53 protein-coding genes, 2 pseudogenes and 1 riboswitch (1 of these 56 running past the window's edge) are annotated in these 55,550 nt (G+C 73.0%); of the genes and pseudogenes, 36 read left to right on the top strand and 19 right to left on the bottom strand.

Going from position 1 to position 55,550, the window contains the following annotated elements; translation table 11 throughout:
• Nucleotides 1–246, top strand: partial view of a TetR/AcrR family transcriptional regulator gene (locus AB0C21_RS08985; protein ID WP_500203484.1) — the end only. It extends 333 nt beyond the left edge of the window; the window shows 246 of its 579 coding nt (coding positions 334–579); its start codon lies off the left edge, out of view; it ends in the stop codon at nucleotides 244–246.
• 63 nt (nucleotides 247–309) lie between these two features.
• Nucleotides 310–681 (top strand): hypothetical protein, encoded by a 372-nt coding sequence (locus AB0C21_RS08980; RefSeq protein ID WP_500203483.1) that lies wholly within the window; start codon nucleotides 310–312, stop codon nucleotides 679–681.
• A 23-nt stretch (nucleotides 682–704) separates the two neighbouring features.
• On the opposite strand, the gene AB0C21_RS08975 is transcribed toward AB0C21_RS08980, so the two are convergent.
• A complete protein-coding gene (locus AB0C21_RS08975) occupies nucleotides 705–1,133 on the bottom strand; it encodes a hypothetical protein (RefSeq protein ID WP_500203482.1) in 429 nt (142 codons plus the stop codon).
• Nucleotides 1,134–1,219: 86 nt separating this feature from the next.
• Here AB0C21_RS08975 and AB0C21_RS08970 point away from each other — a divergent pair, with 86 nt between their 5' ends.
• A complete protein-coding gene (locus AB0C21_RS08970; RefSeq protein ID WP_500203481.1) occupies nucleotides 1,220–2,002 on the top strand; it encodes a helix-turn-helix domain-containing protein in 783 nt (260 codons plus the stop codon).
• 30 nt (nucleotides 2,003–2,032) lie between these two features.
• On the opposite strand, the gene AB0C21_RS08965 is transcribed toward AB0C21_RS08970, so the two are convergent.
• Nucleotides 2,033–2,683 (bottom strand): response regulator, encoded by a 651-nt coding sequence (locus AB0C21_RS08965; RefSeq protein ID WP_149260682.1) that lies wholly within the window; start codon nucleotides 2,681–2,683, stop codon nucleotides 2,033–2,035.
• A 26-nt stretch (nucleotides 2,684–2,709) separates the two neighbouring features.
• On the bottom strand, nucleotides 2,710–3,906 hold the full coding sequence (locus tag AB0C21_RS08960; RefSeq protein WP_500203480.1) for a sensor histidine kinase: 1,197 nt from the start codon (nucleotides 3,904–3,906) through the stop codon (nucleotides 2,710–2,712).
• Nucleotides 3,907–4,034: 128 nt separating this feature from the next.
• Here AB0C21_RS08960 and AB0C21_RS08955 point away from each other — a divergent pair, with 128 nt between their 5' ends.
• Both AB0C21_RS08955 and AB0C21_RS08950 read left to right on the top strand, forming a co-directional pair.
• On the top strand, nucleotides 4,035–5,171 hold the full coding sequence (locus AB0C21_RS08955; protein WP_500203479.1) for a hypothetical protein: 1,137 nt from the start codon (nucleotides 4,035–4,037) through the stop codon (nucleotides 5,169–5,171).
• Nucleotides 5,172–5,255: 84 nt separating this feature from the next.
• Nucleotides 5,256–5,666: a phosphoribosyl-AMP cyclohydrolase gene (locus AB0C21_RS08950; RefSeq protein ID WP_200841996.1), complete on the top strand. Its 411-nt coding sequence runs from the start codon at nucleotides 5,256–5,258 to the stop codon at nucleotides 5,664–5,666.
• Nucleotides 5,667–5,753: 87 nt separating this feature from the next.
• Here the strand turns inward: AB0C21_RS08950 and AB0C21_RS08945 are convergent, their stop codons facing one another.
• Nucleotides 5,754–6,314: a dihydrofolate reductase family protein gene (locus AB0C21_RS08945; RefSeq protein ID WP_500203478.1), complete on the bottom strand. Its 561-nt coding sequence runs from the start codon at nucleotides 6,312–6,314 to the stop codon at nucleotides 5,754–5,756.
• A gap of 269 nt (nucleotides 6,315–6,583) precedes the next feature.
• On the opposite strand from AB0C21_RS08945, the gene AB0C21_RS08940 reads away from it, so the two are divergent.
• Entirely contained in the window at nucleotides 6,584–7,387 is an 804-nt protein-coding gene (locus AB0C21_RS08940; RefSeq protein WP_500203477.1) for a transporter substrate-binding domain-containing protein, read from the top strand.
• 61 nt (nucleotides 7,388–7,448) lie between these two features.
• Here AB0C21_RS08940 and AB0C21_RS08935 read toward each other — a convergent pair whose 3' ends face one another.
• Together AB0C21_RS08935 and AB0C21_RS08930 are read right to left on the bottom strand one after the other, a co-directional pair.
• Nucleotides 7,449–8,132 carry a hypothetical protein gene (locus AB0C21_RS08935; RefSeq protein WP_500203476.1) on the bottom strand — a complete coding sequence of 228 codons (684 nt, stop codon included), beginning with the start codon at nucleotides 8,130–8,132 and terminating at the stop codon, nucleotides 7,449–7,451.
• Nucleotides 8,129–8,746, bottom strand: coding sequence for an RNA polymerase sigma factor (locus AB0C21_RS08930; protein WP_500203475.1), 618 nt, complete (start codon nucleotides 8,744–8,746; stop codon nucleotides 8,129–8,131). Before AB0C21_RS08930 ends, AB0C21_RS08935 begins: the two co-directional genes overlap by 4 nt.
• A gap of 116 nt (nucleotides 8,747–8,862) precedes the next feature.
• On the opposite strand from AB0C21_RS08930, the gene AB0C21_RS08925 reads away from it, so the two are divergent.
• From AB0C21_RS08925 to AB0C21_RS08915, 3 genes are all read left to right on the top strand, one after another.
• Nucleotides 8,863–9,429 (top strand): hypothetical protein, encoded by a 567-nt coding sequence (locus AB0C21_RS08925; protein WP_500203474.1) that lies wholly within the window; start codon nucleotides 8,863–8,865, stop codon nucleotides 9,427–9,429.
• A gap of 2 nt (nucleotides 9,430–9,431) precedes the next feature.
• Nucleotides 9,432–11,609, top strand: coding sequence for a bifunctional polysaccharide deacetylase/glycosyltransferase family 2 protein (locus AB0C21_RS08920; RefSeq protein WP_500203473.1), 2,178 nt, complete (start codon nucleotides 9,432–9,434; stop codon nucleotides 11,607–11,609).
• Between the two features lie 175 nt (nucleotides 11,610–11,784).
• Entirely contained in the window at nucleotides 11,785–12,393 is a 609-nt protein-coding gene (locus tag AB0C21_RS08915) for a TenA family protein (protein ID WP_500203472.1), read from the top strand.
• A gap of 4 nt (nucleotides 12,394–12,397) precedes the next feature.
• On the opposite strand, the gene AB0C21_RS08910 is transcribed toward AB0C21_RS08915, so the two are convergent.
• A complete protein-coding gene (locus AB0C21_RS08910; RefSeq protein WP_500203471.1) occupies nucleotides 12,398–13,477 on the bottom strand; it encodes an alkene reductase in 1,080 nt (359 codons plus the stop codon).
• Between the two features lie 107 nt (nucleotides 13,478–13,584).
• On the opposite strand from AB0C21_RS08910, the gene AB0C21_RS08905 reads away from it, so the two are divergent.
• A complete protein-coding gene (locus AB0C21_RS08905) occupies nucleotides 13,585–14,019 on the top strand; it encodes a MarR family winged helix-turn-helix transcriptional regulator (protein WP_500203470.1) in 435 nt (144 codons plus the stop codon).
• 177 nt (nucleotides 14,020–14,196) lie between these two features.
• Here AB0C21_RS08905 and AB0C21_RS08900 read toward each other — a convergent pair whose 3' ends face one another.
• From AB0C21_RS08900 to AB0C21_RS08890, 3 genes are all read right to left on the bottom strand, one after another.
• The gene (locus AB0C21_RS08900) at nucleotides 14,197–16,431 is read right to left on the bottom strand and encodes a heavy metal translocating P-type ATPase (RefSeq protein ID WP_500203469.1); all 2,235 of its coding nucleotides are present in this window, start codon (nucleotides 16,429–16,431) and stop codon (nucleotides 14,197–14,199) included.
• Nucleotides 16,432–16,463: 32 nt separating this feature from the next.
• On the bottom strand, nucleotides 16,464–17,435 hold the full coding sequence (locus AB0C21_RS08895; protein ID WP_500203468.1) for a DUF8832 domain-containing protein: 972 nt from the start codon (nucleotides 17,433–17,435) through the stop codon (nucleotides 16,464–16,466).
• A 62-nt stretch (nucleotides 17,436–17,497) separates the two neighbouring features.
• Nucleotides 17,498–17,704: a heavy-metal-associated domain-containing protein gene (locus AB0C21_RS08890; RefSeq protein ID WP_149260670.1), complete on the bottom strand. Its 207-nt coding sequence runs from the start codon at nucleotides 17,702–17,704 to the stop codon at nucleotides 17,498–17,500.
• A 199-nt stretch (nucleotides 17,705–17,903) separates the two neighbouring features.
• Here AB0C21_RS08890 and AB0C21_RS08885 point away from each other — a divergent pair, with 199 nt between their 5' ends.
• Both AB0C21_RS08885 and AB0C21_RS08880 read left to right on the top strand, forming a co-directional pair.
• The gene (locus AB0C21_RS08885) at nucleotides 17,904–18,767 is read left to right on the top strand and encodes an Fpg/Nei family DNA glycosylase (protein ID WP_500203467.1); all 864 of its coding nucleotides are present in this window, start codon (nucleotides 17,904–17,906) and stop codon (nucleotides 18,765–18,767) included.
• 86 nt (nucleotides 18,768–18,853) lie between these two features.
• Nucleotides 18,854–19,714 (top strand): hypothetical protein, encoded by an 861-nt coding sequence (locus tag AB0C21_RS08880; protein ID WP_500203466.1) that lies wholly within the window; start codon nucleotides 18,854–18,856, stop codon nucleotides 19,712–19,714.
• Between the two features lie 108 nt (nucleotides 19,715–19,822).
• Here the strand turns inward: AB0C21_RS08880 and AB0C21_RS08875 are convergent, their stop codons facing one another.
• Nucleotides 19,823–20,128 (bottom strand): SSI family serine proteinase inhibitor, encoded by a 306-nt coding sequence (locus AB0C21_RS08875; protein WP_500203465.1) that lies wholly within the window; start codon nucleotides 20,126–20,128, stop codon nucleotides 19,823–19,825.
• 202 nt (nucleotides 20,129–20,330) lie between these two features.
• Between AB0C21_RS08875 and AB0C21_RS08870 the strand changes: the two genes are divergently transcribed.
• The 4 genes from AB0C21_RS08870 (at nucleotide 20,331) to AB0C21_RS08855 (ending at nucleotide 25,203) form a co-directional block, all read left to right on the top strand.
• Nucleotides 20,331–20,666: a rhodanese-like domain-containing protein gene (locus AB0C21_RS08870; protein WP_500203464.1), complete on the top strand. Its 336-nt coding sequence runs from the start codon at nucleotides 20,331–20,333 to the stop codon at nucleotides 20,664–20,666.
• Nucleotides 20,667–20,751: 85 nt separating this feature from the next.
• Nucleotides 20,752–20,868, top strand: a riboswitch (TPP riboswitch).
• Nucleotides 20,861–22,210 (top strand): purine-cytosine permease family protein, encoded by a 1,350-nt coding sequence (locus tag AB0C21_RS08865; protein ID WP_500203463.1) that lies wholly within the window; start codon nucleotides 20,861–20,863, stop codon nucleotides 22,208–22,210. Its footprint overlaps the riboswitch before it by 8 nt.
• Nucleotides 22,211–22,274: 64 nt before the next feature.
• Nucleotides 22,275–24,287, top strand: a complete 2,013-nt coding sequence (locus AB0C21_RS08860) for a sensor histidine kinase (RefSeq protein WP_500203462.1) — start codon at nucleotides 22,275–22,277, stop codon at nucleotides 24,285–24,287.
• Between the two features lie 370 nt (nucleotides 24,288–24,657).
• On the top strand, nucleotides 24,658–25,203 hold the full coding sequence (locus AB0C21_RS08855; RefSeq protein ID WP_149260665.1) for an ATP-binding protein: 546 nt from the start codon (nucleotides 24,658–24,660) through the stop codon (nucleotides 25,201–25,203).
• Between the two features lie 242 nt (nucleotides 25,204–25,445).
• Here the strand turns inward: AB0C21_RS08855 and AB0C21_RS08850 are convergent, their stop codons facing one another.
• A complete protein-coding gene (locus tag AB0C21_RS08850) occupies nucleotides 25,446–26,654 on the bottom strand; it encodes an arginine deiminase (protein WP_500203461.1) in 1,209 nt (402 codons plus the stop codon).
• Between the two features lie 42 nt (nucleotides 26,655–26,696).
• Between AB0C21_RS08850 and AB0C21_RS08845 the strand changes: the two genes are divergently transcribed.
• The 5 genes from AB0C21_RS08845 to AB0C21_RS08825 all read left to right on the top strand — a co-directional run bounded on the left by AB0C21_RS08845 (nucleotide 26,697) and on the right by AB0C21_RS08825 (nucleotide 32,222).
• Nucleotides 26,697–27,995 carry an MFS transporter gene (locus tag AB0C21_RS08845; protein WP_500203460.1) on the top strand — a complete coding sequence of 433 codons (1,299 nt, stop codon included), beginning with the start codon at nucleotides 26,697–26,699 and terminating at the stop codon, nucleotides 27,993–27,995.
• A gap of 68 nt (nucleotides 27,996–28,063) precedes the next feature.
• Nucleotides 28,064–28,687, top strand: coding sequence for an RNA polymerase sigma factor (locus AB0C21_RS08840; RefSeq protein WP_500203459.1), 624 nt, complete (start codon nucleotides 28,064–28,066; stop codon nucleotides 28,685–28,687).
• Nucleotides 28,680–29,624, top strand: a complete 945-nt coding sequence (locus tag AB0C21_RS08835) for a CU044_5270 family protein (RefSeq protein WP_500203458.1) — start codon at nucleotides 28,680–28,682, stop codon at nucleotides 29,622–29,624. The genes AB0C21_RS08840 and AB0C21_RS08835 overlap by 8 nt, the downstream gene beginning before the upstream one ends.
• Nucleotides 29,625–30,001: 377 nt before the next feature.
• A complete protein-coding gene (tuf, locus tag AB0C21_RS08830; RefSeq protein WP_500203456.1) occupies nucleotides 30,002–31,183 on the top strand; it encodes an elongation factor Tu in 1,182 nt (393 codons plus the stop codon).
• Nucleotides 31,184–31,343: 160 nt separating this feature from the next.
• Entirely contained in the window at nucleotides 31,344–32,222 is an 879-nt protein-coding gene (locus tag AB0C21_RS08825) for an endonuclease/exonuclease/phosphatase family protein (RefSeq protein ID WP_500203455.1), read from the top strand.
• A 168-nt stretch (nucleotides 32,223–32,390) separates the two neighbouring features.
• On the opposite strand, the gene AB0C21_RS08820 is transcribed toward AB0C21_RS08825, so the two are convergent.
• The 3 genes from AB0C21_RS08820 to AB0C21_RS08810 all read right to left on the bottom strand — a co-directional run bounded on the left by AB0C21_RS08820 (nucleotide 32,391) and on the right by AB0C21_RS08810 (nucleotide 34,945).
• Complete coding sequence (locus AB0C21_RS08820; protein ID WP_500203454.1) at nucleotides 32,391–33,947, bottom strand: long-chain-fatty-acid--CoA ligase; 1,557 nt, start codon at nucleotides 33,945–33,947, stop codon at nucleotides 32,391–32,393.
• 86 nt (nucleotides 33,948–34,033) lie between these two features.
• A complete protein-coding gene (locus AB0C21_RS08815) occupies nucleotides 34,034–34,204 on the bottom strand; it encodes a hypothetical protein (protein WP_353820052.1) in 171 nt (56 codons plus the stop codon).
• Nucleotides 34,205–34,255: 51 nt separating this feature from the next.
• On the bottom strand, nucleotides 34,256–34,945 hold the full coding sequence (locus AB0C21_RS08810) for a hypothetical protein (protein WP_500203453.1): 690 nt from the start codon (nucleotides 34,943–34,945) through the stop codon (nucleotides 34,256–34,258).
• A gap of 119 nt (nucleotides 34,946–35,064) precedes the next feature.
• Between AB0C21_RS08810 and AB0C21_RS08805 the strand changes: the two genes are divergently transcribed.
• Both AB0C21_RS08805 and AB0C21_RS08800 read left to right on the top strand, forming a co-directional pair.
• On the top strand, nucleotides 35,065–35,781 hold the full coding sequence (locus AB0C21_RS08805) for a response regulator (protein ID WP_500203452.1): 717 nt from the start codon (nucleotides 35,065–35,067) through the stop codon (nucleotides 35,779–35,781).
• Nucleotides 35,778–36,887 (top strand): sensor histidine kinase, encoded by a 1,110-nt coding sequence (locus tag AB0C21_RS08800; protein WP_500203450.1) that lies wholly within the window; start codon nucleotides 35,778–35,780, stop codon nucleotides 36,885–36,887. The genes AB0C21_RS08805 and AB0C21_RS08800 overlap by 4 nt, the downstream gene beginning before the upstream one ends.
• 464 nt (nucleotides 36,888–37,351) lie before the next feature.
• Here the strand turns inward: AB0C21_RS08800 and AB0C21_RS08795 are convergent, their stop codons facing one another.
• A complete protein-coding gene (locus AB0C21_RS08795; RefSeq protein ID WP_500203448.1) occupies nucleotides 37,352–37,705 on the bottom strand; it encodes a hypothetical protein in 354 nt (117 codons plus the stop codon).
• Between the two features lie 220 nt (nucleotides 37,706–37,925).
• Between AB0C21_RS08795 and AB0C21_RS08790 the strand changes: the two genes are divergently transcribed.
• The 3 genes and pseudogenes from AB0C21_RS08790 to mptB all read left to right on the top strand — a co-directional run.
• Complete coding sequence (locus tag AB0C21_RS08790) at nucleotides 37,926–38,261, top strand: STAS domain-containing protein (protein WP_149260654.1); 336 nt, start codon at nucleotides 37,926–37,928, stop codon at nucleotides 38,259–38,261.
• A 126-nt stretch (nucleotides 38,262–38,387) separates the two neighbouring features.
• Nucleotides 38,388–39,119: a glycosyltransferase family 2 protein gene (locus tag AB0C21_RS08785; RefSeq protein WP_149260653.1), complete on the top strand. Its 732-nt coding sequence runs from the start codon at nucleotides 38,388–38,390 to the stop codon at nucleotides 39,117–39,119.
• A pseudogene (gene mptB, locus AB0C21_RS08780) lies at nucleotides 39,116–39,943 on the top strand (polyprenol phosphomannose-dependent alpha 1,6 mannosyltransferase MptB); the annotation flags it as partial. The gene AB0C21_RS08785 and the pseudogene mptB, both read left to right, overlap by 4 nt.
• A gap of 538 nt (nucleotides 39,944–40,481) precedes the next feature.
• Here mptB and AB0C21_RS08775 read toward each other — a convergent pair.
• Complete coding sequence (locus tag AB0C21_RS08775) at nucleotides 40,482–42,728, bottom strand: hypothetical protein (RefSeq protein ID WP_500203447.1); 2,247 nt, start codon at nucleotides 42,726–42,728, stop codon at nucleotides 40,482–40,484.
• Nucleotides 42,729–42,782: 54 nt separating this feature from the next.
• Between AB0C21_RS08775 and AB0C21_RS08770 the strand changes: the two genes are divergently transcribed.
• The 9 genes from AB0C21_RS08770 to AB0C21_RS08730 all read left to right on the top strand — a co-directional run bounded on the left by AB0C21_RS08770 (nucleotide 42,783) and on the right by AB0C21_RS08730 (nucleotide 52,929).
• Nucleotides 42,783–44,114, top strand: coding sequence for a glycosyltransferase 87 family protein (locus AB0C21_RS08770; RefSeq protein WP_500203446.1), 1,332 nt, complete (start codon nucleotides 42,783–42,785; stop codon nucleotides 44,112–44,114).
• Nucleotides 44,114–44,572 carry a DUF4446 family protein gene (locus tag AB0C21_RS08765; protein WP_149260764.1) on the top strand — a complete coding sequence of 153 codons (459 nt, stop codon included), beginning with the start codon at nucleotides 44,114–44,116 and terminating at the stop codon, nucleotides 44,570–44,572. The genes AB0C21_RS08770 and AB0C21_RS08765 overlap by 1 nt, the downstream gene beginning before the upstream one ends.
• 144 nt (nucleotides 44,573–44,716) lie before the next feature.
• Entirely contained in the window at nucleotides 44,717–45,655 is a 939-nt protein-coding gene (gene pheA / locus AB0C21_RS08760) for a prephenate dehydratase (RefSeq protein WP_500203445.1), read from the top strand.
• A gap of 64 nt (nucleotides 45,656–45,719) precedes the next feature.
• Nucleotides 45,720–46,361 (top strand): DsbA family oxidoreductase, encoded by a 642-nt coding sequence (locus AB0C21_RS08755; protein ID WP_500203444.1) that lies wholly within the window; start codon nucleotides 45,720–45,722, stop codon nucleotides 46,359–46,361.
• Nucleotides 46,362–46,478: 117 nt separating this feature from the next.
• Nucleotides 46,479–48,119 (top strand): hypothetical protein, encoded by a 1,641-nt coding sequence (locus AB0C21_RS08750; RefSeq protein WP_500203443.1) that lies wholly within the window; start codon nucleotides 46,479–46,481, stop codon nucleotides 48,117–48,119.
• Nucleotides 48,120–48,190: 71 nt separating this feature from the next.
• Nucleotides 48,191–49,804, top strand: coding sequence for a hypothetical protein (locus AB0C21_RS08745; RefSeq protein WP_500203442.1), 1,614 nt, complete (start codon nucleotides 48,191–48,193; stop codon nucleotides 49,802–49,804).
• A 21-nt stretch (nucleotides 49,805–49,825) separates the two neighbouring features.
• Nucleotides 49,826–50,626: a class I SAM-dependent methyltransferase gene (locus AB0C21_RS08740; protein ID WP_500203743.1), complete on the top strand. Its 801-nt coding sequence runs from the start codon at nucleotides 49,826–49,828 to the stop codon at nucleotides 50,624–50,626.
• 113 nt (nucleotides 50,627–50,739) lie between these two features.
• Complete coding sequence (gene serS, locus AB0C21_RS08735; RefSeq protein ID WP_500203441.1) at nucleotides 50,740–51,999, top strand: serine--tRNA ligase; 1,260 nt, start codon at nucleotides 50,740–50,742, stop codon at nucleotides 51,997–51,999.
• Nucleotides 52,000–52,125: 126 nt separating this feature from the next.
• Nucleotides 52,126–52,929, top strand: coding sequence for a Cof-type HAD-IIB family hydrolase (locus tag AB0C21_RS08730; RefSeq protein ID WP_500203440.1), 804 nt, complete (start codon nucleotides 52,126–52,128; stop codon nucleotides 52,927–52,929).
• Between the two features lie 63 nt (nucleotides 52,930–52,992).
• On the opposite strand, the gene AB0C21_RS08725 is transcribed toward AB0C21_RS08730, so the two are convergent.
• Nucleotides 52,993–53,535 carry a bacterial proteasome activator family protein gene (locus AB0C21_RS08725; protein WP_149260644.1) on the bottom strand — a complete coding sequence of 181 codons (543 nt, stop codon included), beginning with the start codon at nucleotides 53,533–53,535 and terminating at the stop codon, nucleotides 52,993–52,995.
• A gap of 13 nt (nucleotides 53,536–53,548) precedes the next feature.
• On the bottom strand, nucleotides 53,549–54,505 hold the full coding sequence (locus AB0C21_RS08720) for an NAD(P)H-quinone oxidoreductase (RefSeq protein ID WP_500203439.1): 957 nt from the start codon (nucleotides 54,503–54,505) through the stop codon (nucleotides 53,549–53,551).
• Between the two features lie 167 nt (nucleotides 54,506–54,672).
• Here AB0C21_RS08720 and AB0C21_RS08715 point away from each other — a divergent pair.
• Nucleotides 54,673–55,550 (top strand): annotated as a pseudogene (locus AB0C21_RS08715) (hypothetical protein); the annotation flags it as partial.

Genomic DNA, 55,550 nt, shown 5'->3' with positions numbered 1-55,550 from the left:
CAGGAAGCCCTTCCGGCGGGGCGCGTCCGCGAGTTGCACGCCGATCCGGCGAAACGCGTGGAGGACATCGTCCGCCGCGGCCAGGACGAGGGCGTGTTCCGCACCGACCTGCCGATCACATGGCTGGTCAACGTGGTGCAGTACGTCCTGCACGGCGCCGCCGAGGAGACCCGCGCCGAGCGGCTGGACGAGGAGGAGACCGGCCGCGTCGTGTCCGCGACGGTGCGGTCCATCCTGACCGCGTGACCCACCGCGGCCTTACCTCCGAGGTAATCGGTTCGTGGCGGGGCGTGATGGGAGGGTCGCGGCATGGAGCGAACACTGGAGATGCTCGCGGGCGGCCGGGTGGCGTGGGGTGCGCTGGCGCTGGCCGCGCCCGGCCTCAACGTGCGGCTGGCGGGCATGGGCGACCGCGACGGCCCCGAGCTCAGGTACCTGATCCGGGTCTTCGGCAGCCGGGCCGTCGCGCTCGGCCTCGGCTACCTGCTGAGCGAGCCGCGGGCGCGGCGGCGCTGGCGGAGGCTCTGCCTGATGGTGGACGCCTGCGACACCGCCGCCGGGCTCGCGCACGTGGTCCGCGGGGACGTGCCGCGCGGAGCGGCGGCCGGCCTGACGGCGATCACCGGCGGCTACGCCGTCCTCGGCGCCCTCGCCCTGCGCGCGGAAGGGCGACCGGCCTGACCGGTCGCCCACCCGCGCGGGCGTCACCGCGTCCCGACGAACTGGTGGTCGGTGCGGATGCGGCCGTCGTCGTCCAGGTAGAGGACGTCCACTCCTCCGCCGGCGGCCTCGCCGCCGCCCACCGGCACCATCGCCCAGCGGATTCCGACCACGTGCGGCATCAGGACGAAGGGCTCCTCGGCGATCTCGAAGACGTGCTCGCCCGGCGCGACGAACATCTCGTAGGCCCTGGCCACGCGGGCGTCCAGGGCGGAGTGCCCGTGCACTTCCAGGGGCGCGGGAGGCACGGCGAGCGCCGCGGCGGCGTTGCGGGCCTCCTCCGGCGGGTTGACCAGTACGTGGACCGCGTCGGGCGCCCACGCTTCACGGATCAGCGCGCTCCGCGCCGCGGGGTCGGGCTCGTTCCACAGGGAGAGGTAGCGGTCGGCCACCTGCTTCACTTCGATGCTCATGTCGGCAGTCTGCGAGCCGCGACGGCGGCTCCGCGATTCCCTGCAGGGAATGGAACGGGCGCGGGCGCCCGGTGTGGAATGGAGGCATGACAGTGGTGGCGGAGCCGGGGACGTTCGCGCGCGACCTGCGGCGATGGCGGACGCGCCGCCGTTTCAGCCAGCTCGAACTGGCGATCCGGGCGGACACGACCCAGCGCCATCTGAGCTTCCTCGAACAGGGGCGTTCCCAACCGGGCCGCGCCATGGTGGTGCGGCTCGCCGAGTCCCTGGAACTGCCGCTGCGGGAGCGCAACGGGCTCCTGCTCGCCGCCGGCTACGCGCCGGTCTACACCGAGTCGGGCCTGGACGCCCCCGAGCTCGGTCCGGTGCGCGAGGCCCTCGAACGCATCCTCGACGGGCACATGCCGTACCCGGCGGTCGTCGTCCGGCCTTACGGCGAACTCGTCGCCGCCAACCCGGCGTTCGGCGTCCTCACCGAGGGCGCCGCGCCCGCGCTGCTGGAACCGCCGGTCAACGTCCTGCGCCTCGCCCTGCACCCGGACGGGATGGCCGGCCGCGTCGAGAACCTCGCCGAATGGGGCCGGCACATCACCGGCAGCCTCCGCGACCAGGCGCGGCGCGTCCCCGACCCGGTTCTGACGGAGTTCATCGACGAGCTGGACGGCTACCTGCCCCGCGTGGAGCCGGCGGGCGATCACCTCGGCTTCGCCGTCCCGCTCCGGCTGCGGGTCCCGGACGGCGAGCTGCGCCTGATCACGACGCTGACCTCGTTCGCGACCGCCGTGGACGTCACGCTCTCCGAGCTGCGTCTCGAAGCGTTCCTGCCCGCCGACGACACCACGGCGACGCTCCTGCGGCGACGGTCGTGACGTGCCGCGGCACGCCGCCGCGGGCGGCCGCTAGATGCCGGTGATGTGGCCGCTGTCCCACGCCCAGGCCGCGATCCCGACCCGGTTGCGGGCGCCGACCTTGCGCTGGATCGCGGCGACGTGGTTCTTGACGGTCCCCGGCGAGATGAACAGCGCCTCGGCGATCTCGCCGTTGGTGTGCCCGCGCGCGACGAGCCGCGCGACCTCGGCCTCCCGCTCGGACAGCCGCCCGCCCGCGGGGGGCCGGTCCGCCCGCTCGGCCAGCCGGCGCAGCAGCCGGACGGTGATCTGCGGGCTGATCAGCGTGTCGCCGGACACCGCCGCGCGCACCGCCTCCACCAGCAGCGCGGGGCTCGACCGCTTGAGCAGGAACCCGCACGCGCCGTTGCGCAGCGCGGTGTGCACGTACTCGTCGAGGTCGAACGTGGTGACGACCACGACGCGGATCGGGTCGGCGGCGTCCGGTCCCGCGAGGATCCGGGTGACCTCCAGCCCGTCCATGCCGGGCATGCGGACGTCGGCGAGCACGACGTCGGGGCGCAGCAGGCGGGCCTGCTCGACGGCCGAGGCGCCGTCCGCGGCCTCCGCGATCACGGTCAGGTCGGGCTGCGCGTCCAGGATGATCCGGAACGCCCCCCGGACGTGCTCCTGATCGTCGGCGATCAGGATGCGCGTCGTCATGTCCGCCATCGTCTCACCCGGGCCGGTCAGCGCCGCCGCGCGCGCCGGGGCCGGTCGCCCAGCGGCAGGACGGCCGCGACCTGCCATCCGGACGGGTCGCGCGGGCCGGCGGTCAGCGTGCCGCCCAGCATCTCGACCCGTTCGCGCAGGCCCGGCAGGCCCAGCCCGCCCCGCCTCGCGGGCGGACCCGCCGCACCGTCCCGGGCGTCGTCGGCGACGAGGACCCGCAGCGAGCGGACGTCCCCCGCCGAGCCGCGCACGCTCACGTCCACCCGGCCCGCGCCAGGGGCGTGGCGGCGCACGTTCGTCAGCGCCTCCACCACGATGCGGTAGGCGGTCGTGCCCACCTCGCGAGGCACGTCCAGATCGGGGTCGAGGTCCAGGTGGACGGGTGCGTTGCCGGACGCGGTGAACCTCGCGGCCAGGTCGGGGAGGTCGGACAGGGACGGCGCCGGCGCCAGGGCCGGCCCGCCCTCTTCGGAACCGGCGTCGGCGCGGAGCATCCCCACGGTGCGGTCCATGGCCGCCATCGCGCGGAGCGCCGCCTCCTCGATGATCGTGAAGGTTCGCGCGGCCGCGGACGGGTCGCGCTCGGCCAGGATCTGGCCGGCCCGGGCCTGGGCGAGCATCTCGCTGACGTCGTGGGCGACGAAGTCGTGCAGGTCGCTCGCCAGCTCAAGGCGCTGCCGCCGCCGCGCGGACGCGACCGACCGGCGGCGGCGGTCGTCCAGCGAGCGCAGGTAGAGCCCGGTCGTGACGGCGAGCACCGGGGGCAGCGCCCACGCGGCGAGGGCGGCGAGCCCGGCCGTTCCAGGGACGCCGAAGCGCAGGATCCAGCACGGCACCGCCAGACCTGCGAGACCGGCTCCGGCCAGCGCCCCGCGGAACGCCGCCACCCGGACGACCACCGCCACCAGCACCGTCAGGGCGGCGACCTCGACCAGCCCCAGCAGGTTCTCCGGCCCTTCGCCCTCCTGGAACCGCGCGCCGGGCGACGACCAGGCCGTCGCCGTCGCGGCGAGCGAGACACCGCCCGCCGCCGCGGCGACGATCCAGGTCGCGTCCCGCCTGGCGGGCCGTATGGCGAGCGCGGCGAGGGCGCCCGCCATCGCGACCGCGCCCGGCACGGCGGCCCAGCCGAACACCGGCGCGCCGGCGGCGCCGAGCGGCACCAGCGCTCCGGCCGCGTACAGGCCGGTCCTTCGCACGAGTCCGTTTCGCACGGTTCGAGCTTAGGCAGCGATGACGGGGCCGACCCCCTGCCGAACGGCACATCGCCCCGCCCTGACCGCCTCGTAACGTGCGGAAAGGCATATGTTCGCGGGGTCCGCGGCGCGCCCACGCTGAAGGCATGCGCACTTCGAGATGGATCTTCCGCTGGTGGGGAGCGTGGCCCGCCTGGACCGGCTACGCGGCCGCGGCGTGGTCGCTGCTCTACGGCATGCTCGGGCTCTACTGGACCCTGGGCGGCACCGGCTACCCCTTCGGCCCGGTGGACGAGGACCACCTCTCCGGGTCGGTCCTCGAAGGGGCCGACGCGGGCGTCACCGCGCCCGCGATGGCCGCCGTCGGGGCCGCCGGCGCCGTCCTCGGCGTGGTGATGGCACGCGGCCGCGGCCGCCCGGCCCTCCGGAACGCGCTGCTCGGCCTCGCCTGGGCGCAGGCCGTCACCTTCGCCCTCGTCATCCCCGACTACTTCCTGATCGCCTTCGTCGCGCTCGCGCCGCTGCTCGTGGTGTTCGCGTTCACCGGGGTGCCCGGACCCCAGGGCGGGATCGGCGACATCCTCTACTGGCACCGGGTGAACCTCCTCGTGCTCTTCGCCGGCGGCGTGCTCTGGGCCGCGACCGCCCTCGCCTACCAGCGCCGGACGGGCGGGGCCTGCGTCCACTGCGGGCGCGGCGACCGTCCGGCCGCCCACTGGACCTCCCCCGAATCGGCCCTGCGCTGGGGAAGGTGGGCCGTCTGGGCCGCATGCGCCGCGAGCCTCCCGTACGAGGTGACCCGCGTCGCCTGGTACTTCGGCTACCCGCTCGGCATCACCGAGGACTTCGAGCGGATGATGCAGGACACGCCGGGGATGCTGGAGGCCGGTCTCGGGTTCGCGATCGCCTCGCTCCTCGGCGGCGTCCTCACCCACGGCCTCGTCCACCGCTGGGGCGTCGTGTATCCGCGGTGGATCTGGTTCAAGGCCGGAAAGCGGGTGCCGCCCGCGCTGGCGATCGTCCCGGCGTCCGTCGTCGCGGTCGCGCTCGTCCCCGCGGGCCTGATGAACCTCCGCGTCGACCTGGAACCCGGCCTGTGGGCGGTGAGCCTGCCAGGTGTGATCTTCGTTGCGTGGGGCGCGGCGCTCGGCGCCGCCACGCTCTCCTACCATCTGCGGCGCCGCGGCGCCTGCCGGCGCTGCGGGCGGGGCACAGCCGAACGCGCCGGACGCGACGACCGCGCCGGGGACGAGGCGGAAGCGGGAGTCGCCGTCGGCCCGTGATCCGCCGGGGCGTCTCCCGGCGGCGGAGGGACCCGGCCCGTGTCAGGGGAGACGGTCGGCGCCGCGGGCGGGCAGGATGGCGGGGTGAACGAACTCGAAGAAGGCACCCGGCTCACCTTGGACTTCGACAAGCTCGCGGGCGTCGCGGCGACCGGGGCGCGGGTCGTCCCGGTGGTCCTGCAGGACGCGGGCAGCGGGGAGGTCCTGTTCATCGGATACGCGAACGACCAGGCGCTCAAGGCGACCCTGGACGAGCGGATCGCCGTCCTGTGGTCGACGTCCCGCAACGAGCTGTGGCGCAAGGGCGCGACCTCCGGGGACGTCCTCGAACTGGTCGACGTCCGCGTCAACTGCGAGCAGAACTCCCTGCTCTACCTCGTGAACCGCACCACCGGCGGCGCCTGCCACACGAACCTGCCGTCCGGGGAGCCCCGCCCCACCTGCTACTACCGCTCCGTCGCCGGCGACGGGACGCTGCGCCACCTCCTGCAGTGAGCGGCCGGCCCCGGGCCGGTCACGCTGGGCCGGACCGCCTCCGGCGGAGCGGGCGGGGCTGCGCCCGCTCCATCGGCGTGCCGGGCGTCACGCGTTCTGCGGCCTGTAGTGCATGACGGCGATGCCGCAGTCGAACACGCGCGACTCCACGAGGTCGAGGCGCTGGTAGGAGCCCTCCGGGAACACCGGCATCCCGGCGCCGATCGCGGTCGGGTTGACGAACAGGTACAGGTCGTCGAGCAGGCCCCGGCCGATCAGGTCGCGGACGAGCGTGCCGCCCCCGTAGACGATCATGTCGCCGCCGGGGCGGGACTTCAGCCGGTTCACGGTCTCGGTGAGGTCGCCGCCCGCGACCTCCGCGTTCTTCCACGGCGACTCGCTGAGGCTGTCGGAGATCACGACCTTGGGCGTGTTGTTCATCTGGTCGATGGCCTCCTGGGTCTCGCCCTGGGGCCCGGACTCCCAGGCCGGGATGAACCCCTCGGCGAGCTTGCGGCCCAGCACGATGGTGTCCACCGGCTCCATCAGCCCATTGATGTACTCGCCGATGTCCTCGGTCCAGGGGAACTTCATCCAGTCCATCTCGCCGTTCGGGCCGGCCATGTAGCCGTCAGCGCTGACCTGCACCTGAAGCTTGAACTTCCGCATCGTCTTCTCCTTCGGTCCCGCGGTTCTCCGCGGTTGTTTCCAGTGCCCACAGCTTCGCGGACACCGTTTACGGAATGTTTACGGCTTCCCGGAAGGCCCGTGGCCGCCGTCGGTGCGGTGCCGTCGCGGACGGCCGGACCGCGGTGGCCCGGCCCCCGGCCGGGCGGCGGACGGGGGCCGGATCCGGCCACCGGGTGGAGGGGCGCCGGATCGCCCTGCGATCTTGATGGCGGATGTGCCCTGACCAGGGCCGTGCGAGGGGACGGACGATGCGGCGACCGATCGCGGCGGCACTGGCGGGGAGCCTCCTGCTCGGCGGGTGCGCGAGCCGCGACGAGGCGTCCATCCTCGACGGGGACACGCTGACGGCGGGCGTCCGGCCGGACCTGCCGGGCATCGGGTTCAAGGGCCCGGACGGCACGTACGAGGGCTTGGACGTGGACGTGTCCCGGTACCTCGCCGCGCGGATGGGAAAGAAGGTCCGCTTCGTCCCGGCGCTGGCGCGGGACCGGGAACGGCTGCTCCAGGACGGGGACGTCGACATGGTGCTGACGTTCTGGCTGGAGCCCAAGTGGAAGGAGCGGTTCTCCTTCGCGGGCCCTTACCTCACGTCGTACCAGGACATCCTCGTCCGCACCGACGAGCACGACGTGCGCGGCGTCCGCGACCTGAAGGGCCGCAGGATCTGCGCCGTCGTGGGGGCGGGCGCGGCCGAGGCGGTGACGGTCGAGCGGGAAGTGCCGGCCGTGCCGGTGGCGGCGCGGTCCTACGAGGAGTGCATGGGCATGCTCGCGGACGGCCGGATCGACGCGATCACCACGAACGACACCATCCTGGCCGGGATGAAGACGCGGCGGGGCGCCGGCTTCCGGTTGCTGAACGCCCGGTTCGGCGAGCGGCGGACGGCGATCGCGATCCGCCGCGGGGATCTGGACGGCTGCGAGGCGCTCAACACGGCGATCACCCGGATGTACCAGGACGGGACGATGGCGAAGTTCATGCGCAAGTGGTTCGGCACGTCCGGCCTGGACCTGTCGGACGTGCAGGTGCCGCAGTTCGAGGGCTGCCTGTGACCTTCGCCCCCGACCGGAGCGCCCGGCGGCGCGTCGCCGGTTCGAAGGGCGCGGGCGGGGATCAGCGCCGGGAGTTGCCGCCGCCGAGGAGGGGAGTGCCGGTCGTGGCGCCGTCGCTCGGCGCGGTGCCGTCCGACGTCCCGCTGTTGGCGGCCCCGTTGCCCTGGGAGCCGCTCTTGCTCTTCTTCGCCGGGGTGGTCGGGCGGGTCGTGGCGTTGTTGTTCCCCGGGCCGCGCGGAGTCGTCGGCTTCGCCTTCGGGGTCTCGGTCTTCCTCTGCTGGCCCGGCGCGGTCGTCTTGCCGTGCTCGCCGGACTTGCCCGGCCCGTGGGACGGCTTGGACGAGGGCGCCGTCCCGGGGCGCTGCGAGGTGCGGGAACCGGGGCCGCCGCTCTGCTCGCGGGTCTTGTGCTCCCGGGGCGTCGGCGACGGCGCGGGCGAAGGGTCCTGGCCGGGGAAGTTCCCGGTCGCGTAGGCCACGCCGCCGGACAGCAGGATCGAGCCGCCCACCACCGCGATGACCTTGGCGGTGAGGAACCGGCGCAGGCGCGCCGTCCGGGAGGCGGGGGCCGTCCGGGGCGCCGCCAGGAAGGCGGCGACGGCGGCGTCCTCTCCGGCGAGCTCCTCCGGGCGGCCGGGGGCGGCGGCCGCCGCGAGGAGTTCGCGCAGCTCGGGGTGCCCGCCGGCGCCGTCGAGCAGCCGCTCGGCGGTGCGCGGATCCAGCCGTCCGGGCTCGTGGTCTCTCATGTCACCCCTTCAGCGCCACTGCCGCCGTTTCTGTCACCCCGGACGAGGGGACGGGTGTCCGCGGCGTCGGCGCGGGGCGCCGGCAGCCGCTCGGCGAGGCGCCGCAGGCCGCGGTAGGCGGCGGTCCGCACGGCGCCCGCGCGCTTGCCGAGGACCTTGCCCGCGGACTTGGCGTCCAGGCCCACGACGACGCGCAGCAGCACCGCCTCGGCCTGGTCGCGGGGCAGGTCGGCGATGAGCCGCAGCGCCTCCTCGGTGGCGATCCCGTCGATGGCGTCGAGCTCGGTGTCGGCGGCCGCGGCCATCGTCACCAGCTCCTCGACCGGCAGGTCGGAGGCGGGGCGGCGGGATCTGCGGCGCAGGTGGTCCAGCGCCCGGTGCCGGGTGATCGTCGCGGTCCAGCCGCGGAAGCCGTCGAGGTCGCCGCGGAACGTCGGGAGGTCACGGGCGATCTGCAGCCACGCCTCCGACGTCACGTCCTCCGCGTCGGCTCCGACGATGGCCCCGGCGAAGCGGATCAGGCGCGGCTGTACGTCGCGGTAGAGCATGCGGAAGGACTCCTCGTCGCCGTTCTGCGCCGCGCGCAGTGCCCGGCCGAGCTCGTCCTCGTCCACCGCGCCATTGTGCAGGCATTTGCACTGTGGTGTGACACGTACGCGCGGGTTCGCGCTGACGCAGTGAACCCCTCCCGCGGCCGCCCGGCCGATCCCCGCGCACGAGACGGACGAAGATGATCCGCAATGCCTCACATGACCGGGATGAGCTCCTTGTCACCGGCATAGCGCCGGCCGCTCCGCCGCTGACCCGGCCGCTTCCGGGACCCGTTCCGGAGGCGCCGCCGGACGAGGTGCTGCCGGACGAGGTGCTGCCGGACGAGGCGCAGCCGGTCTTCGTCGACGCGACCGGGTGGCGTGCCCGGCTCGGACGGCGGCTCGGCCTGCTCGTGGGGGCGCTGCTCCTGGTGTTCCTGGGCGCGCTCGGCCTGGGCATGACCACCGGCGCCGACGTCCCGCTGACGCCGTGGAGCGGGCCGTCCGCCAAGCCGCAGGTGAAGCTGAGCCGTCCGAGCGTCCCGGCCGGAAAGGCGAAGGAGCGGCCCGCCACCACGCGTCCCCGGCACAGCGCGCCGTCCGGAGCGCCCCGGGCATCGGCGGCGCCCGGAGCGTCCGCCGCCCCCGCGGCGCCCGCCGCCTCGCCGGGCACGCCCGCGCCGGCGGCGACGGGCACCGCGACGACGCGGCCCGGCAAGTCGCAGGCGACGCCTCCCGCGTACGGCAAGAAGCGGAAGAGCGGCTGAGCATGAGACGCGGTGAACCGCGGGGTCACTGGATCCTGCTGTCGCTCGGCGGCCTGGTGCTCGCCATCCTGCTCCTCTTGGACGGCTTCGCGAACGGCGCCGTCGGTGAGGCTCCGCGGGCCGAGGGGGACGCCGCGCCGGCGCCGTCCCAGGTGACCGGGGGCGGGCCGGTGGTCAACCTCTCGGGCGGCGCCCCGCAGAGCCGCCGCATGCCCAGGAAGACGATCGCGCTGACGTTCGACGACGGCCCCGACCCGGAGTGGACGCCGCGGCTGCTGGACGTCCTGCGCCGCCGCGACGCCCACGCCACGTTCTTCACCGTCGGCGCACGCGTGGCCCGCGAGCCGGAGCTGACCCGGCGCATCCTCCGCGAGGGCAACGAGATCGGCTCGCACACCTACACCCACGCCGACCTCGCAGCCGCACCGCAGTGGCGGGGGCGCCTGGAGATGGACCTCACGCAACGCGCGCTGGCGGGCGCGGCCGGCGTCCACACCAGGCTGATGCGGATGCCGTACTCGTCCCGCCCGGACGGCCTGACCGCTCCCGAGTGGCGCGCGGCCGAGCGGGCGGGCGAGGACGGCTACGTCGTCGTGCTCACCGACCGCGACACCGAGGACTGGGCGCGTCCCGGCACGGCGACGATCGTCCAGCGGGCGCTGGCGGCGGAGGCGCGCGGCGAGGGCGCCGTCGTGATGCTGCACGACTCGGGCGGCGACCGCTCCGAGACGGTCGCGGCCGTGGCGCAGATCATCGACAGGCTCCAGCCGCAGGGCTACCGCTTCACCACGCTCACGCAGGCGCTGGGCATGCCGTCCGCGGAGGTCGCGGTGCCCGCGCGCGAGCGGGCCGTCGGCTGGACGCTGGTCGCCGCCCAGCGGGCGGCGTCCGCGCTTACCGGCACCATGGGCGCGGTGTTCGGGGTCGCGGGCGTCCTCTGCGTGCTCAGGCTCGTCGCGCTGCTGGTCTTCGCGCACGTCCACATGCGCCGGGTCCGCAGGCCCCAGCGGCGCCCGCGCCGCGCCCGAGGCCGCCCGGGGCCGCCCCCGGGCGGGCTGCCGCCCGACCCGTTCCCGCCCGTCTCGGTGGTCGTCCCCGCCTACAACGAGGAGGCCGGCATCGCGGCGACGGTCACCTCGCTGCTGGACACCGACTACCCGGGCACCGTCGAGGTGATCGTGGTGGACGACGGGTCCGCCGACGCCACGTCCGCGATCGTCGAGTCCATGCGGCGGCCCGGGCTGCACCTCATCCGCAAGCCGAACGGCGGGAAGCCGAGCGCGCTCAACGCGGGCATCGCCGCGGCCCGGGCCGACATCCTCGTGCTCGTGGACGGCGACACCGTCTTCCAGCGCGACACCCTCCGGCACCTGGTCTCCCCCTTCGCGGACCCGGAGGTGGGGGCGGTGAGCGGCAACACCAAGGTCGCGAACCGCGGCGGCCTGCTCGGCCGCTGGCAGCACATCGAGTACGTCATCGGCTTCAACCTCGACCGGCGGATGTTCGACCTCCTGCAGTGCATGCCGACCATCCCGGGCGCGATCGGGGGGTTCCGGCGGTCCGTCCTCGCCGAGGTGGGCGGCGTCCCGGGCGACACCCTCGCCGAGGACACCGACCTCACCATGGCGATCTGCCGCACCGGGCGGCGCGTCGTCTACGAGGAGAAGGCCCTCGCCTGGACGGAGGCGCCGTCGTCGCTGCGGCAGCTGTGGAGGCAGCGGTACCGCTGGTGCTACGGGACGATGCAGGCGATGTGGAAGCACCGCGGCTCCGTCGTCGACCGCGGCGGCTCGGGGCGGTTCGGCCGCCGCTGCCTGCCCTACCTGACGGTGTTCCAGGTCCTGCTCCCCTTGTTCGCCCCGGTCATCGACCTGTTCGCGGTGTTCGGGCTGATCTTCCTGGACCCCGTGGTGCCGGTCGTCTCCTGGACGCTCTTCGTCGCCGCGCAGGCCGCCGCCGGCGCCTACGCCCTGTGGCTGGACGGCGAGTCCGTCCGGCCCCTGTGGGCGCTGCCGCTCCAGCAGTTCGTCTACCGGCAGCTCATGTACCTGGTCGTCGTCCAGTCCGTGGTGACCGCGCTGCTGGGGGCCCGCCTGGGGTGGCACACCATCCGGCGGACGGGCACCTTCGCGGATTTCGGGACCCGGGAACAATCCCCCGGGCCCATCGGTTACAGATGACAGCCGGTGTGCCTGGTGTCCCCGGGCCTCACCTATCGCCTTCACGGAATACCGTTCGGCTGGAGCCGTGTTGTGCCTTTCGCCGAGAGGCGACCCGCACACCGGTGCTAGACCAAGGCCCCGCCGGGTCGCACGACCCGGCGGGGCTTGGTCGTGTCTGGGGCAGACTGGCGCCATGAGTCTCGCCGCGCACCTGGAGGAACTCGGCCGCCCGCTGGTGGACGAGCAGCTCCAGCACCCCACCGTGAAGGGCATCGCCCAAGGCAACCTCGACGAGGCCGTGTTCCGCTCCTGGCTGGAACAGGACTACCTATTCCTGCACGACTACGTGCGCGTCTTCTCCCGCCTCGCCTGGCAGGCTCCCAGCGCCCACCTGGGCGACCTGGTCGATCTGGCCCACGCCACCTTCCACGACGAGCTCGACCTGCACCGCTCCCTCTCCGCGAGCTTCTCCGCCGACCTCGACGGCGCGGTGAAGGGGCCCGCGTGCGCCGCCTACACGTCCTTCCTGCTGGACAGCGCCGCCGTGTACGGCGAAGGCCTCGCGGCCCTGTACCCGTGCATGTGGGGCTACTCCACGCTCGGGCGGATCCTCGCCGAGGACCCGCCCGCCGAGCCCCGCTACCGCCGCTGGGTCGACACCTACGCCGACCCGGGCTTCGCCGCCCTCGCCGACCGCATCGCCCAGATGATCGACGAGGCGGCCCCCGACCCCGCCGCCGCGGAGCGCCTCTTCATGGAGGGCATGCGGCACGAGGTGGCGTTCTGGTCCGTGGAGACCTGAGCCGTCATACGCGGGCGAGCGAGGGGTAGTCGACGTAGCCCTCGGCGTGGCCGCCGTAGACGAGGTGCTCCACGTGGGCGGCCAGCGGGGCCGACGTAGCGAAGCGGGCGGGCAGGTCGGGGTTGGCGATGAACAGCCGCCCGTAGGAGAAGACGTCGGCCAGGCCGGCCGCGAGGACCTCCTCGCCGGCGCGCCGGGACGTCGGCTCGGGCCCGTTGAAGTTGCCGATCAGCGTGCCCGACCAGCGGGGGCGCAGATCGGCCAGCGCCCCGTAGGCGCCGCGCTCGATGACGTGCAGGTAGGCGAGGCCGAGCGGGTCGAGCGCGTCCACCAGGGCGCGGTAGGTGCCCTGCGGGTCCTCCTCGGCGATCTCGTTCTCCGGGTTGTCGGGGGAGATGCGCAGCCCGACGCGCTCCGGGCCGACCGCGTCCGCCACGGCGTGCACGACGTCGAGGGCGAAGCGGAGCCGGCCCTCGCGGGAGCCGCCGAACCGGTCGGTGCGCCGGTTGGTGTTCTCGGCGAGGAACTGCTGGATCAGGTACCCGTTCGCGCCGTGCACCTCGACGCCGTCGAATCCGGCCCGGACGGCGTTGCGGGCCTCGGCGGCGAAGGCGGCCACCGTCGCCTCGGCCTCGGCGGTCGTCATCGCGCGCGGCGTGACGTGGGGGACGCTCCCCTCGTTCGTGTGGATCCGCTCCGACCGGATCCCGACCGCCGAGGGCGCGACGGGCGTGGCGCCGCCGGGCAGGATCAGCGGATGCGTCACCCGGCCCACGTGCCAGAGCTGGGCGAAGATCGTCCCGCCTGCCTCGTGCACGGCGTCCGTCACCTCCCGCCACCCGGCGACCTGCTCGTCCGTCACCAGGCCGGGGATGCCGGGGCCGCCCTTGCCGAGCACGTCCGGCCAGATCCCCTCGGTGACGATGAGGCCCGCACTCGCGCGCTGCGCGTAGTACTCCTTGGTCAGCGGGTGCGGGACGCCGGTCACGTCGTCGGCCCGGCCCCGCGTCATCGGCGCCATCGCGATCCGGTTGCGCAGTCTGAGGTGCGGGCCTTCGTACGGGGCGAGCAGGGGGCTGGTCATCGGCCTCTCCTCCCGGCGGAGCACTTGCATGTACACGCATGTGTTGTATGTACATGCAGATATTGGCATTGCATGTAAGCTGGCGTCAAGAGGAAGCGGGGTGCGCGATGAGCGCTGACGGGAAGGCCGCGGCGGACGCGGCGCTCTGGGACGGCATCGTCACGCTGCACGGGCGGGTCGAGCACCGGCTGTCCAAGGCCCTGCAGCGCCGCCACGGGATCGGGCTGTCGGAGTACCGCGCCCTGTGCCGCCTCGCCCGCGCCGACGACGGCGAGCTGCGCATGCAGGAGCTCGCCGACCTCATCGGCCTCAACCAGAGCTCGGTCAGCCGGCTCGTCGCGCGCCTGGAGTCCGCCGGCCTCACCCGCCGCGACATGTGCCCCAAGGACCGCCGCGGCGTCTACACCGTCATCACCGACGAGGGCCGCGCCGTCCAGACCAAGGCCGCCCCCACCTACGACGAGACCCTCACCCAGGCCCTGGACGAGGCCACGACAGACCCCACCCTCGCCCCCCTGCTCGCGACACTTCGCTCTGTCTGATGGCGATGCCGTGCGGCTCCGGGCCTTGGAGGCCCGGACCCGCACGGCATCGCGTGCGATTGCTGCATCGCTCCGACTCGCCCTGGGGGCTCGCTACGCGATCGGTTTCTCGCAGGCTCGAAACCGGCTTCGCACGCAATCGCGACGGCCGGCATCACCGGGTGGCCGCGGGTTCGATCACGCCCTAAAACGCCTGAGGCGGAGGCTGTTCGTCACGACGAAGACCGAGGAGAACGCCATGGCGCCTCCGGCGATCATCGGGGTGAGCAGGCCGGACGCCGCGAGGGGCAGGGCGGCCACGTTGTAGGCGAAGGCCCAGAACAGGTTGCCCTTGATCACGGCAAGCGTGCGGCGGGACAGCCGGATGGCGTCGGCCGCGGCGCGCAGGTCGCCGCGCACCAGCGTCAGGTCGGACGCCTCGATCGCCACGTCCGTGCCGGTGCCCATCGCCAGGCCGAGGTCGGCCTGGGCCAGCGCGGCGGCGTCGTTGACCCCGTCGCCGACCATGGCGACCGTCCGCCCCTCCGACTGGAGGCGCTTGACGACGTCCACCTTGTCCTGCGGCAGGACGTCGGCGATGACCTCCTCGATCCCGACCGCGTCCGCGACCGTGCGGGCCACCGTCTCGTTGTCGCCGGTCAGCAGGACCGGGCGCAGCCCGAGCCCGCGCAGCCGCTCGATCGCCTCCCGCGAGGTCGGCTTGACCTGGTCCGCGACGGTGACGACCGCGCGGGCCTCGCCGTCCCAGCCGACCGCGACGGCGGTGTGGCCGAGCGCCTGCGCCTTCTCCATGGCGCGTTCGAGGTCGGGCGTGAGGTGCTGCGACCACTCGGCGAGCAGCCGCGGGCGGCCCGCGAGGACGCCGTGGCCGTCCACCATCCCCTGGACGCCGAGCCCCTCGACGTTGGCGAAGTCCTCGACCTTGCCCAGCTCGCCGACCCGCTCGACGGCGCCCTTGGCGATGGCCTGGGCGATGGGGTGCTCGGACGCGTTCTCCAGCGCGCCCGCCAGCCGCAGCACGTCCTCCTCGGAGACGCCCTCGGCGGTGACGACGTCGACCAGGGCCATCTTGCCGGTGGTGACGGTGCCGGTCTTGTCCAGGACGACGGTGTCGATCGTCCGGGTGGACTCCAGCACCTCCGGGCCCTTGATCAGGATGCCGAGCTGCGCGCCGCGCCCCGTCCCGACCATCAGCGCGGTCGGGGTGGCCAGGCCGAGGGCGCACGGGCAGGCGATGATCAGCACGGCGACGGCGGCGGTGAAGGCGCCCGCGAGCGGCTCGCCGGTGCCGATCCAGAAGCCGAGCGTGCCGAGCGCCAGCGCGATCACGACCGGGACGAAGACGCCCGAGATCCGGTCGGCGAGCCGCTGCACCTGCGCCTTGCCGGTCTGCGCGTCCTCCACCAGCCGCGCCATCTGCGCGAGCTGGGTGTCGGAGCCGACCCGGGTGGCGCGCACCAGCAGCCGCCCGCCCGCGTTCACGGTCGCGCCGACCACGGCGTCGCCGGGCCCGACCTCGACCGGGACCGACTCGCCGGTCAGCATGGACGCGTCCACGGCGGACGAGCCCTCCTCGACCGTCCCGTCCGTGGCGATCTTCTCGCCGGGGCGGACGACGAACAGGTCCCCCGCCGCGAGCGCGTCGACCGGGATCCGCTCCTCGCGCCCGTCCCGGACGACCGAGACCTCCTTGGCGCCGAGCTCCAGCAGGGCCCGCAGCGCGGCGCCGGCGCGGCGCTTGGAGCGCGTCTCGAAGTACCGTCCGGCGAGGATGAACATGATGACGCCGGACGCGGCCTCGAGATAGATGTTCATCGACCCGTCTGAGCGGGTCATGGAGAACTCGAACCCGTGCTTGATGCCCAGCTCGCCCGCGGTGCCGAAGAACAGCGCCCACAGCGACCACGCGAACGCGGCCAGCGTGCCGAGCGAGATCAGCGTGTCCATGGTCGCGGCGCCGTGCCGCAGGTTGACGGCCGCGGCCTTGTGGAACGGCCAGCCCGCGTACACCACGACCGGGGCGGCGAGCGTCAGCGACAGCCACTGCCACGCCTCGAACTGGATCGCCGGGATCATCGCCATCGCGATCACCGGGATCGACAGCACCACCGCGGTGACCAGCCGCTGCCGCAGCGGGCGCAGCTCGTCGGGCGGCTCCGGGGCCGCGTCGTCCGCGGCCCTGGGCGGGGCGGGGAGGGCGGCGGAGTAGCCCGCCTTCTCCACCGTGGCGATCAGCTCGTCGGGGGAGACCCCCTCCCCGAACTCGACCCTGGCCTTCTCGGTGGCGTAGTTGACCGTGGCGGTCACGCCGTCCATCTTGTTGAGCTTCCGCTCGATCCGGTTGGCGCACGACGCGCACGTCATACCGCCGATCGCCAGCTCGATACGCCCGGACACCGCGTCCGTGCTCATCGCGTCCTCCTCTGCTTGGATCGTGCGGAACGTCAGTGGGTGTGGGGCTGGTCGTCGTGGCCCGGCTCGGGCTCCTGCCCCTGCTCCTGGACGGGGACGTGCCCCGCGTGCACCGTGAACTCGGCCGTGCGGACCTTGCCCTCGTGCTTGAAGTCCAGGTAGAGGCGGTAGGCGCCGGAGCTGGGAGCCTCAGCGAAGAACGTTATGCCGGGTCCCGGCTTGGTCTCGCCGTCGCCGGGCTCCCCGTCCGGGTGGACGTGGAGGTAGGCGAGGTCGCCCTGCCGCAGCGCGACGAGGTGCCCGTACGCCTCCAGGTACGGCTCCAGGTCGGTGACCGGCTTGCCGTCCTTGCTCACGGTGAGGGTCAGCTCGCTGGACTTGCCGGGAGTGAGGCCGCCGGTGAGGCGCACCTCGTGGCCGTCCACCTTCGCGACCTGCTCGGGCTCCGGCAGCGGCGCCGGCTTCAGGTCGCCGGGGGCGAAGACGTCGGTGCCGAGCGTGAGCTGCCGCTTCGCGCCCTCCGGCTGGATGTCGGTGAAGAACCGGTACGCGCCGGGCTTGGCCAGCGTGATCGGGACGGTCCAGACGCCGCCCCCGGCCTCGGTCGGGTGCAGGTGCTGGAAGCCGGACAGGTCGCGCCGCACCACGATGAGGTGCAGAAGCTTGCCGTGCAGCGGCTTGAACCCGGTGACGGGCTTGCCGTCGGGCCCGTTGATGGTGAACCGGAAGTCGGTCTTCTCGCCGGGGCTCAGGACCGTCCGCTGCGGGACGAGCGTGAAGCCGTCCTCCGATACCTGGAGGCCGCCCGGCACCTGGGACGCCGCGCTCTCGCGGCCGCCGCCCCCGTGCTCGCCTCCGCCCGCACCGTGGCCCCCGCCGGTCTCATGGGAGGCCATCTCCGCCTTCCCGCCGACGGGCCCGACGATCTTGCCGACGCCCGCGGCGCCGCCGAAGACGACCGCCAGTCCCACGGCGTAGGCCCCCAGCCTGGTCGCGCTGTTCATGCCGTTTCACTCCGCTCGATGTCCGAGGGGCGCACCCCGCCCGGTGGCGAGGTGCGGTCCGCTCATGAGGTCAGCTGGTATCCGGCCTCCTCGACGGCGTCCTTCACCTGGGCGTCGTCGAGGGGCGTCTCGCTGGTCACGGTGACCTTGCCGGTCTGGAGGTCGACGTCCACGCCGGTCACGCCGGCGATCTGCTCGACCTCCTCGGTCACCGAGCTCACGCAGTGGCCGCAGGTCATCCCACTGACGGTGTAGGTGGCGGTGCTCATCGTCGTCTCCTTCGGGTCAATTACCCCTAGGGGGTATCTCTTCGGCCTCATGCTGCCATAACCGGATACCTGTGACAACCCCAGGGGGGTATCAGCGATTCCGAGATCCGGGTCACATCGCCCCCAGGGTTTTCCACAGGTGTCCACAGGGCTGTGGACGGACGTTCCGGCGGCGCGGCTCGTCGCGGATACTGAAGCCATGCCTGAGCTACCTGAGGTGGAGGCGCTGGCGGGCTTCCTGCGGGAGCGCGCGGTCGGCCACGCCGTCGCCCGCGTCGATGTTCTCGCCGTCTCCGCGCTGAAGACCTACGACCCGCCGGTGACCGCGCTCGGCGGGCTGACCGTCACCGGCGCGGCCCGGCACGGCAAGTTCCTCGACCTGGACGTCGACGGGCTGCACCTCGTCGTCCACCTCGCCCGCGCGGGCTGGCTCCGGTGGCGCGACGAGATCCCGGTCAAGCCCGTCCGGCCCGGGGGCAAGAACCCGCTCGCCCTGCGCGTGCACCTGGACGACGGCTCGGGCTTCGACCTCACCGAGGCGGGCACCAAGAAGGGGCTCGCCGTCTACGTCGTCCGCGACCCGAAGGACGTGCCCGGCGTGGCCTCCCTCGGCCCCGACCCGCTGGACGACGCCTTCACCCCCGCGGCGCTGGGCGAGATCGTCCACGGCAAGCGCACGCAGATCAAGGGGCTGCTGCGCGACCAGAAGGTGATCGCGGGCATCGGCAACGCCTACTCCGACGAGGTGCTGCACGCCGCCCGGATGTCCCCGTTCAAGATCGCCTCCTCGCTGACCGAGGAGGACGTCGCCGTCCTGCACGAGGCGATCGTCACCACGCTGCGGGACGCGGTGGAGCGCTCGCGCGGCCTGGAGGCGCAGGACCTCAAGGGCGAGAAGAAGACCGGCCTGCGGGTGCACGGGCGCGCCGGCCAGAAGTGCCCGGTGTGCGGGGACACGGTCCGCGAGGTGTCGTTCGCCGACTCGGCGCTCCAGTACTGCCCCACCTGCCAGACGGGCGGCAAACCGCTCGCCGACCGCCGCATGTCCCGCCTCCTGAAGTAGGACCGGGCGAATCCGGCTGTGGGCCCGGCGGTCCGGGCGTATCGTGTCGCGCGTCGACCGCGGTGATCGCCTTCTCAGGAGCCGCCATGGGATACCCCCCGCCCCCACCCGCCCCGCCCGGCGGCCCTGGTCGCGGCGCTCCGCCGCCGCCCTACGGCGCACCTCCGCCCGGCGGCGCGCCCGCTCCTCCGTACGCGCCTGCCGCCCCGCCTCCCGGCTACGGATATCCGCCGCAGGCCCCCGGGTACCCGCCGCAGCAGCAGGGCGGCTACCCGGTGCCGCAGCAGGCCGGCCACCCCGTGCCCCAGCACCCCCAGGTCCATCACCAGCGGCCGCCGCAGCAGCCCGCCGACCTGTACGGATCGCCGATCCTCGTCTACGACCAGCCGGCGCAGTTCTTCTCGACCGAGGCGAACTACACGATCTGGAGCCCGCAGGGGCAGCCCGCGGCGTACGTCCGGGAAGAGGGCGTGAGCGGCGCGAAGAAGGCCCTGCGCGTGATGAGCCAGGGCAGCCAGACCAAGGCCGAGCGGAAGCTGTCGATCCTCCGGCCCGACGGCATGCCGTACTTCCTCTTCTACAAGCCGTACGGGTTCATGGGCACGCCCATGATGCAGGTGCTGACCCCGCAGGGCGGGCTGATCGGGCACCTGCGCAAGCGGGCGATGCGCGGCTGGGAGATCCTCGACCCGCACGAGCGGCAGCTCGGCTACTACGAACTGCTGGGCGGCCGGATCACCGACTGGCGGCAGCAGGAGATCGCCCGGATCCAGCGCGGCTTCGCCGGGATGGGCGAGTTCCTGTCCCAGATGTTCACCGGGGCCGACCGGTACGTCCTGCGCATGCACGTCCAGTTGCAGGAGCCGATGCGCACGCTCGTGCTGGCATGCCCGCTCGCGTTCGACACCGCCGTCTCCCAGAACCGCAGCATCGGCGGCCTGCTCTGACCCCGCCGCTCCGGCGGGGAGCCGGGACGCGTCAGGCCCCGGCGGGCGCCGGGGCCTGACTCATGGATCGCGGACGGAGCCGGAACGGGGATGGCTCGTCCGCCGGGTTCAGCGGACCTTCGGGACGTTCCCGAAGACCGGGCCGATCTGGCTCCAGCGGTGCAGCTGGCAGCCGTCATCGCGGGTGAACGTGGTGTCGACCTGCTTCCCCTGCCAGGTGCCCTTGACCGTGGCGATCTCCGGACCGCCGTAGATCTTGGTGCACATCTGGTCCTTGGGGACGGGTTTGAAGGGATCCTTGACCTTGGTGAGGGCCGCGCAGGCGCCGGCCGCCTGGGGATGGTCGCCGCCGGGCGGGCCGCAGGTCAGCCGCCAGGTCTTGGCGGGCGCCTCCTTGGAGGCCTTGACCTGCACGGTGAGTGTGTCCGCCGGTGAGCCGGACGGCTGCACGGACGTCGTGCCCGAAGGCGCTCCGGCGGGGTTTCCGTTTGCCTGTTCGTCGCCGCAGGCGGCCATGGACAGGAGCAAGGCCAGCCCGGGCGCTGCGAAAAGGAGCGTCCGATACCGCATGCGTGATTCGACGCAGAGGGGCTTCGCGCGGTTCCATGGGGGTGTGATGAATTTCGGGGAAGACGTGCCGGCCGTGGTCGCCGCGGAGGTCCCGCAGGACGGCTACCTGCTGGACGTCCGCGAACAGGACGAGTGGGAGGCGGGCCACGCGCCCGAGGCGGTCCACATCCCCATGCGCCAGCTCGGCGACCGCGCCGGGGAGATCCCGCGTGACCGGGAGGTCTATGTGATCTGCCGGTCCGGGGCGCGGTCCGCGCAGGTCACGGTCGCGCTGAACCAGGCGGGCTGGCTGGCGCGCAACGTCGGCGACGGCATGCACGGGTGGGCCCGGGCCGGCCGCCCGATGGAGGGGACCGGGGACGGCCCGCCCTTCGTCGCGTGATCCGACCGGCCGCCGAGTGATCTGACCCCGATGCCCCCTTTTGGGGCGTGACGGGCGGTTGTATGCGGTTGTACGATCGGGCCTGACCGATACCCGCGGGAGCTCGGGCCACAGCCGGGCTGAGAGGGCGGCCTCCAAGGCGTCGCCGACCGCATGAACCTGTCCGGGTAATGCCGGCGTAGGGAGTGTGTCCCGTGACGTCCGACGTCGAAAAGCGCCCTCAGGACGAGCGCGTCCGCGACGAGGTCCCGTTCACCCTCGACGAGCCCGCCCCCAAGGTCCTCGGATTCTGGGACCAGAGCGCCTTCTGGGGGAACCTCGGCGTCAGCCTCCTGGCCTTCTCCGGCGCCTACACCGTCCTCGCGCCGGACGAGGCCGGCCGGCCCACCATCTCGATCATGGCGGGCATCGTCGCGATGGCCGTGGGAACGGCCCTCGGCGGGCTGATGCTCGGCCTCGCCGCCGTCCCCGGCGCGCGCACCGGCCAGCCCGCGATGGTGCTGCTGCGCGGCCTGTTCGGCGCGCGGCTGTCGTACGCGCCGACCGTCCTCAACATCGCCCAGCTCGTCGGCTGGGGCACGTTCGAGCTGATCGTCATCGCCGACGCGGCCCGCGAGCTGTGGGACGGCGTCCCCCGCTGGGGCTACGTCGTCGCGGCGGGCGCGATCACGACCGTGCTGACGGTGTGGCCGCTCGGCTCGGTGCGGCTGCTGCGCCGCTACGTGACCGTCGCGGTGGCGATCGCGCTCGTCTACTTCTACGTCCGGCTCGTCCAGGAGCCGCTGCCCGACCTGAACCGGGGCTCGTGGGGCGGGTTCTGGGTCGGCGCGGACGCCGCGCTGGCCGTGTCGATCTCCTGGGTGCCGGTCGCCGCCGACTACACCCGGCACGCGCGCACCGAGCGCGGGGCGTTCGGCGCCGCGGCCGTCGGCTACTCCGTCACGCAGATCGTCGCCTACGTCCTCGGCCTGCTCGCGCTCGCACTGGTCGCGGGCGACTCGGGCAAGATCTTCGACCCGTTCCTGGGCGCCTCGCTGGGCGTGGTGTTCTTCGCGGTGTTCGTGCTGCGGGAGGCCGACCAGTCGTTCGCCGACACCTACTCCACCGCGGTGTCGATCCAGAACCTGTTCCCCCGGGCCGACCGCCGGGTGCTGAGCGTCGGGCTCGGCATCCTCATCACCGTGCTCGCGCTGGTCCTGGACATCGGCGACTACGCGGGCTTCCTCTCGCTGATCGGCTCGGTGTTCGTGCCGATGCTCGGCGTCCTGGCGGCCGACTTCTTCCTCGGCCGCGGCCGGGGCCGCGCCGGCTGGGACGTCTCGCGGACGGCGCCGTCCCGCTGGGGCATGATCGCCGCATGGGCGGCGGGGTTCGTGGTGTACCAGCTCGTGAACCCCGGCACCGTCGCCCGCTGGGCCGAAATGTGGTCCGACGTGCGTGCCGCGCTGCACTTCACGCCGCAGACCTGGATGAGCGCTTCGCTGCTGTCGTTCCTGGTGGCGGGGGTCGCGGCCCTGCTCATCGGCAGGCTTACCAAACGGTAAGGTTTGGGTCGGCAGCAAGTTCCGACGCAAGTTGCCCGGCGGTACGCCGGAGTGCGGTGGCACGATGACAGACGTGTATCAGCACGTGCACGATCCGATCGCGCGGGCCGTCATCGAGAGCGCCGCGGACGCGATCGTGGCCGTGGACCAGCGGCACCGGGTCACCGTGTGGAACCCGGCGGCCGAGCGCATGTTCGGCTGGACGGCCGCCGAGGTGATCGGCCGCGTCCCGCCCATCGTCCCGGACGAGCTGAAGGCCGAGCACAACGCCGTCCAGGAGCGGCTCCTCACCCGGCGCGGCGGCGAGGGCGAGGCCGACGGGGGGCAGATCTCGATCGCGACCCGCCGCTTCCACCGCGACGGCCGGCTCATCGACGTGCGCATCGACACGAGCCTGCTGAAGGACCCGAACGGCACGCTGCTCGGCTGGGTCGGGGTGTACCACCCGGTCGAGGACGACGAGATCCTGCAGCACCGCATGACCGAGCGGGCCCGGCTCGTCCGGCGGCTGAACGACATCGTCGCCGACCTCGGCGCCGAACTCGACCTCGCCGTGGTGCTCGACCGGATCACCGCCGCGCTCATCGAGCTGACCGGCGCCGACGCCGGCGGGTTCGTCAAGATCGAGGGCGAGCGGCTGCGGCTGGTCAGCATGTCCGGGCTGCCGGAGCGGATGCGCGGCAGGTCGGCCGAGCTGCGGCCGAGCCTGGTCGGGGAGCTGCTGCGGTCGGGCAAGACCGTCAAGCTCGCGACGGGGGAGCGGCGCCTCGGCGACCTGATCTGGTCGGAGCTGCCCGGCCTGCACACGATCGCGCTCGGCCTGTCGTACCTGCAGAACCGGCCGTACGGCGCGCTGTACGCGCTGTTCTCCGGGCGCAAGGTCGGGCACACCGAGCTGGAGCTGCTGGAGCTGCTGGCCGGGCATGCCGGGGTCGCGGTCGGCAACGCCGTCGCCTACGCGGAGGTCGTCCGGCAGCGGGCGCACGAGCGCGCCGTCATCGACTCCAGCGCCGACGGCATCGCCGTGCTCGACCACGACCTCGTCGTCCGGCACTGGAACCACGCCGCGCACACCCTCACCGGCATCCCGCCGGAGGACGCGCTCGGCCGCCCGCTGCCGTTCGACATGCCCGCGCTCGGCGAGATGCTCACGTTCCGCCTGGAGTCGGGGAGGTGGCTGAACGTGCTGGCCGCCGAGATCGAGGAGACCGGCGAGCTGGTCGTCGACTTCCGCGACGTCTCGGAGGCCAAGGCGCTGGAGGAGGCCAAGGACCTGTTCCTCGCCACGACCAGCCACGAGCTGCGGACCCCGATCACGGTCGTGCAGGGGTTCGCCTCCACGCTCGTCAACCGGTGGGACGAGCTGACCGACACCGACCGGCGCGCCGCCGTCGCCACCATCGCCGAGCGCGCCCAGTCGCTCGGCCGGCTCGTCGAGCACCTGCTGCTCGGCTCCCGCGCCGGCGCCGACGAGCTGGCCGTGGCGATCGAGTCGTTCGACCTCGTCCGCGTCCTGGAGGGCGTGGTCGCCGGGTTCCGCTCGCTGTCTCCGCTGCACCGGGTGGAACTGGACATCGACCCGGAGCTGCCGCCGTGCCGCGGGGACGCGATGGCCACCGACATCGTCCTCGGCCAGCTCTTGGAGAACGCGTTCAAGTACTCCCCGGACGGCGGGACCGTGCGCGTCCGGGCCCGCTGCGAGGGCCCCGACATCGTCGTCACGGTCTCCGACGAGGGCATCGGCATCCCGCTCGGCGACCATGAGCGGATCTTCGAGCGGTTCGTCCAGGGCGACGCGGGGGACCGCCGCCGGTTCGGCGGGATCGGGCTCGGCCTGTACATCGTGAAACGGCTGACCGAGGCGCAGGGCGGCACGATCTCCGCCCATCCCGCGGGACGTGAGACATCTCACATAGAGTCCGTTCAAAAGCCGCTTAACAGGACGATGGCGACAGAACCGGCCGATATGGAACGAACCACTCGGCTACTGGCCGTGAGCGAGGGGCGCGGACCCGCAGGTGGCGCGCGGGCGGGCGAGGGCACGTGCATGCGGCTCGTGCTGCGCTCGGCCGGCTGACCCGGCGCCGGCTTACCGTGCGGACAGTACGTCCCCGGTGGCCCGGTGAGACGGGCGTGACCAGGGCTTTCGGCGGTCCCGGCGGCGGGCAGGCTGGGTTGGTGCGGAGAAGTGCGGCGGCAGCGGGGTGTGATGGACGAAACGCGTGTGCGAGGAGTAAATCCGCCGTTGGCTGGATAGGTCCTTGGTTGGTCGCCGTTTGGGGACGAGATTCCGATCCGGGGGTGATCACCGTGACCGGACGGCCGATGACTCGTTGTGCAGGTGGTGAACTGAACCGTTCGGGTTTCCGGCCATGGCCATCAGGGCATTTCGGTCGTACCGGAAGAGCGATGACGGGACTCGTCCGAGAGAGCGGAGCATCGGGGAGGTGAGGGCGTCGAGCGTCGTACTGCTGCCACACGCACCGTCCAGCGTCGCGGTCGCCCGCAGGCGCCTCAGCTCTGAGCTGGCCGACTCGGGCGTCTACGACTCGATCGTCGACGACGCCAGCGTCATCATCAGCGAGCTGCTCAGCAACGCCCTGCGGCACGCGCGGCCGCTCCCGTCCGGCCAGGTGAAGGTGTGCTGGCTGTGCCGCGGCGACCTCCTCGAACTCGAGGTCAGCGACGGCGGCGCGATGACCGAGCCGCGCCGCGGCCCGGGCACGCTCTCCTCGCTCGGCGGCAGGGGGCTCGGCATCGTCGAGGCCCTGTCCGAGGGCTGGGGGGTGCGCCACGAAGACGGCACCACGACGGTCTGGGCCGTCCTGAGGGCGCCCAGGACGCCCGGCGACGAGCGGATGGCCGCCCCCGCCGGGATGCACGCCGTCGCCCCGGATTTGTCCGCCTTTCCGGACCTGCTGGACGAGCCCGGAGAGGACCTTTGTAACGGAACCAGGAGTGAAGTGGCTCCGAGCCGGGCATATCCGGCATAGAGCGACCCTGCCTGGAAGGAACCCCGCCCGACCTTGTATGGTCCTCTGCAACGCCCGGGCGATGTCGTGCCCCCGTCGGCATCGCGGGCGTTGTCGGTCCTTCCCGGCGCCGCGCGCCTTGAGCCCCCGGCGCCGGGAAGGGCGCTAAATCCCCACCTCACAGGGCATCGCTGCGCCGTTCTCGTGCTCGCCGCCCGACCCGTTGACCCCGGATGCCCCGGATGCCTCCGGCCGTCCGGAGCTCAGATCTCCTCGCGCAGGATCGGGCAGGACATGCAGCGAGGGCCGCCGCGCCCCGTCCCCAGCTCGCTGCCGCTGATCCGGATGACCTCGATCCCGGACGCCTCCAGCTGCGCGTTGGTCTCGATGTTGCGCTCGTAGGCGACGCACAGGCGCGGGGCCACGGCGAGCGTGTTGTTCCCGTCGTCCCACTGCTCGCGCTCGGCGGTGACCGGGTCGAGCCCGGTGTCGATCACCTTGAGGCGGTCCAGGCCCATCGCGTCGGCGGCTGCCTGGAGGAACGGGCGCGGCTCGGCGACGCGCAGGTCCCCGTCGGCCAGCGTCACCCTGTAGGCGGTCAGCGAGTGCGCCACCGGCGGGTACATCACGACGGTGTCGACGTCGACCATCGTGCAGACGGTGTCGAGGTGCATGGTCGCGCGCTCCTGCGCGATCGGCACGGCCAGCACGGTGTGGGCGAGCCCGGCCCCGATCACCTGGCGGGCCAGGCGCTCGACGCCCGCCGGGGTCGTCCGCTCACCGGTGCCGACCGCGATCACGCCCGGCCGCAGGAGCAGGACGTCCCCGCCCTCCAGATGCTCAAGGGACGGGGTGTAGACCGGCTCCACACCGGCGAACCTCGGGTGGTGCGCGTAGATCAGGCCGGTGAGGGCCGACTCGCGCCGGCGCGCCTCCATCGCGAGGCTCGTCACCGCCACGCGGTCGCCGATCCAGGTGCTGTTGTCGCGGGTGAACAGCAGGCCCGGCAGCGGGTCGACGATGAAGTCCTGCTCGTCCATCAGCCGGTAGACGAGGCCGTGCCCGGCCTTCAGCTCCTCGTGCGCGAGCCCGGCGATCAGCGTGTGCGCGAGATTCTCCGGGTGGAGGCCGCGCAGGTGGTCCTCGACGACGCGGCGGAGCTGGTCACCGAGGCGCAGGTCGACGATGGCGTCCGCGATCGCCTGGTCCCGCGCGGCCTCGTACTCCAGGGCGTCCTGGAGCAGCTCCGTCACGTACAGGACCTCGACGCCCCGTGACCGCAGCGCCTCGGCGAACGCGTCGTGCTCCTCCTGCGCCCGGCCCGCCCACGGGATCGCGTCGAAAAGGAGCTTGTCGCTGTTGCGCGGGGTCAGCCGCTTGAGCTCCGCGCCGGGGCGGTGCAGCAGCACCGTCCGCAGCCGTCCGACCTCGCTGGTGACCCGGTGCTCGTGTGCTGTCTTCGCTGCCGTCACCCTCCGCAGTCTAGGCGGCGGAGGCCGTGCCACCATGCAAGGGTGATCGGCAGGACCCCGGCGCTCCCCCTCCACCTCACGTCGGCGACGATGCTGCGCGTGTCCGCCGAGGGGGTCGCGACCGCGCTGGTCCTGACCGTCCAGGCGCGGACGGGCCACGCCGCCACCGCCGGCTACCTGCAGACCGCGATGACGCTGCCGTACGTGCTGAGCGGGCCCGTGATCGGGAACGCACTGGACCGGGTGGCGCGCCCCCGCCGCGGCGCCCTCGCCCTCGCCGCCTGCTACGTCGCCGCGACCGGGCTGCTGCTCGCCGTCGCGGGACGCTCGCCGCTCGCCCTCGCGCTGGTCGTCGCCGCCGTGATCGGCTGCACCGAGCCCATCGTCGTGGCACTGACCAGCCTGCTGCCGCGGTTCGTCCCCGGCGACCGGCTCTCACGCGCGTACGGGCTGGAGGCGTCCAGCTACAACCTCGCCGGGATCGCCGGGCCCGGCCTCGCCGCCGGCCTGGCCGCCATGGCGGGCGGCCAGTACGCCGGGACCGCCGTGGTCGCGGTGGGCCTCCTCGGGCTCCTGACGCTGCCGTTCCTGCCCTTCCCCGGCCCGTCCGCGACCGTGGACGACGCCGTGCCCGGCCCGGCCGCCGTCGAGGCGACGGCGGACACGGGCGCGGTCGGCGGTCCGGCGGCCGTCGAGACGGAGACGGCCGCCGGGACGCGGACGGGGGCACTCTCCGTGATCACGGGTGGCCTGGTGGTCCTGGCCGAGGGCCGGGTCCTGCGGGCCCTGACCGTCGCGACGACGCTCGCTTGGATGGGCTTCGGCGGCGTCGCCGTCACGGCGGTGCTGCTCGCCGAGCACATCGGCGCGCCGCCCAGCGCGGGCGGTCGGCTCCTCGTGGCCATGGCGGTCGGCTCCCTGATCGGCTCCCTGGCGTCCAGCCGGTGGCTGACCCCCAAGCACGCCGAACCGGTCATGCTCACCGGGCTCGTCGCGTTCGGGGCGTCGCTGGCCGCCCTCGCCGTCGCGCCGTCCATGCCGTGGGCGACGGCGGCGTTCGTCGCCGCGGGGATCGCCGAGGGGCCGGTGTTCGCGGCCACGCTCATGCTGCGCCAGCGCGAGTCGCCCCCGGACCGGCTCGGGCAGGTCAACACCACGGGAGGCAGCCTCAAGATCGGCGCGTCCGCGGTGGGCGCCGCGCTGACCGCCGCGTCCGCCGACGCCATCGGCCCGGTCGGCCTGGTCCTCGCGATCGCCGGATTCCAGTTCGCGGGCGCGCTGGGCGGCTACCTGCTCCTGCGCGCCCCAGCCCGCGCCGGCATGGTCGAGGACGGTTCCTGAATCCGAGGGACCCGCGCAGGGCCCGTCGGGCAAGAGGAGGTGACACGTCCACGACCGAGAGGCCACGCATGCAGACAACGAGCCGCTCCTCGCCGGCCCGGCCCCGTCCCGCACCCCGGGCCGACCCGGCCGCCGATGACGAACCCACCGACGCGTCCCTGATCGCCGCGTCCCGCACCGACTCCGAGAGGTTCGCGGGACTGTTCCAGCGGCACGCCCAGGAGATCATGCGCTACGTGGCACGGCGCCTCGGCCGGGACGCCGCCGAGGACGTCGTCGCCGAGACCTTCCTCGTCGCGTTCCACCAGCGCCACCGGTACGACGCGGCGCGCCCCGACGCCCGGCCCTGGCTCTACGGGATCGCGACCAACCTGATCCGCCGCCACCGCCGCGCCGAGGTGCGGGCGCTGCGCGTGCTCGCCCGCGGCGGCCTCGACCCGGTCACCGAGCCGTTCACGGACGCGGTGGAGAACCGCGTCGAGGCGGGCGCCCGGTCGCGGGCCCTCGCGGCGGCCATCGCCGGGCTGCCCGCCAAGCAGCGCGAGGTGCTGCTGCTGGTGACGTGGGCGGGGCTCACCTACGACGAGGTCGCCGAAGCGCTCGGCGTCCCCTCCGGGACGGTCCGGTCCCGCATGAACAGGATCCGCCGCAAGCTGCGCGACGCCCTCGGCAAGGAGGACCACGATGGATGAACTGAAGCTGGTGGAGCGGCTGCGCTCCGAGGTCCCGGAGGACATCGACGTGACCGGGGCCGAGAGCCGCTGGCGGCGGCGGGCCTACGGGAGCCCGGTCCGGCGGGCCTACGCCGCCCCCGTCCGGCGGCGGCGTCCGCTGCTGCTGTCCGGCGTCGCCGCCGCGGCCTGCGCGGGCGTGGTGGCCACGTTCGTGGCGACCCACGAGGACACGGGGCGGATGGCCAACGTGGCCGCCGTCCTCGACCAGGCGGCCGACCAGGCGGCGGCCAGCCCCGCGCCGCGCGCCGACCAGATCGTCTACCAGGAGAGCGTGACCCGGCGACGGGTCGGCGGCGTCGGCCGCTGGTACGAGGTCCGCAACCGGACCTGGCTGCCCGCCGGGGGCGCGGGCGGCGGCCTCATCATCGAGAAGAACTCGATCCAGCCCCGCCCGGACGAGGTGCTCCCTCCCGACGGCGAGACCACGGTCGGCCCCTGCCGCGACGAGCCGCCGATCGACCGTCCCTACCTTGATGCCCTGCCGACCGACACCGACGCCCTGCTCGACCTCTTCGCGAAGAAGGGCGAGGGTGACCGGGGCGACCGGCAGTGGGGGGCGGCTTCCGATCTGATCGACCGGCCCGCGTCCCCCAAGGTGCGCGCGGCGATCTTCCGGGCGATCGCCGAAATCCCCGGCGTCCGGCTGCGGAACGACGGCGTGGACGCCGCGGGACGCCCCGGGGTCGCGGTCACCCGCACCCAGGACGGCATCCGCGACGAACTCGTCTTCGACCGCGCGACTCACCGCTTCCTCGGCACCCGCACGGTCATCGCGAAGAACGACAACCCGCTGGGGCCGCCTGGGATGACGACCCAGTCCAGCGCCCTTCTGGCCAGCCGGATCGTCGACAAGGCCCCGCGCCCGGGCCCCCACGCCACCCCGTCAGGCTGCTGATCACGAAGCCGCGGTGACCGGTCGCGCGCCCAGGCGAGGCCGGTCACCGCGGCCGGACGAATAATCGGTCGACTTCCACCGGGGGCGGCCGTAGTGTCCGTGGCATGTTCCTCGCAGCCGGCACCCGGACGCTCGCAGGTCTCGACCTGCTGAGCGCGGTGCCGGCTGCCTTCTCGGCGGCAGCGGACGCAGACGTCTTCGACGGCCTGCGTGCCGCATGTGTGGGGGCGACCCCCCACGCCCCCCGGTTCGCTGCGCTCATCCGAAGCTGACCCCTCTCCGTCCTACCTCCGGAGAACCAGCGGAGGGGGGTTGGGCATGAACTGCGCACGTCTGCGCAGTGGTTCTCACGGGATCCACCAGTGAGGACGAGGCCAATGGCCAAGCAGCTTTACGAGCGCGACAAGCCGCATCTCAACATCGGCACGATGGGGCACGTCGACCACGGCAAGACCACGCTGACCGCGGCGATCACCAAGGTGCTCGCCGACCGCGGGCTGGCGTCCCCGGTGCCGTTCGAGCGCATCGACCGCGCCCCGGAGGAGCGCGACCGAGGCATCACGATCAACGTTGCCCACGTGGAGTACGCGACCGCGACCAGGCACTACGCCCACGTCGACATGCCGGGTCACGCCGACTACGTGAAGAACATGATCTCCGGTGCCGCGCAGGTGGACGGCGCCGTGCTGGTCGTGTCCGCGCAGGACGGCGCCATGCCGCAGACGCGCGAGCACGTCGTGCTGGCGCGGCAGGTCGGCGTCGGGCACATCGTGGTGGCGCTGAACAAGGCCGACATGGTCGAGGACACCGAGCTCCTCGACCTGGTCGAGCTGGAGGTCAGGGACCTGCTCACCGAGTACGGCTTCCCCGGCGAGGAGGTGCCGGTCGTGCGCGTGTCCGGGCTGCGGGCGCTGGAGGGCGACCCGTACTGGACGGCGCGGATCGTCGACCTGCTCGACGCGATCGACGCCTACGTGCCCGTGCCGCGCAGGGTGCTCGACAAGCCGTTCCTGATGCCGGTCGAGAGCGTCCTCACGATCACCGGTCGCGGCACCGTCGTGACCGGGGTCGTGGCCCAGGGCGCGATACGGCTCGGGGACGCCGTGGAGGTCGTCGGGCTCGGCGAGACGTTCGGGTCCGTCGCGACGGGCCTGGAGACGTTCGGGCAGACGATGGACCACGCGGAGGCCGGCGACAACACCGCCATGCTGCTGCGCGGCGTCAGGCGGGACCAGATGCGGCGCGGCCAGGTGGTCAGCGCGCCGGGCGCGATCCGGCCGCACGCGCGGTTCCGGGCGCGGGTCCGGGTGCTGACCGCCGACGAGGGCGGCCGGAGCAGGCCGTTCCTGCACGGCTACCGGCCGCAGTTCCACTTCCGCACCACGGACGTGGTCGGCGGCGTCGACCTCGGCGAGGGCGGCATGGCGCTGCCCGGCGACTCGGTCGAGATGGCCGTCGAGCTGGGCAAGCCGGTCGCGATGACCGAGGGGCTCGGCTTCGCGATCCGCGAGGGCGGCCGGACGGTCGGCGCGGGCACCGTCACCGCGCTGCTCGACTAGCGGGAGAGGGGGCCCCGGCACTCGCCGGGGCCCTTAGCCTTGATCGCGTGAATTCGTTCGGCCCAGGGTGACCGAGTGGTCGCGAACGGCTGGCGGATGCGATCTTGATGTGGTGAGATTCCGGCATCACCCCCGCAGGTAACCCCCGTCTGGAGAATGTGTGCGATCCCCCCGCGCCCTGATTCCCCTGCTCTCGGTCTGTGCGGCCGCCGCGGTCGTGACCGCGGCCGCGACCGGCGCCAGCATCGAGGGCCTGCCGGGCGGTGGAGGCCCCGCCCACGCCGACGGGGCCGCTCCCCGCCCCGAGGCGGTGACGATCAACACGCTGAGCTGGAACGTCTGCGGCGGCACCGGCTGCCCCTCCGGCACCGCGCCCGCCAAGCTCACCAAGGAGATCGTCCAGCGGATGCGCGCGACCGAGGTCGGCGGGCGCACGGTGCGCCCGAACGCCGTCCTCCTCCAGGAGGTCTGCGACGGGCAGGTCCGCTCGTTCAGGACGTCCTTGCCCAAGTGGAGCTGGGTGTTCGCGCCGTCTCCGGGCGGCGAGGCGTGCGCGGCCGGGCAGGGGCGCTCCGGCGTCGCCATCGGCACCGACGTCCCGCTCACCGCGCACCGCCAGGCGAGGCTGCCCGCCCCCGCCGGGCGCACCCGGGTGGCACTGTGCGGCGAGGTCCCGTCCTGGTCGACCCGCGTCTGCGTCACCCAGCTCAGCGCCGGAGAGAGCGGCCAGTGGCGCCGCAAGGAGGCCGGCGCCCTCACCACCCTCGCGGGGACGGGCCGGATCCTCCTCGGCGGCGAGCTCGCCGACGTCCCGGAGAGCCCGGCGCTCGACCCCCTCTACGCGGCCTACGCCGAGTGCGACCAGTCGGGCTCGTCCCGGACGGGGGCGAAGACCCGGCAGGACTGGCGGGGCACCGCGCTCGACAAGACCGACTACCTGTTCATCGGCAAGTCGGCCGCCGTCTCCTGCAGCGTCCCCGCGGACCAGGTCAAGGTCTCGGACCACCGCCCCTTGTCGGCGGTGGTCCGCTACCAATAGTCCTGCGTCCTTCTCCTCCTTCGGGCCTGGCGGCCCTCCATCGTCGAAAAACGCGGGCGATCGCTGGCATCGCTTCGTCTCGCCTTGCGGCTCGCTGCGCGATCAGATTCTTGCTTCGCTCGAATCTGCCTTCGGACGCGATCGCGGTCCCTCAGGCCGTCGCGGGTGTCAGTTGACTCCTCGGTCTGCGCCGTCCCAGTAGGGGGCGCGGAGGTCGCGCTTGAGGATCTTGCCGGTGGGGTTGCGCGGGATGGCGTCGCGCCGCTCGACCGAGGTGGGGCACTTGAAGTGCGCCAGGCGCTCGCGGCAGTAGTCGATGATGTCCTGGTCGGGGACGTCCTCGGACAGCACCACGATCGCCTTCGGCGTCTCGCCCCAGCGCTGGTCGGGGACGCCGATGACCGCGCAGTCGGAGACGGCGGGGTGGCCCATCAGGACGTTCTCCACCTCGGCGGGGTAGATGTTCTCCCCGCCCGAGATGATCATGTCCTTGACGCGGTCGTGGATGTAGAGGTAGCCGTCCTCGTCGAGGTAGCCGGCGTCGCCCGTGCGGAACCAGTTGTCCTCGGACAGGGCGCCGGCGGTCGCCTCCGGCATGCCCCAGTAGCCCTTCATGTTCTGCGGCGTCCGGCAGAGGATCTCGCCGACCTGGCCGGAGGGCAGCTCCTCCCCGGTGGCCGGGTCCACGATCTTGAGCTCGGTGTTGTCGTTCGGCAGGCCGGCGCTGCGCAGCCGGTGCGCGTTCGGGCCGTCCGGGTCGTGGTCCTCGGGCGGCAGCGAGGTGATCGCCCCGGTGACCTCCGTCAGCCCGTACACCTGCCGGAAGTCGGTGGTCGGCAGCATCCGCATCGCGGTGCGCAGGACGTCCTCGCTGATCGGGGACGCGCCGTACAGCATGAGCCGCAGGCTGGACATGTCGGCGGCGGTGACCTCGGGGATCAGCGGCATGAACTGCAGCAGCACCGGGACGAGGAAGATGTGCGTGACGCGGTGCCGCTCGATGCCCTGCGCGATCGCGGTCGGGTCGGGCTCGCGGGTGATGACGCCGGTGAGGCCGTTGTAGACGGCGGAGACGGTGAGCACGTTGCCGGCCACGTGGTACATCGGCATCGCGATCATCAGCACGGACGACCCGTCGATGTTCCACACGTCGTTGGTCACCGCGAGCGCCGACAGGAAGTTGTCGTGCGTCAGCATGACGCCCTTGGGCAGGCCCGTCGTGCCGGACGAGTACAGCTGGACGAACACGTCCCCGGAGTCGGACTCGTACGCCGGGGGCTCGGCGGGAGCGGCGTCGACCCAGGCGGCGTAGTCCTGGTGGCCGTGGCCGGAGCCGCCGGCGACGAGCATGAGGGCGGTGTGCTCGAGCTTGCCGGCGATCGCGTCCAGGACGGGGACGAACTCGGGGCCGACGACGAAGACCTTCGCCTGCGCGTTGTTGACGATGTAGGCGACCTCGTCGGGCGCCAGCCGGTAGTTCACCGGGACCTGCGCGGCGCCGATCCTGGTCGCGCCGAAGAGCAGCTCGGCGTATTCGAGGGAGTTCTTGTCGAGGACCGCGACCCGGTCGCCGGGCCCGAGGCCGGCGGCGGCGAGGGCCGCCGCGACCCGGTCGACGCGCCGGTCGAAGTCGCGGTAGGTGACCTCGGTGTCGCCCGCGATGTACGCGATGCGATCGGGGTACGCGAGCGCGCGTTCGCGCAGCACTCCGTCAAGACCTGGCACGATGAGCCCCTTCGACGATGACCGCCTGGTTATTCCGGCATCATGCGGTCACCGGCGACATCACGGCAAGGGGAACGGGCCGCCCGCTAGCGGCTTTTCGACATCTTGGACACCGCGGTCACGGCGAGTACCACCGCGACGGCGACGAGTCCGATGAAGAAGAACATCTTCAGCATCGAGAAGATCGCGCCGATGACGGTGAACAGCAGCCACACCGCGAGGATCACACCGAGAATGGTCAGGATCGTCTTACCCATGACTCCACCGTATGCGCTCGTGCGGCACGGGTCATCAGCCTGGCGGACGACCTAGGCACCGCCGTGCGGCGGAGGCGCACCCTGAGGGCCCCCGGAGGCCGGACCCTGACCCGCGCCGGGGACGGGCGGCGGCTGGTGGACCGGCGCCGGCGGCTGCATCGGCTGCCCCGCCGAGGGCTGCCCCGGGAACGGGCCCTGGCCCGGCATCGGTGCGTAGCCCGGATTGGGCGGCAGGCCGGGAGCGAACGGCCCGGCGGGAGAGCCGAAGGGCCCCCCGGGGGCGCCAGCGTTCCACGGCTGGGACGTTCCGCCCTTCGAGGCCGTCATGACCCGCAGCCCCGCGAGCCCGGCCGCCGCCGCCACCGCCAGCAGTTCGTACGCCTGGTAGATCGAGAATGTGGGCTCCAGGACCCGGAGGATGAACCCGCCGGGCGGTATGTCACCGTCCATGACCTGGCCGAGGATGAGGCCGATCCGCGCGCCGACCTCCACCGCGACGTACGCCGCCGGCCCCGCCGCGATCGGGGCCAGCGGCCCGCGAGGCCGCGCGAGCAACATGGGCGCGCTGGTGGCGACTCCTGTGACCAGGCATGTGAACAGGAAGTAGGGAACGGACGGGAGGACGCCCAGCAGTATGTGCAGGGCCCACAGCAGGGCGGCGGCACCGGTGGCGACCGCGCCGCCGACCAGGACCAGTGCGATGACCCCGCCGTTGGAGGTCGCGGAGCGAGGCTGCGGCATCCGGACATTAAAGCGGTGTTCGTCCGGTTACGCAGGTCGCCCAGGTCGAACCATGATCAACTCCTTACGGGGTGGTGACATGCGGCATGGCACCGGCGTCCGGGGCCTAGCGTGGGGGCGTGAACACCGTCCCCCAAGCCGGGCGCGTCCTGGTGGTCGACGACGACCCGACGGTCGCCGAGGTCGTCGCCCGCTACCTGGCCCGCGACGGGCACGACGTCGTGTGCGTCGCCGACGGCCGGACCGCCCTGCGCAAGGCCCTCGACGAGCCGCCCGACCTCGTCGTCCTCGACCTCATGCTGCCCGGGATGGACGGCCTGGAGGTGTGCCGCCGCCTCCGCGAGACCTCGACCGTCCCGATCGTGATGCTGACGGCGCTCGGCGCGGAGACCGACCGGCTCGTCGGCCTGGAGACCGGCGCCGACGACTACGTGACCAAGCCGTTCAGCCCCCGCGAGCTGGCGCTGCGCGTCCGGTCGGTGCTGCGCCGGGCGCGGGGCGCGCTCGTCCCGACCGGCCCGTCCGGTCCGCTGCGCGACGGCGGCCTCGTCGTGGACGTCAGCGCGCACGAGGCGGCCCTGGGCGGCGAGCGGCTCGCGCTCACCTCCCGCGAGTTCGACCTGCTGGCGTTCCTGCTGCGCCACCCGCGGCAGGCGTTCACCCGCGAGGAGCTGCTCGAACGCGTCTGGGACTGGACGTTCGGCGACTCCTCCACGGTGACCGTCCACGTCCGGCGGCTGCGCGAGAAGATCGAGGACGACCCGACCACGCCGCGCCGCATCGTCACCGTGTGGGGCGTCGGCTACCGCTACGAGCCCGCGGAGACCGCGCCATGATCCCCTTCGAGGATCTCCTCTGGGTGGTCTACTACGCGGCGGTGGCCGCGTTCGCCGTCGCGGCCGTGGCCCTCGGCCTCCTGCACGCGCTGCGCGGCCGCTCGGTGGCCACCCAGCTGGTCGTCGTCGGCGCCGCCACGGTGCTCGCGACCATCTCCGGCATCATCGTGATCTCGTTCATGATGCTGCTGAACGACCACGACCGCGCGGTGGTGCTGGCCGTCGTGACGTCCGCCGGGCTGGTCGCGATGGCGGTCTCGGTGCTGCTCGGCCGCCGCCTGGTGGCCGCGAACCGGACCCTGGTCGAAGCCGTCCGCGCGGACCGGTTCCACCCTCCCGCGGCGCGGCTTCCCGCCGAGCTGGCGGAGCTGTCCCGCGAGCTGGAGGCCGCCTACGACCGGCTGGCCGCCGCCCATGAGCGCGAACAGGCCCTGGAGGCGAGCCGCCGCGAACTGGTCGCCTGGGTGAGCCACGACCTGCGCACCCCGCTGGCCGGGCTCCGCGCGATGGCCGAGGCCCTGGAGGACGAGGTCGTCGCCGACGAGGAGACGATACGCCGCTACCACGGCCGCATCCGCGTCGAGGTGGAGCGGCTGACCGAGATGGTGGACGACCTGTTCGAGCTGTCCCGCATCCACGCGGGCGCTTTGCGGCTGTCCCGCGAGCGCGTCGGCCTTGCGGACCTCGTCGCCGAGGCCGTCGCCGGCACCGAGCCCCTGGCCCGCGCCAAGGGCGTCCGGCTGCGCGGAGACGTCCGCGAAGGCCTGCCCATCCAGGTGGACGCGGGCGAGCTGGGCCGCGCCCTGCGCAACCTCGTGGTGAACGCGATCCGGCACACCCCGAGCGACGGCGCCGTCGAGATCATCGGCGAGATCCACGGCGGCCAGGCGCGGGTGACGGTGGCCGACGCGTGCGGCGGCATCCCCGAGGACGACCTGCCGCGCGTGTTCGACGTCGCGTTCCGCGGCGAGGCGGCCCGCACCCCGGGCGGCGGCGCCGGCCTCGGCCTCGCCATCGCCCGCGGCATCGTCGAGGCCCACGCCGGCGAGATCGGCGTCGCCAACAGCGGCCCCGGCTGCCGCTTCGAAGTCAGAATTCCGTGTTAGCTTGCGTTTTTCTCCTCCTTCGGGCCTGGCGGCCCTCCATCGTCTAAAAACGCGGGCGATCGCTGGCATCGCTTCGGCTCGCCTTGCGGCTCGCTGCGCGATCAGATTCTTGCTTCGCTCGAATCTGCCTTTGGACGCGATCGCAACCATTGAGGTTGTCGCGTGGTTGCGGGGTCGGCTGAGGTCGGGTGTTTATTGCAGTGCTCTTCTCCTTCGGGCCTTGCGGGGCCCCATCGTCGGGCACTGCGGCGATCGCTGGCATCGCTTCGGCTCGCCTGGCGGCTCGCTGCGCGATCAGATTCTTGCTTCGCTCGAATCTGCCTTCGGACGCGATCGCAACCATTGAGGTCGTCGCGTGGTTGCGGTGGTGGTTGGGGGCTGCGCGTCCGGAGGTGGGAGTCGCTGGTCGCGTCGCGCGGTACCGGCGTGCCGCTGGGGGCTGCGCGTCCGGCGCGGGGGGTGGGTCAGGGGTCCAGGGCCTCTGAGATCGTGCGGTAGGTGGAGCAGGGCCAGCGGGACATGCAGGCTCGGCAGCGGCGGATGGGGCGGTCGGGATCGCTCGTGATGCCGCCGGCCTCTTGGGGGCGATGCAGGTCGATGAGGCGGAGGGTCAGGTCGGCGAAGACCAGGACCTCCTCCCTGGCACCGGCCAGGAAGGTCAGGTCTTCGCGGGACAGGCGCGTCCTTATGGGGACGAAACCGTTCTTGTTCACCAGGCGGGCGAGTACCTGGGTGGACGTCCGCCACGTGCTGGACTTCGCCGCCCGCGCCCGGATCGTCTCCAGGCGCTCGCGCAGTCGACCATGCCGCTGTTGCACCCGTTCAGGGTCCCCTACTCGGGGCGCCCGTGCGGGCCGAACCCGCGATATCGGCGGGCCGGATCGGCGCCCCGTGCGCCTGAAATCGCCACATTACGGTGCGTAGTACTCAAAGCGTACGGGGCTGGCAAGGTGGCGGCGCGCCCCGGAAACGCCCACGGGGCAGGGGACTTGGCGAACCGTCTGGCTCCCGGGCCGTTCGCGAGATAGTGTGCCGGACGTGGAGCTAAACGTCTCGACCGCGTCTCAAGGAGGTCACGCCGTCGTCACGGCGACCGGTGAGCTCGACCTGTACACCGCGCCACGGCTGCAGGCGGCCCTCGCGGGCCTGCTGCGCGACCAGGCCGACCGCATCGTGGTCGACATGAGCGGTGTCGAGTTCTGCGACTCGACGGGCATGAACGTGCTGCTCGCGGCCATGAAGCGGCTGAAGGAGCAGGGCGGCTCGCTGGAGCTGGCCGCCCCGCGTCCGGCCGTGAAGCGGATCCTGCAGGTGACCGGGCTCGACACCGTCTTCACCGTGACGGAGGCCGCACCCGTCCTGGACGCCGGCTGACCCGTCCCGAGCACCCGCGCCGCGGATGGAGCGCAGGAGGCGCCCACCTGTCGCGCGGGTGATGACTTGGGTGGTTCCCTCGTGCCCTGCGGCACCGCGGTCCCGTCCCCGACTACGATCGCCGATATGCAGGACGTAGCGGTATGCATCCCGGCCAAGGACGAAGCCGACCGCATCGCGGCGACGGTCAAGGCCGCGCAGGAGCTTCCCGGCGCCGACCTCGTCGTGGTGATCGACGACGGCTCCTCCGACGGCACCGGCCGGGTGGCCCGCGAGGCCGGGGCGCGGGTCGTGCGGCACAGCCGCAACCGGGGCAAGGGCGCCGCGATGGAGAGCGGGGCCGAGGCCGTCCGGCTGCTGGACGAGGGCCGCGAGCAGCCGCGCCACCTGCTGTTCCTGGACGCCGACCTCGCCGAGACCGCGCGCGAGGCCGCGCCGCTGGTCGAGCCGGTCAGATCCGGTGAGGCCGACATGACGATCGCCGTGTTCACCACGACCGTGAAGCTCGGCGGGCACGGGTTCGTGGTCCGGCTGTCGCGCGACGGGATCCGCCGCGCCACCGGCTGGGAGGCCACCGCGCCGCTGAACGGGCAGCGCTGCCTGACCCGCGCCGCGTTCGACGCCGCGCTCCCGCTCGCCGCCGGGTTCGGGGTGGAGACCGCGCTCACGATCGACCTGCTGCGCAAGGGGTTCCGGGTGGCGGAGGTGGAGGTGCCGCTCGCACACCGCGCCACCGGCACGGACTGGCGCTCCCAGCTGCACCGCGCGCGGCAGTTCCGGGACGTGGCGAGAGCGCTCGCCGCGCGCGAACCGGCGGTGGCCAGAGGGCTCGACCGCCTGCGCGGCAGCCGCCCGTGACCCGTCTCGGCACGGGCGGGCTGTGGGGGATCGGAGTCGGCGCCGCCTGCTTCGTGACCACCGCGCTGCTCGGGCCGTCGGTGTTCGAGCCGGAGCTCGAGGGCCCGCGCTACGAGCCGCCGTACGCGCTGGACGTCCATCCGTCGCCGTACGTGGTCATCGGCCTGGTCGTCGCGGGCATCGTCGCGAGCACCGCGGGGCTCGGCCTGTGCCTGGCCGCCGTCCGCAAGGGGTGGCGCGTGCGGGCCCTGCCGCTCGTGGTCGCGGGCCTGCTGGCGGCCGTCGCGTTCATGTTCATGCCGCCGGTCGGGTCCACCGACCACCTGAACTACGCCTCGTACGGGCGGATGGCGGCGACCGGCCACGACCCGTACCGGACGAGCGCCGTCGACCTGCCGAAGGACCCGGTCGCCGGGGCGCCCGAGGAGTGGCGGACGACGCCGTCGGTGTACGGGCCGGTCGCCACGGGCGGGCAGGCGTTCGCCGCGTGGATCGGCAGCGGCTCGGTGCGGCTCACCGTGTTCGTCCTGTCGGTGCTGAACGTCCTCGCGTTCGCGGTCACGGCGCTGATCCTCTACCGGATGTCCAGAACGGAGGAGCGGCGGCTCCGCACGGCGCTGCTGTGGACGTGCAACCCGCTCGTGCTGTTCCACCTGGTGGCGGGCGCGCACAACGACGTCCTAGCGATCGCGCCGATGGTGGCCGCGCTCGCCGTCTTCGGCGGCGCGGCCGCCGGGCGGGCCGGCTGGCTCCGGGCCCTCGCGGCGGGGGCGCTGGCCGGGTTCGGGACGGCGATCAAGCTGCCCGCCGCGCTGGTCGCCGGCGGGCCCGCGTGGGGGGCGCTGCGCCGCACCTGGACGGACCGCCGCGCATGGCCGATCGGCCACCTGGCCGCGCTGCTCGCCGGGGGCGCGGCCGTCACGGCGCTGTCCTACGCGCTCGCCGGGCCGCACGCGCTCGACCAGGTCCGCGAGGCCAGCAACATGGTCTCCTTCGCGACCCCCTGGCACCTGCTGGACGAGACGCTCGGCCGCGGCTCGCAGCGCGACGTCATCAAGCTGGGCGCGCTGCTGCTCGGCGTGGTGCTGCTCCTGCTGCTCTTCCGGGCCCTGCCGAGGGAGGACGACCTCGTGCCCGGCGCGGAGGAGCGCCGCGTCGCCGCCGCGATCGTCCTCGCGTGGCTCCTCGCCGCGCCCTACGCGCTCCCCTGGTACGACGGATTCGGATGGGCGCTGCTGGCGCTGCTGCCCTGGACCCGGATCGACTGGATCCTGCTCGCCCACACCGCCGCGCTCAGCCTCGCCTACCTGCCGGCCCGCGCACCCGCCCGCATCCGGCTGCCGGACGACCTGGAGTGGCTGTTCACCGTCGTTCGGCCGACCGTGGTCCCGTGGACGCTTCTGCTGATCCTGACGGCCCTGGTGGCGGCGTGTCTGCGCTCCTCAGGTCGAGCTCCAGCGACCGGAGCCCCGCGGCGAGCATCAGCGGGGTCGCCAGGCTGAACGCCACCGACAGGATCACCACGCCCGAGTCGTTCACCAGCGTGCCGATGACGCCGACCGCGAGCGCGCAGATCACGGCGGGGCGCATCGTCAGGCTGTGCTTGTAGGCGCCCTGCAGCAGCGACACCCGCCACCGCGTGGGTCGCGCCAGGACGAAGAACAGGAACACGATGGCGGCGGCGAGCGCGAGCGTGTACGGCCAGTACCCGAGGCTGTTCAGCATCGCGTTGAACTTGCGGGTGACGACGTCCAACGCGTCCCCGGCCATGAGGTCCTGCCAGAACCGGCCGAGGTGCGTCGGGTTGGCCGACCGGGCGTTCAGGTAGGAGATGAACAGCACGAGGACCAGTCCGGCCAGGAAGAACAGGCCGAGCTTGAGCGGTGAGATGCGCTTGCCCGCGACCATCAGGCCGAGCATCGCGAACGCCGGGACGATGGCCAGCACGCCGCCGAAGTCGCTGCCGAACGCGGGCAGGCCGTCGACCGCGACCGTGAACGCGCCGATCACCGCGACGATCGCGACGGCGGCGGCCTTGTTGCCGCGGCGCAGCGGGTACTCCGTCAGCCAGGCCGCCGTCAGGATCGCCGCCACGGCGAACAGCGAGAACGCCTGGTTGCCGAAGCCGTAGAACCGTCCGGCGATGAGGGCGGTGTAGCCCATCAGCGTGTTGAGCTGGAGGGACGAGCCCGTCATCACGTCCACCGCGAGGACGACCGCCGTCACCCCGGTGATCACCAGCCCGGGCAGGACGGTGGAGCGGCGCCACGGCCCGGCGAGCGCCACGCCCGTCAGCAGCCCGGCGAAGCCGAGCACGGTGCAGATCAGGACGGGCGTCGGGTACTCGGCCCGCCACCACGGCAGCAGGCCGGCGAGGAAGGACGCGCCGGGGGCCGCGCCGCCGAGCAGCGCGATCACCCGGGTGCCGCCGAGGATCCGCTCCCGCGAGCGGCGGTCGCCGCCGAGGCGCCGCAGCGCGACCACCGCGATCCCGTAGAGGACGAGCTGCACCGCGAACAGCACCCAGTAGAACGACGTCTGGACGGCCCGGATCGCCTGTGCGGCGACGTCCTCGTCCATGAGCGCGTCGACCCGGTCGTGCGCGGACGACGTGGACGGCTGCGACCGCCACGCCGACCCGACGGCCTGCTTGGGCTGCTTCGCGCCGAGCGTCTTCAGCGCGGTCGCCGTGAGGTCGGTGAGCGTGACCAGCCCGTCCTGGCGGGTGGCGCTGGAGGTCATGTAGCCGGGCCCGTACGCGGCGCCCTTGGCCAGGGCGACCCGCAGGTGCGGGTTGACGCCGGTGTCGGACAGCCCCGCGACCAGGACGGTCGTGCCCTCGGGGAGCCCGGTCACGACCTGCGCGACCCGGCGGTCGGCGGCCTTCGCCGCGGCGGCGCGGCCCTTGTCCGACAGGGGGATCTGGTCGCCGTGCGGGTCGACGCCCGCGTTGATGTAGGCGCGGAACAGGTCGTCGACGTCGACGGCCGCGAGCGGGCAGCTCGCCCAGTCGGCGGCGGTGGCCTTGTCGGGGGAGGCGACGTAGCGGTCGACCCGGCCGGCGCCGTCGGCGGCGCCGAACACCGCGCCGGGCCCGACCGCCATCGTGCAGCCGCCCGCCCGGTGGACCTCGTCGCCGAGCAGCCCGATCCGGGCGTGGTAGTTGGTGCCCGCGTTGTCGCTCTTGATCGCCGGCCATCCGGCGGCGACGGCGCCGCCCGCCGGGGGCGGGCCGGTGGGGGAGGACTGGCCCGGCAGAACGGGGGCGGACGGCAGCGCGCAGTCGCCGTGCGGCAGCCGCGACCGCTGCCCCGCCGACAGCGTGAGCCAGCCGTCCGTCGGGCAGGTGACGACGCGGGTGGTGCGGACGCTGAGGCCGGCGGCCGAGCCCTGCGAGGTCAGCCCCCACAGCGCCGGCGTGTTCGCGCGGGTGATGTCGCTCCACATCAGCCCCGGCACACCGACGATCACGACTCGTCCCGCGGCGGTCGGCCCGGCGGGGGCCGAGCCGGGGGTCGAGGCGTGCGCCGCCACCGGCCCGAGCAGGGCCGCGAGCGCCGCCCCGAGGGTCGCGAGGAACAACGCGATCTTCGTTCCCCGGGACGTCATGGCGTTCAGGTTACAAGAGCCCTACCACCGGGCAGTGGCCATATCCTGCGGGCTGTGGACGGTCTCATCGCGCGGGATGCCCGCGACTCCCCCGGCGAGGCGGCCGGAGCCCCCGCCAGGCGGAGCCCCCGCGACCTGCTGATCCTGCTCGCCGGGATCGCCGTCGCCGTGGCCGCCGCCGCGCCGGTCGTCCACCGGTGGCTCGGCAACCAGCCCGACCAGCGCCTCGTCGACCTGGAGGTCTACCGGGAGGGCGGGCTGGCCGTCCTGCGGGGCGCGCCGCTCTACGACTTCCTCACCCAGCCGCCGCAGCTGCTCCCGTTCACCTACCCGCCGATCGCCGCCGTCCTGGCGGTCCCGTTCACCCTGCTGCCCTGGCGCGCGGCCCAGTGGGCGTGGACGGGGCTGATCTACGCCGCGCTCGTGATCGTCGTCTGCTACGCCTTCCGCGACCTCATCCGCCGGACGGGGCGCTGGGCGCCGCTCACCGCCGGGGTCCTGGTCGCGGCGGCGGCGTGGCTGGACCCCGTCCGCGACCAGGTCAGGTTCGGGCAGGTCGGGCTGTTCCTGCTGGCCATGTGCCTGGCCGACTGCTGCGCCCGCACCGCCCGCTGGCCGCGCGGCATGCTCGTCGGCCTCGCCCTGGCGATCAAGCTGGTGCCGGGCGTCTTCCTCGTCTACTTCCTGATCACCGGACGGCGGGAGGCGCTGGGCAACGCCGTGCTGACCGCCGTCGTCGCCACGCTCGGCGGGTTCGCGCTGCTGCCGTCCGACTCGTCCGGCTACTGGTTCGGGGCGCTGCTGGAGGGCGGCGACCGGACGGGCGCGGTCGACGGCACCACCAACCAGGCGGTCCACGGGATCGTGGCCCGCATCCTGGACGAGGGGCCCGCCCGGACGCTGGTGTGGCTGGCCCTGGCCCTGGTCGTCGCCTGGTTCGGCTTCGCCTGGGCGCGCCGGGCGACGCTCGCCGCCGACGCCGCGACCGGCACGGACGCCTACAGCCTCCTGCTCGCCGGGGTCGCGATCGTCGGGCTGCTGTCCGTCGTCCTGTCCCCCGTGGGGTGGATCCACCACCTCGTCTGGATGATCGCGGTAATCGGGGCTCTGGTGGGGGACGGGCGCGACACGCGAAGATGTCTGGTCGCGTTCGGCCTCTGGCTGCTGTTCCTGTTCCCGCTCCCGTGGTGGGCGCGCGGGCTGATCGGCCCAGACCATTCCGCCGCAACGGTTTTCGCGGGGCAGGTCCTGCGCGACTCGTTCGGCATCGCGGCGCTCGTGTCGATCATGGTTCTCGGAACGTGGCTGGTCAGACGGCTCGATCCGGACAACCACCCCCGAGATCCTTCGCAACGGCAGGTCGGCCTGGGTACGCTCGGCCCGTGATGCTTGTCGCGGTGGCCGTCGCTGGCCTGGTCGCCGGGGTTGCGGGGCTCTCCATCGCGGTGGTCGCGCACAACCGGGTCAACCAGGTCGTCGACGAGTGCGGGGAAATGCTGAGGCGCCAGCTCCAGGTCGCGAGCGGCGAGGTCGACGAGCGCGCCCTGCGCGACCTCGCCATCGTCCACTACGACGCGCTCAAGGAGATGTCCGGGCACCGGTCCTTCTCCCTCGCGCTGATCAACGCGGTCGGCGACGGGGTGGTGGTCAGCTCCATCAACGGCCGGACCGAGACGCGGACGTACGCCAAGGCCGTCCAGGGCGGGCACGCCGTCGAGACGCTCTCCCCCGAGGAGAACCAGGTCCTGCGGGCCGCCCGGCTCGGCAAGGGCCCCGTCGTCTCGATGGACGACCCGCTGCCCGACTTCGGCAACGGCGCCCGCACGTCCACGGCCCGCGCCTGAGCACGCCCGAACGGCGCCCGAGGCGGCCGCCCGCCGGACGGTAGACTCGGGATTCTCGCCTTGCCGCAAGGCGGCTTCCGCACAGCCGAAACTTCCGCACCGCCATAACTTCCGCACCGCCGAAACACGTACCCGGGGGATCCCGTGACCGCAGACGACAGGCCAGCGCGCTACGCCTACCTGGGTCCGCGGGGCACCTTCACCGAGGCCGCGCTGCTCACCCTCCCCGGCGCCGCCGAAGGCGAGCACATCCCGTACGCGACCGTCCCGGCCGCCCTCGAAGCCCTCCGCCGCGGAGAGGCCGACACGGCCGTCGTCGCCCTGGAGAACTCCGTCGAGGGCTCGGTCCCCACCACGCTGGACGAGCTGGCGACCGGCGAGCCCCTCCAGATCGTCGGCGAGATCCACCTGCCGGTCTCGTTCGCGCTCCTCGTGCGCCCCGGCACCGCGCTGGCCGACATCAAGACCGTCGCGTCGCACCCGATCGCGCAGCCGCAGTGCCGCCGCTGGCTGCTGGAGAACGTTCCGGACGCCGAATGGCGCGCCGCGACCTCCAACGCCGAGGCCGCCCAGCACGTCGCCGACGGCCACTACGACGCCGCCCTCGCCGGCTCGTTCGCGGCCCCCCGCTACGGCCTGTCCGTCCTCGCCGAGGACATCCACGACGTCGCCGACGCCGTCACCCGCTTCGTCGTCCTGCACCGCCCCTGCCCCCCGCCGCCGCCCACCGGCATGGACAAGACGACCGTCGTCGCGTTCATCGGCGAGGACCACCCGGGCGCCCTGCTGGAGATCCTCACCGAGTTCTCCGTCCGCGGCATCAACCTCACGCTGATCCAGTCCCGGCCCACCGGCGCCGGCCTCGGCTCCTACCTGTTCTGGATGGACTTCGAGGGCCACGTCACCGACGCCCGCGTGGGCGAGGCCCTGATGGGGCTGCGCCGCATCTGCGCCGACGTCCGCTTCGTCGGCTCGTACGCCCGCGCCGACGAGATCCGCCCCGAGATCCGGCGCGGCACCCACGACGCCGACTTCACCGAGGCGGCCGCCTGGCTCACCGGCATCCGCCGCGGCCGCCCCTGAGCCCGGAAATCAAACGCGCCGGGGACGTGTTGGCACGGTTGACCGTCCTGAGAGAGGTATCCCTGTGCGTGTTGAGATCTGGGCCGACGTCGTGTGCCCGTGGTGCTACCTCGGCAAGCGGCATTTCGAGCGGGCGCTGGAGGGGTTCCAGCACCGGGACCAGGTCGAGGTGGTCTACCGCGCCTTCCAGCTCGACCCCTCGTTCCCGCAGGGCGAGACGGTCGACGTGGCCGACATGCTGGCCGAGAAGTACGGCATGACGCGAGCCGAGGCCGTGGAGAAGAACCGGGAGATGGAGCAGCGCGCCGCCGCGGCCGGTCTGGAGTACCGCCTCGAAGGCCGCCAGGCGGGCAACACCCTCGACGCGCACCGCCTCGTCCACCTCGCGGGCCGCCGCGGTGTGCAGGGCGCCGTCGTGGAGGCCCTGTTCAAGGCGTACTTCACCGACGGGCGTCCGGTGTTCGACCGCGACGCGCTCGTGGACATCGTGGCCGAGGCGGGCCTGGACCCGGCCGAGGCGCGCGAGGTGCTCGCGTCCGGGGAGTTCGCCTCGGAGGTGGACGCCGAGCAGCGCGCCGCCCGCGACATCGGCGCCAACGGCGTGCCCTTCTTCGTCATCGACCGCCGCTACGGCGTCTCGGGCGCCCAGCCCACCGAGACGTTCGCCCAGGTCCTCGACCAGGCCTGGGCGGACGCGAACGCCTGACCGGCGGCGCCTTCCCGGCCGTGACGCAACCGAGATCATTTAGCGCGGCGCCGGGGGCAACCGGTTGTCGATCTTGGGCGTCCTCTTCACACCAGTGAACAGTGGAGAGGTCGTCCCGTGCGCCGATTGCTCGCCCTCGTCACGGCCGTGGCCGTGACGTTCTCCCTCGCCGCGGTCCCCGCGGACGCGGCGGTCTATCTGAGGGTGTTGAGCACCCGGCTCCTGTCGCCAGGCGCCTCCACGAAGATCGAGGTGGCTGCGGACTCGGGGCTCGACATCACCAAGGTTCGTGCCGTCGTGGACCCGTATGAGGGCGGCACCGCGACGCCGCTCACCGCGGACGACTTCGAACTCGTCGAGGGCACGGCGGCGAACGGTGTCTGGCGGACGAAGACCGAGGTCACCGTCGGTCCCGGCCGCTGGTGGGTCGACGTGGAGCTGACCAACAGCGAGCGCACTCTCACGGCCTCCCACCGCGCGACGATCGACAACGGCGCGGACACGGTGATCAGCGAGTTCGAGACCACCCCGGACGTGGTCGACATCGAGAACCCCTGGGTCACTTTCCGGGGGAGGCTGATGAGCCACGGCGCCGACGGCACGCTGGAGCCCGCGGTGGGCGAGACGCTGCGCCTGGTCTCCGACGACGGCCGGAGCGCCACGGCGGTCACCGGCGCGGACGGCCGGGCGGAGGGCAAGGCGTTCTTCGACGACTATGCCAAGCTGACCCTCGTCTTCCGCGGCTCCTTCCTGTACCGGCCCACCGAGAGCGGGCCCGGCACCGTCGCCATGCGGAAGTTGAACACGCGGATCACGGTGGACGTGCCCGAGCACCTCGTCCCGGGCGACCAGGTCGACCTGACGGGCAGGCTGGAACGCGAGGACCACGGTGGTGTCTGGGCGCCGCTCGCGGGCAAGCAGGTCGAGATCAAGTTCGCGAAGCCGGCCCCCGATCCGGCCTGGACGACCCTGGGCCGCGCCACGACCGGCGCCGGGGGCGTCTTCACGTTCCGGATCAGCCCGAGCGAGGACGGTGCGTGGTCGGCCTCCTTCGCGACGGACTCCCTCGGCTGGCCCGCCGACTACCGCGGCTACTTCCGGTCCGAGGGGCGGACGCCCTTCCAACGCGTGGCGTACCGGACGTCCGTCACCGGGTTCAACGCCACGCCCGAGCCGGTCGGCCGTGGCGAGAACGTGAAGGCGTACGGGCGCGTCCTCACTCAGCTCGCGGACGGTCGCTGGATCGGCGCCCCCGGCAACGCCTCCGTGCGACTGCAGTTCTCCACAGACCGCAAGACGTGGAGTACCAAGGGCGAGGTCGGCGTGTCCGGGGACGGCAGGTTCACCGTGGAGGGCAGGGCCGACCGGACCGGCTACTGGCGGGCCCTCGTCCCCAAGAGCGACAGCACCGAGCAGTCGGTCAGCGGCACCGACGCCGTGGAGGTCCGGTACCGGACGAAGATCCTGGACTTCAACGCGGCGCCCGAGCCGGTGAAGAAGGGCGGCACCGTCACGGTGATGGGCACGCTCTACCGCCAGACCTCGAAGTGGTACACCTACAGCGGCAAGACGATCACCTTCTACTTCCTGCCCAAGGGATCGTCCAAGTGGGTCTACATGGGCAAGCAGGCGACCGACAGGATCGGCCGGTTCCGGAAGGGCTTCAAGGCCACCAAGGACGGCACCTGGCGGGCCTATTCAGGCGCCACGTCCACCTACGCCAAGACGTATCGGGACGACTACGTGGACGTCCGCTAACGGACATTGACCAACCAGTAATGGATCTTGGCCGTAGGCTCCATACCAGTATTCAGTGGAGAGGTTTCCCCTTGCGTCGATCATCCGCACTGCTCGCCACCGCAGCCATCACGGCCTCGCTCTTCGTCGCGCCCGGCACCGCCCACGCGGATGCGACCGACGTCAGCCTGGCCCTCGCCTTCGACAATCTCGCCAAGGACCGCGTGGTCAAGCTGACGCTGGGCGCGAAGTCGGCCAGCGGGGTCACGAAGGTCCGCGCGAACATGCGCTACCTGACCCCTGACGCGGAGCCCTATGCCACCGTCGAGTTCACGCGCAGCAGCGGGACGGACAACGACGGCGTCTGGCAGGCCGAGTTCCGCCCCGACATCGAGGCCCGCCCCGGCGTGACACGCGTCGAGGTGCTGATCAGCACGGCCGACGGCGCCACGTACACGCGCACCAGCGGGTTCAACGACTGCTACACGACGTCCATCACCGACTTCTCGAACTCGCCGGACACCATCGACATCGAGCATTCCGACGTGACGATGCGCGGCCGGGTCACGTTCCAGAAGTACCGCGAGGCCGCGCCCGAGCCGGCGTCGGGAGCCAAGGTCAGGACCGGGACGAGCACGGAGACGACGGCGGGCGAGGACGGCTCCTTCACGCTGACCTCCAGCGGCAGCGCGTCTCCGGTCGCCTCCGTCCCCTGGGAGGGGCGGTTCTGCGGGTCCAACCGGGCCGCTTCCGTCACCGTCGACAAGCAGGCCACGGTCATCACCGCGCGGATGATGCCGGGGTCGACCGTGGCGCCCTACACGCGGATGACCGTGGACGGCAAGGTCGTCCGGCAGGGCTCCGCCGGTCCCGAGCCCGTGGCCGGCGCCGACGTCCAGGTCAATGTTCCGGCCGGCCTCGGGGAGGACGGCATCACGTGGGTCCGGACCTCCGCGGACGGCACCTTCCACGCCTTCTTCACCGCCGCCCGGGAGGTCGGAAAGTCGGGCACCGTGACGGCGGGCTTCGGGGGAACCGGTTTCCTCACCGGCAGCGAGACCGGCCTCGGGACGCTGAACATCCGGAACATCTCCGAGATCACCGGCTTCAACGCCTTCCCCGAGCCGCTCGGCTACCGCGACCCGATCGTCGTGCACGGGAGCCTGGACGTCCGGCCCGACTACACCAACGTCACCAACCTGCCCGTGTACCTGGAGTACTCCCTGGACGGCACGACCTGGAAGGTCTGGGCGTCCCAGACCCTGGCAAGGCCGGGGAACTTCTACTTCAACAGCGAGAAGGCCGTGACGAAGGACGCGTACTGGCGCGTCCGGTATCCCGGCAGCGACCTGAACATGCCGGTCGTCGGCCCCACCGACTTCGTCGACGTCAAGTACCGGACGCAGTGGTACAACTTCAACGCCTCGCCCGAGCCCGTGAAGAAGGGCGGCACCATCACGGTCAAGGGGCAGCTCTACCGGTTCCGCGACGTGGCGGGTCCGGGGCCGAACGCGCCCGTGTACGTCTACTTCAAGGCCGCCGGCACCTCGACGTACAAGCAGGTGGCGGCCACCAAGACCGACTCCAACGGCTGGTTCGCGAAGACCTTCACGGCGTCCGTGGACGGCACCTGGAAGGCGGTCTACAAGGAGACCTCCGGCTACCTCGGCTCGACCTCGCAGGGTGATGCCGTGGACGTCCGCTGACGTAGGCTGCGGGGCGTGGCGATGGACTTCGATCTTTACGAGCGGGAGCTGTGGGCCGGGCGGGCCCCCGCGTACGAGCGGGGGTTCGCCCACGTCACGCGGTACATGATCGATCCGCTGCTGGACGCGGCCGGGGTGCGGGACGGGACGCGGCTGCTCGACGTCGGCACCGGCCCCGGGTTCGTCTCGCGGGAGGCGGTGCGGCGCGGCGCGCGGGTGTCGGCCATGGACGCCGAGCCCGGCATGGCCGAGACGGCGCGCCGGAACGTCCCCGGGCTCGACGTGCGGGTCGCCGTCCTGCCCGAGGTCCCGTTCGAGGACGGGACGTTCGACGCGGTCGCCGGCAACTTCGTCATCAACCACGTGGGCGACCCCGAGGCGGCGCTGGTCCGGCTGCGGCGCGTCCTGCGCGAGGGCGGCCGGCTGGCGGTGACCTGCTGGGTCATGCCGGGCAGCGGCGCCCTCGCGATCGTCCGGGAGGCGATCGAGGCGGCCGGCGTGCCGTGGCCGGACGACATCCCCCCGACGCCGTTCCTGGAGTACGGCGAGCCGGCGGCGTTCGGGCGGCTGGTCGCGGACGCCGGGTTCGGTGAGGTCGCGGTCGAGGAGGTGACCTGGGAGCACGTCGTCGACCCCGAGGAGTGGTGGGAGACCGGCGCGCTGTCCAGGGTCGGCACGAACGGCGTGATCGTCGGGCGGCAGGACGCGCCGACCGTCGCCCGCATCAAGGCCGCCTACGACGAGATCATCGCCGGGTACGCGGCCGGCGACGGCAAGGTGGCGCTGCCCGCGCACGCGCTGCTGGCGAGCGGCGTCCACTAGCGGCGCCCGCCGGCGGCGGCGACCAGCGGTGTTCACCGGCGGCGTCCGTCAAGGGGCGCGAACCGCCGATACTCGCGCGCGCTCGGGGGTGCCGGGCCGGTAGCCTCGGGTCTGTGATTGACCTGCGAGCTCTTCGAGAGGATCCCGAGCGGCTGCGCGCCTCGCAGCGCGCCCGCGGTGAGGATGACGCCGTCGTCGACCGGCTGATCGACCTGGACGGGAGGCGCCGCTCGGCGCTGACCTCGTTCGAGCAGCTCAGGGCGGAGCAGAAGAGTTTCGGCAAGTCGGTGTCCAAGGCGCAGGGCGACGAGCGGCAGGCGCTGCTCGCCCGCGCCAAGGAGCTGGCGCAGCAGGTGAAGGAGCGCGAGGCGGAGGCCGACCGGCTCGGCGAGGAGCTCGACGCGCTGCTCAAGGGCGTCCCCAACCTCATCGAGGAGGGCGCCCCGCCCGGCGGCGAGCAGGACTACGTCGTCCTGGAGCACGTGGGCGAGCCGGCGAAGTTCGACTTCGAGCCGAAGGACCACCTGGAGCTGGGCGAGAGCCTCGGCGCCATCGACATGGAGCGCGGCGCGAAGGTGTCGGGCGCGCGGTTCTACTACCTGACGGGCGTGGGCGCGCGTCTCCAGTACGCGCTGCTCAACCTCGCCATGGAGCAGGCCGTCGCGAGCGGGTTCACGCCGATGTACCCGCCGGTCCTGGTGAAGCCGGAGGCGATGGAGGGCACCGGGTTCCTCGGCGCGCACGCCGCCGAGGTGTACCAGCTCCCGCAGGACGAGCTGTACCTCGTCGGGACGTCGGAGGTGCCGCTCGCCGCGTACCACATGAACGAGATCCTCGACGAGCTGCCGCGGCGGTACGTCGCGTGGTCGTCCTGCTTCCGCCGCGAGGCCGGCTCCTACGGCAAGGACACGCGCGGCATCATCCGCGTCCACCAGTTCGACAAGGTGGAGATGTTCTCCTACTGCGACCCGGCCGACTCCCACGCCGAGCACCTGCGGCTGCTGGAGTGGGAGAAGGAGATGCTCGCCAAGGTCGAGATCCCGTACCGGGTGATCGACGTGGCGGCGGGCGACCTCGGGTCCAGCGCGGCCCGCAAGTACGACTGCGAGGCGTGGGTGCCGACGCAGAACACCTACCGCGAGGTCACCTCGACGTCCAACTGCACCGAGTTCCAGGCGCGGCGCCTGGCGGTGCGGTACCGCGACGCCGACGGCAAGAACCAGCCGGTGGCGACGCTGAACGGGACGCTCGCGACGACGCGCTGGATGGTCGCGATCCTGGAGAACCACCAGCAGGCCGACGGTTCGGTGCGCGTCCCCAAGGCGCTGCAGAAGTTCCTGGGCTTGGAGGTCCTGGAGCCGGTCAAGCGCTGAACGCTCGTCGAACGGGGCCCGTCCTGCCTGGGACGGGCCCCGTTCGCTTCTCCCAGGGCCCGAGGCGGCGGCCGGGCCTGTCATGCCCCTGGCCTAGGGTGAGTCCCATCTGCCCAGGAAGGTGACATGTCTCAGTCTTCGCCGCGCGTGATCGCCACCGACCTCGACGGCACGATCGTGCGCTCCGACGGCACGATCTCCGCCCGGACCGTCGCCGCCCTCGCCCGGGTCGAGCGGGCCGGGGCGATGCTCGTCATGGTCACCGGGCGGCCGCCGCGCTGGATGACGGAGATCGCCGCGGCCGTCGACCACCGCGGCGTCGCGATCTGCGCCAACGGGGCCGTCCTCTACGACCTGCACACCGAGACCGTCCTGCGGGCCAACGAGATCCCGCCGGACGTGCTCGCCGAGGCGATCGGGCGGCTGCGCGGCGTCTCGCCCGAGCTGCGGTTCGCGGTGGAGTACCCGGCCGGGTTCGTGTTCGAGGCCAGCTACAACCTCGGCCGCTGGGACGCGGCGGCGCTCGGCGGCCGTCCCGTCGACGACGCGGAGCTGGTCAGCCGGGGCGGCACCAAGCTGCTCGCGTTCCACCCGGCCGCCGACCCCGACGCGCTCTCGGAGAAGGCGGTCGAGGCCGTCGGCGACCTCGTGACCGTGACGCACTCCTCCGGGCGCGGGCTGCTGGAGATGAGCGCCCTGGGCGTCACCAAGGCCAGCGCCCTGGCGGACCTCTGCACCGAGCGCGGCATCACGGCGGGGGACGTCACCGCGTTCGGCGACATGCCCAACGACCTGCCGATGCTCACCTGGGCGGGCACGTCCTACGGGGTCGCGAACGCGCACCCGCTCGTCCTCGCCGCCGTGTCGCACAAGACGTCCCGCAACGACGACGACGGCGTGGCCGAGGTCCTGGAACGCCTCTTCCCATAGGAACGGCCGCACCCCGTTGCGGAGTGCGGCCGGAGCCCGAGTCTCGCCGGGAGGGCGCGGGGGTTACAGGTAGGGGCCGGACGAGCGCTGCCCGGGCTTGGGGTCTTCCTCGACGCCGGGGGGCATCATCCCCGCGGGCAGGGCGCGCCGCATCTGCTCCAGCTGGGCCCGCGCCGCCATCTGCTGGGCGAACAGCGTCGTCTGGATGCCGTGGAACAGGCCCTCCAGCCAGCCGACGAGCTGCGCCTGCGCGATCCGCAGCTCCGCCTCGCTCGGCACGGAGCCCTCGGCGAACGGCAGCGACAGCCGCTCCAGCTCCGCGACCAGCTCGGGGGCGAGGCCGTCCTCCAGCTCCTTGATGGACGACTGGTGGATCTCCCGCAGCCGGGCCCGGCTCGCCTCGTCCAGCGGGGCGGCCTTGACCTCCTCCAGCAGCTGCCGGATCATCCCGCCGATCCGCATGACCTTCGCCGGCTGCTCGACCATCTCGGTCACCGACCTGCCCTCGGACTCGCCGTCGCCGGCGCCCTCGACGGCGATACCGTTCGGGCCGACGACGAGCACCTGGGGCTCGTGTTCCGACTGCTTCTTCGAAGGCTCGCTCATAAACTCCACATCCTCACACGGTCAGCAGGATCTTGCCGACGTGACCGCTCTCTTCCATCAGCTCGTGCGCGCGCGCCGCCTCGGCCATGGGGATCCGCCGGTCGACGACCGTCCGGATCCGTCCCGACTCCAGCAGCGGCCACACGTGCTCCCGGACCTCCGCCACGATCTCCGCCTTCTCCTCCAACGGACGGGCCCGCAGAGTCGTGGCGTGCACGAGCGCCCGCTTTCGCAGCAGCATGCCGATGTCGAGCTCGGCCTTCGCGCCGCCCTGCAGCCCGATCACCATCAGCCGTCCACCGGTGGCGAGGGCGTCGACGTTCCGCTTCAGGTACTTGGCGCCGATGAGGTCGAGGATCACGTCGTAGGGGCCGCTTTCGACGAAGTCGTCCTCGCGGTAGTTCACCGTGGCGTCCGCGCCCAGCTCCCGGCACCTCTCGGCCTTCTCCGGGCTGCCCACCGTCGTCACCACCCGCGCCCCGCGCGCCTTGGCGAGCTGGATGGCGAACGTCCCGATGCCGCTGCCGCCGCCGTGGACGAGCAGGGTCTCGCCCTCGCGCAGCCCGGCCAGCATGAACACGTTCGACCACACCGTGCACGCCACCTCGGGGAGCCCGGCCGCCTCCACGACGTCCACGCCGCGCGGCACCGGAAGCACCTGCGAGGCCGGGACCGCGACGCGTTCGGCGTAGCCTCCGCCGCCGAGCAGCGCGCACACCTCGTCGCCGACGGACGGCCCGGTCACGCCCTCGCCCAGCTCCGCGATCCGGCCGGACACCTCAAGGCCCGGGTACGGGGGAGCGTCCGAGGGCGGCGGGTAGAAGCCCTTGCGCTGCATGACGTCCGCCCGGTTGACGGCGCCGGCCACCACGTCGATCAGGACCTCGCCCGGCTTCGGCACCGGATCCGGTACCCGCGTCCATTCCAGGACGTCGGGTTCGCCCGGTTCGCGAATCACGATGGCATGCATACCGGTCACGCTACCGGGCGCGTCCAACCCCGCCCCGGACCGCCGCCGCGCCAATGTTGATCTGCGCGCGGGATGCCCGCTGTTGACGCACCGGTATCCTGCGTGGGGGCCTTTTCGCCCGCCTGCACCGTGTAAATCATCAGAGGCGTGCCCTAGGGGGAAGAACGGTGGCGAGGAACGAGCACGACGGGCGCTCCTTGGAGGAGCGGCTGGCCTCTCTGGACGCGATGAGCGGAGACAAGACGGGACCGTCCCCCGCCCCCGAGGGCGCACAGCCGGCGCAGGGGGAGGAAGTGCAGGAGAGCACGCCGCCCGCTGAGCAGTCCGCCGCCGAGGAGCCCGCCGCCGAGCCGCCCGCGGCCGGGCCGCAGGCCGAGCAGACCGACCCGAACGCCAATCCCTGGCTCGCCGCGCCGCCCCCCTACCAGGGAGCCCCGGAGAACTTCGGCCCGCCGCAGCCGCCGCCCTACGAGGGCGGCCCGATGCCGCAGCCGTTCGACGGCGGCATGCTTCCGCCGCCGTACGCCGCCGGCGGGTACCAGCCGTCCCCGTACGACGCCAACGGCAACGCGGCCCCGCCCCTCGACCAGCTTCCGCCCTACCCGGCCGACCAGGTCGGCCGGGCGGACGCGCCCGGCCAGGGCTACCAGCCCATCGACCCCGCCACGGGCCGGCCCTACCCGCAGGACACGGACGCCTCGGGCCGTCCCTACGTCCCCTTCGACCCGGCCACGGGCCGCCCCATCCCACCCGACCAGCAGTACCCGCCGGTCGACCCCGCCACGGGCCAGCCGTTCCAGCCGGGCCCGAACGCGGGCGGCCAGCCGTTCCCCCCGGTCGACCCGGCCACGGGCCAGCCGTATGCGCAGGACCCGAACGCGGGAGGCCAGCCCTTCCCGCCGGTCGACCCTGCCACCGGGCAGCCCTTCCAGCCGGGCCCGAACGCGGAGGGCCAGCCGTTCCCCCCGGTCGACCCGGCCACGGGCCAGCCGTATGCGCAGGACCCGAACGCGGGAGGCCAGCCCTTCCCGCCGGTCGACCCTGC

Source organism: Spirillospora sp. NPDC049024 (genome assembly GCF_040649235.1).
GTDB lineage: Bacteria > Actinomycetota > Actinomycetes > Streptosporangiales > Streptosporangiaceae > Spirillospora.
This window is presented reverse-complemented; position numbering and strand designations above follow the sequence as displayed.

Bases quoted from the DNA above. Each gene is read 5' to 3' on its own strand.
- AB0C21_RS08980 (WP_500203483.1), top strand. From the start codon at position 310: ATGGAGCGAACACTGGAGATGCTCGCGGGCGGCCGGGTGGCGTGGGGT.
- AB0C21_RS08975 (WP_500203482.1), bottom strand. From the start codon at position 1,133: ATGAGCATCGAAGTGAAGCAGGTGGCCGACCGCTACCTCTCCCTGTGG.
- AB0C21_RS08970 (WP_500203481.1), top strand. From the start codon at position 1,220: ATGACAGTGGTGGCGGAGCCGGGGACGTTCGCGCGCGACCTGCGGCGA.
- AB0C21_RS08965 (WP_149260682.1), bottom strand. From the start codon at position 2,683: ATGACGACGCGCATCCTGATCGCCGACGATCAGGAGCACGTCCGGGGG.
- AB0C21_RS08955 (WP_500203479.1), top strand. From the start codon at position 4,035: ATGCGCACTTCGAGATGGATCTTCCGCTGGTGGGGAGCGTGGCCCGCC.
- AB0C21_RS08945 (WP_500203478.1), bottom strand. From the start codon at position 6,314: ATGCGGAAGTTCAAGCTTCAGGTGCAGGTCAGCGCTGACGGCTACATG.
- AB0C21_RS08940 (WP_500203477.1), top strand. From the start codon at position 6,584: ATGCGGCGACCGATCGCGGCGGCACTGGCGGGGAGCCTCCTGCTCGGC.
- AB0C21_RS08935 (WP_500203476.1), bottom strand. From the start codon at position 8,132: ATGAGAGACCACGAGCCCGGACGGCTGGATCCGCGCACCGCCGAGCGG.
- AB0C21_RS08925 (WP_500203474.1), top strand. From the start codon at position 8,863: ATGATCCGCAATGCCTCACATGACCGGGATGAGCTCCTTGTCACCGGC.
- AB0C21_RS08920 (WP_500203473.1), top strand. From the start codon at position 9,432: ATGAGACGCGGTGAACCGCGGGGTCACTGGATCCTGCTGTCGCTCGGC.
- AB0C21_RS08915 (WP_500203472.1), top strand. From the start codon at position 11,785: ATGAGTCTCGCCGCGCACCTGGAGGAACTCGGCCGCCCGCTGGTGGAC.
- AB0C21_RS08910 (WP_500203471.1), bottom strand. From the start codon at position 13,477: ATGACCAGCCCCCTGCTCGCCCCGTACGAAGGCCCGCACCTCAGACTG.
- AB0C21_RS08905 (WP_500203470.1), top strand. From the start codon at position 13,585: ATGAGCGCTGACGGGAAGGCCGCGGCGGACGCGGCGCTCTGGGACGGC.
- AB0C21_RS08900 (WP_500203469.1), bottom strand. From the start codon at position 16,431: ATGAGCACGGACGCGGTGTCCGGGCGTATCGAGCTGGCGATCGGCGGT.
- AB0C21_RS08895 (WP_500203468.1), bottom strand. From the start codon at position 17,435: ATGAACAGCGCGACCAGGCTGGGGGCCTACGCCGTGGGACTGGCGGTC.
- AB0C21_RS08890 (WP_149260670.1), bottom strand. From the start codon at position 17,704: ATGAGCACCGCCACCTACACCGTCAGTGGGATGACCTGCGGCCACTGC.
- AB0C21_RS08885 (WP_500203467.1), top strand. From the start codon at position 17,904: ATGCCTGAGCTACCTGAGGTGGAGGCGCTGGCGGGCTTCCTGCGGGAG.
- AB0C21_RS08880 (WP_500203466.1), top strand. From the start codon at position 18,854: ATGGGATACCCCCCGCCCCCACCCGCCCCGCCCGGCGGCCCTGGTCGC.
- AB0C21_RS08870 (WP_500203464.1), top strand. From the start codon at position 20,331: ATGAATTTCGGGGAAGACGTGCCGGCCGTGGTCGCCGCGGAGGTCCCG.
- AB0C21_RS08860 (WP_500203462.1), top strand. From the start codon at position 22,275: ATGACAGACGTGTATCAGCACGTGCACGATCCGATCGCGCGGGCCGTC.
- AB0C21_RS08840 (WP_500203459.1), top strand. From the start codon at position 28,064: ATGCAGACAACGAGCCGCTCCTCGCCGGCCCGGCCCCGTCCCGCACCC.
- AB0C21_RS08835 (WP_500203458.1), top strand. From the start codon at position 28,680: ATGGATGAACTGAAGCTGGTGGAGCGGCTGCGCTCCGAGGTCCCGGAG.
- tuf (WP_500203456.1), top strand. From the start codon at position 30,002: ATGGCCAAGCAGCTTTACGAGCGCGACAAGCCGCATCTCAACATCGGC.
- AB0C21_RS08815 (WP_353820052.1), bottom strand. From the start codon at position 34,204: ATGGGTAAGACGATCCTGACCATTCTCGGTGTGATCCTCGCGGTGTGG.
- AB0C21_RS08810 (WP_500203453.1), bottom strand. From the start codon at position 34,945: ATGCCGCAGCCTCGCTCCGCGACCTCCAACGGCGGGGTCATCGCACTG.
- AB0C21_RS08800 (WP_500203450.1), top strand. From the start codon at position 35,778: ATGATCCCCTTCGAGGATCTCCTCTGGGTGGTCTACTACGCGGCGGTG.
- AB0C21_RS08785 (WP_149260653.1), top strand. From the start codon at position 38,388: ATGCAGGACGTAGCGGTATGCATCCCGGCCAAGGACGAAGCCGACCGC.
- AB0C21_RS08775 (WP_500203447.1), bottom strand. From the start codon at position 42,728: ATGACGTCCCGGGGAACGAAGATCGCGTTGTTCCTCGCGACCCTCGGG.
- AB0C21_RS08765 (WP_149260764.1), top strand. From the start codon at position 44,114: ATGCTTGTCGCGGTGGCCGTCGCTGGCCTGGTCGCCGGGGTTGCGGGG.
- AB0C21_RS08740 (WP_500203743.1), top strand. From the start codon at position 49,826: ATGGACTTCGATCTTTACGAGCGGGAGCTGTGGGCCGGGCGGGCCCCC.
- AB0C21_RS08730 (WP_500203440.1), top strand. From the start codon at position 52,126: ATGTCTCAGTCTTCGCCGCGCGTGATCGCCACCGACCTCGACGGCACG.
- AB0C21_RS08725 (WP_149260644.1), bottom strand. From the start codon at position 53,535: ATGAGCGAGCCTTCGAAGAAGCAGTCGGAACACGAGCCCCAGGTGCTC.
- AB0C21_RS08720 (WP_500203439.1), bottom strand. From the start codon at position 54,505: ATGCATGCCATCGTGATTCGCGAACCGGGCGAACCCGACGTCCTGGAA.